Origin of the sequence: Gordonia sp. IITR100, from assembly GCF_002009645.1 — a bacterium.
GTDB classification, from domain to species: Bacteria; Actinomycetota; Actinomycetes; order Mycobacteriales; family Mycobacteriaceae; genus Gordonia; species Gordonia hongkongensis.
In genome coordinates this window covers 1-57,454 of record NZ_MVKV01000008.1, presented here as the reverse complement: position 1 = coordinate 57,454, position 57,454 = coordinate 1, and the positions used below count along the sequence as shown (strand labels likewise).

The following is a 57,454-nucleotide window of genomic DNA, read 5'->3' as shown; positions in this document are numbered from 1 at the left end:
GTCAGCCGGGCCAGGCTCCGGAAGGTCTTCGACGTGCCGACGCACAGATCCGGCGCACCGGGTGCGAGCAGTTGGGACGCGGGTGCGCGGAGCTCGGCGTCGAGCCAGTCGCGCAGCACGCCGACCCGCCGCCGGTCCGGCGGATCGTCGGGCAGCCACTCGCGGGTGAGACGTCCGGCCCCCAGCGGCAGCGACAGCGCGACGTCGGGTTCCTCGTCGACGCCGTTGGACATCTCCAGGGAGCCGCCGCCGATGTCGAGAGCGAGGATGCGGCCGGCGCTCCAGCCACGCCAGCGGCGCACCGCCAGCGACGTCAACCTGGCCTCGTCGCGCCCCGACAGGACGAGCACGCGCACCCCGGTCCGCTGCTCGATCTCGTCGAGCAGGTCGTCGGAGTTCGTCGCATCGCGCACGGCCGACGTCGCGAACGCCATCATCTGCTCACAACCGGACGTCCGGGCGATGTGGGTGAACTCGTCGATCGACTCGATGAGCTTGGCGACGGCGCGATCACTCATCCGGCCGTCGGCGTCGATCTGTTCGGCCAGGCGCAGGACGGCCTTGGTCGAACTCATCGGGGTGGGGTGACCGCCACGATGGGCGTCGACCACCAGGAGGTGGACTGTGTTGCTGCCCACGTCGAGGACTCCTAAGCGCACGGGTCAACGGTAGTGCAGCCGCCTGCACCGCCCGATCCCGGCTACCGTGTAAAGGTGACCGCCATTTCGCCGTCCGCGCCTCGCATCGATCCCGCGCCGGAGGTTGAACTCGACTTTCCGCGCGAATGGTACGAATTCGCCGATCCCGCCGACCCCGAGCACGTCATCCGGGCCGATCTCACCTGGCTGCTCTCGCACTGGACGTGTGTGTTCGGCACACCCGCATGTCAGGGCATCCTCCCGGGCCGGGAGACCGACGGGTGCTGCAGTCACGGCGCGTATCTGTCCGACAAGGACGATCGCAAGACCCTCGCCCGCGGCGTCGCGATGCTGACGCCCGAGGACTGGCAGTTCTACAAGAAGGGCTCCGGCAAGGACCCGGTCGGCCCGAAGGGGTACCTCGAGGAGAGCGACCTCGACGACGAGCCCGCCTTGAAGACGCGACTCCACAAGGGCGCGTGCATCTTTCTGAACCGACCCGGTTTCTCCGGCGGCGTCGGATGCGCGCTGCACTCGATGGCGCTGCGCAAGGGACTCGAACCGCTCACGGTCAAACCCGACGTGTGCTGGCAGCTGCCCATCCGTCGTGAGCAGGACTGGATCGAACGCCCCGACGGCACCCAGGTGCTCCAGACGACGATCACCGAATTCGACCGGCGTGGCTGGGGCGAGGGTGGCCACGATCTGAAGTGGTACTGCTCGGGTTCCCCCGACGTCCACATCGGGGCCAAGCAGGTGTGGGAGTCGTACGCACCCGAGCTCACCGCGCTGCTCGGCGAGGCCGCCTATGCGGCGCTGGCAGCGGCCTGCCGGCGCCGGAACGGGCTGGGGCTCATCGCGATCCACCCGGCGACGCAGGCCGCGACCGAGCGCCGCGAGACCGACGTCAAATACGAGCTGCAGCCCCCGGAGTAGCCCCCCGGGGCGCCGCGGCCCGGCCGGCTCACGCCTCGAGCTTGTACCCGAGGCCGCGGACGGTGATGAGGTGCTTCGGATTCGCCGGGTCGGGCTCGATCTTCGAGCGCAGGCGCTTGACGTGTACGTCGAGTGTCTTGGTGTCGCCGACGTAGTCGACGCCCCACACCCGGTCGATGAGCTGACCCCGGGTCAGGACGCGGCCGGAGTTGCGCAACAGATACTCGAGGAGGTCGAACTCCTTGAGCGGCAGGGTGATCGACGTTCCGTTGACCGACACGGTGTGTCGCTCGACGTCCATCCGGACCGGCCCGGCCTCCAGGATCCCGATCTCCAGACCGTCGTCGGGCACCTCCCCGCCGCGTCGCAGCACCGCGCGGATGCGGGCGATCAGCTCGCGCGCCGAATACGGCTTCGTCACATAGTCGTCCGCGCCGAGTTCGAGGCCGACGACCTTGTCGATCTCACTGTCGCGCGCGGTCACCATGATCACCGGGACATTCGACCGGGTGCGCAAGGCCTTGCAGATCTCGGTTCCGGACATCCCGGGCAGCATGAGATCGAGGAGCACGATGTCGGGACTGACCCGATCGAAGGTCGGCAACGCCTGCGCGCCATCGGTGATGACGCTGGCCTCGAAGCCCTCTTTGCGCAGCAGGAAGGCCAGCGGATCCGCCAGCGATTCCTCGTCCTCGACGATCAGAACGTGGGTCAACTCTTGTTTCCTTCGGTGGGTCGGGCAGATGGGTCGTCACCCTCCGCGGAGGGAAGTGCGCGGGGCGGCGCATCGGGATCCGACAGCGCCTGCTGCGCTGCCGGCGGCCAGCCGGCGTCGGACAGATCCTCCGGAATGCACAGCGTGAAGGTCGAGCCGGTGCCGGGTTTGCTCCACAGGTTGATGGTCCCGCCGTGGTTGGCGGCCACGTGCTTGACGATGGCCAGTCCGAGTCCGGTGCCGCCGGTCATCCGGGACCGGGCCTTGTCGACCCGGAAGAACCGCTCGAAGACCCGCTGCTGATCCTCCGGCTCGATCCCGATCCCCCGGTCGGTCACCGCGATGGCGACCATCGGCCGCCCGTCGATCTTGATCACGCGGCGGCTGATCGAGACCACGGTGTCCGACGCCGAGTACGAGATGGCGTTCGAGATGAGGTTGTTCAGTGCGGTGAGCAGCAGCGGACGGTCGCCGCGGATGATGACGCCGATCGGACCGTCGGCGCGCAGTTCGATGGCCGCCGCCTCGGCGGCGAGCGTCGCCGCGGCCAGCGCGTCGTCGATGAGCGAGTCGACGTCGATGCAGGTGAACTCCGGTGTGACGCCGTCCTGGAGTCGGGACAACGCCAGCAGCTCGCTCACCATGTTGCCCATGCGCTTGGTCTCGCCGACGACGCGGCGACCGAAGTGCTGCACCGAATCGGTGTCGTCGGCCGACTCGAGCAACGCCTCGGCGAGCAGCCCGATCGCGCCGACGGGGGTCTTGAGTTCGTGCGAGACGTTGGCGACGAAGTCGCGCCGGGTGGCCTCCACGCGTTTGTGTTCGGTGTCGTCGAGTCCGTACGCGACGACATAGCGTTCCTCGCCCTGCGCGACGATCCGCGCGTGACAGCGCACGTGCTCGACACTGGGCCGGGGCGTCCGGCCGGTAGAGACGAAACCGAGACTCGACATCGGCGGGCTGAACTCGAAGCGCCGTTCGACGCCGGTGTCGAGCACTTCCTTCACGGCCTCCCACACCGGGTCGGCCAGCAGCATCTCGCGTACGAGCCCGAGTTCGACGGCCCGCTGGTTGTACAGCACGACGTCGCGGAACTCGTCGACCACGGCGATGGCGGTCTCGGTGTTGCGCACGACCATGCTCAACAGACCGGCCTTGGTCATACGGCCGTCGTCGGTGGTCGCCTGCACGTCGGAGTCACGGACCTCGGCCGAGGCCGGCACCTCACGGGGACCGAGGGTCGCCTCGGGAACGAATTCGGCGGCGGTGGATGCGGAACGACGCGGGATGCGATCGAGGAACGCGAACCCTCGGGACCGGTCCCGGTCCCGGGTGCGTCGACCGATCACGACACCGAGGCAGAGCGCGAGTACGAACGCGATCGTCGCGGCGAAGATTGCGGCGGTCACAGGGGCAGCTTACGGCTCGACCAACACCGAACGCACATCTGACGAAGGTGTTCGACAGTTGTTCACGCGGAGTTGGCCGGAGTCCCTGCCGACGCGGCGGCGCGCTTCCCCGGTACCGGGGCGGCCGTGTCCGGACCGGTCATTGCGGAACCGGAACCGCCATGTCCGCGAACTCGGGGTGACGTTCGATGAAGCGCTGCACGTACGAGCAGACCGGCACGACCTGCTTGCCGCCGCGCCGGATGTCCTCGAGGACCGCCTGGACCAATTGGCCCGCGTACCCGTGACCACTGAACTGCTCGCGGATCACGGTGTGCGTGATGACCACCTGGTAGGGCTCGGAGACGTAGTCGAGATAACCGACGATCTCGTCGTCGCCCTGGGAATCGGCGACGAGGATCGCCTCGTACCGCTCCTGGGCAGGTGAGTGCTCGATTCGCAGGGTGCCCATGTCCGCCATGCCGTCTAATGTAGCGCGCGCCACACCGTCGACGCCATGGCGAAACGTGTCACGTCTGGATGTCCGAACGGACCCCGACGACTACTTCTGCCCTTGGGCCGCCACCGCGGCGGCACCCGCGGCGGCCGCCTCGGGGTCGAGGTAGGTACCACCCGGGTTGAGCGGCTTCAGGTCGTCGTCGAGGTCGTAACGAAGCGGGTTGCCGGTGGGGATGTTCAGTCCGGCGATGTCGTCGTCGGAGATGCCGTCGAGGTGCTTGACGAGCGCGCGCAGCGAGTTGCCGTGTGCCGCGAGCAGCACGTTCTTCCCCGCCCGGACGTCGGCGACGATCGTCTCGAGGTAGTACGGGATGAACCGCTCGACGACGTCCTTGAGGCACTCGGTCAGCGGCACCTCGGGGAGATCGGCGTACCGCGCGTCGCCCACCTGGCTGTATTCGGCATCGGGTTCGATCGCCGGCGGCGGGGTGTCGTAACTGCGGCGCCACAGCATGAACTGCTCGTCGCCGAACTTCTCCTTGGTCTCGGCCTTGTTCAGGCCCTGCAGCGCGCCGTAGTGACGTTCGTTGAGTCGCCAGTCGCGGATCACCGGGATCCAGAGCCGGTCGGCCCGGTCGAGGGCGATGTGCGCGGTCGTGATCGCGCGGCGCAGCAGCGACGTGTAGACGACGTCAGGCAGCAGGTCGTGCTCGACGAGGAGCTCGCCCCCGCGTTCGGCCTCGGCCCTGCCCTTGTCGGTGAGCGCCACATCGACCCAACCGGTGAACTGGTTGGACGCATTCCATTCGCTCTCGCCGTGCCGCATCAGGATCAGGGTGCCGTTGCTCATGGCCGATAGTTTTCCACAGTCGGTGCGCACCCTCTCCTCACCGGCGCCTGAACCCCCGGCCGGACCCCGGCGCGCACCTGGTGACGACGAAATGGTAATGAACCGGTCGATTCGCCGCGCGAACGGCCATGGGCGGGTCTAGCGTTAGCGCATGACAGCCAGTACAGACGCCGGCGCGACCGGCCAGAATGCGGAGAAGCAGCCCGAGCTCAAACGCGTGTTGGGCTGGAAGCTGTTGTTGCTGTTTATCATCGGCGACATCCTGGGCACCGGCGTCTACGCACTCACCGGCCAGGTCGCCGGCGAGGTCGGGGGCGCGGCGTGGCTGCCGTTCCTCATCGCGTTCGCGGTGGCGACGCTGACGGCGTTCTCCTACCTGGAGCTGGTGACCAAATATCCCCAGGCCGCCGGCGCTGCCCTGTACGTGCACAAGGCTTTCGGCGTCCACTTCATCACCTTCATCGTGCTGTTCACCGTGATGTGTTCGGGTATCACCTCGGCGACCACCGCGTCCCGCGCGTTCGCGGTGAACATGCTGACCGGCATCAACGGCGGCGAGTCCCCGGATGCGACGCACCCCGCTCTGCTGTTCATCGCGATCGGCTTCCTGCTGCTGGTCATGTTCATCAACTTCCGCGGCGTCGCCGAAGGTGTGGGCACCAACGTGGTCCTGACCCTTGTCGAGCTGACGGGTCTCCTGCTGGTCATCTTCATCGCCCTGTTCTTCGTGTTCGGTGGCAACGCCGATCACTGGGATGCGGTGGTGGTTTTCGAATCGCCGGAGGAGAGGAACATCCTCATCGCGGTGTCGGCGGCGACGGCGCTGGCGTTCTTCGCACTGGTCGGATTCGAGGATTCGGTCAACATGGCCGAGGAGTGCAAGGAACCGACCAGGATCTTCCCCAAGGTCATGCTCAGTGGTCTGGGGATCACCGCGGTGGTGTACGTGCTCATCGCGATCCTCGCGGTCGCGATCGTGCCCGTGGGTGTGCTCGCCGAGAGCGAGACCCCGCTCGTCGACGTCGTGCAGACCGCCGCCCCGGACTTCCCGATGACCGAGCTGTTGCCGTGGATCTCGATGTTCGCGGTGGCCAACACGGCCCTGATCAACATGATGATGGCCAGCCGGCTGCTGTACGGCATGGCCAAGCAGGGTGTCCTGCCCAAGTTCCTGGCCTACGTCCATCCCGGACGCCGTACCCCGTTCGCCGCGATCGTGTTCACCACCGTCATCGCGCTGTGCCTACTGGTCTACGTCAGCGCCGACCCGAAGGGTTCCATCGTCGGACTGCTCGGCGGCACCACCGCACTGCTGCTGCTCGCGGTGTTCACCGTCGTCAACGTCTCCGTCCTGGTGCTGCGCAAGGATCACGTGGGACACAACCACTTCCGCACCTATACGCCGGTTGCGGTGCTCGGCGCCGTGACCTCCGGGGCGCTCACCCTCCCGTTTGCCCGCGCCGACAACCAGCAGTACGTGATCGCGGCCTGGCTACTCCTGCTCGGCGTCGTGCTGTGGGCGTTCACCTACTGGCATCAGAAGCGAACCGGCGCCGAAGCGGCCTCCTACGACGACATCCCGCCCCACGAGATCCCGTGACGCACAAAAATCCGTATGACGTTGTGCCCGGTTTCCGGGCACAACGTCATACGGATGCCGCAGAGACTACTTGCGGAGGTCCTTGCGCAGGATCTTGCCCGAGGCCGACTTGGGGATCGTCTCGATGAACTCGACGGCCCGGACCTTCTTGTGCGGGGCCACCTTCGACGCCACGAACTCGATGACCTCGTCGGCGGTGATCTCCGCATCGGGCTGGCGCACGACGAAGGCCTTGGGGATCTCCTCGCCCGACTCCGCCTCGATCACGCCGATGACCGCGGCGTCGGCGATCTTGTCGTTGGTGAGCAGCAGCGCCTCGAGCTCGGCGGGCGGCACCTGGTAGCCCTTGTACTTGATGAGCTCCTTGAGCCGGTCGACGATGTAGACGCAGCCGGTCGGATCGACCTGCGCCATGTCGCCGGTGTGCAGGTAGCCGTCGGCGTCGATGGTGTCGGCGGTCGCCTGATCGTTGTTGAGGTAGCCCAGCATCACGTTCGGCCCCTTGACCCACAGCTCGCCCGGCTCCGACAGTCCCTCGCTCGGCAGCTCGATCTCGGCACCCGATGCGGGGTCGACGATCTTGTTCTCGGAGTTCGGCACCGCCCACCCGGTCGAGGACAGCGGCGGGTCCTGCTGACCCAGCAGGCCGGGTGTGTCGGCCGGGATGATGTGACTCACCGGCGACAGCTCACTCATGCCGTAGCCCTGCAGCATGTGCAGGTCGAGACGTTTGGCGACGGCCTGGCCCAGCTCGTCGTCCAGCGGCGCCGCGCCCGACATCATCGTGTGCAGCGAGGACAGGTCGTAGTTGTCGATGATCGGGTGCTTGGCCAGCGCCACGGCCACCGGCGGTGCGATGTAGGCCATGGTGACCTTGTGGTTCTGGATGTTCTCGAGGAACTCGACGAGGTCGAACCGCGGCATCACGACCAGCGACGCCCGGTTGTACAGCGCCGCGTTCAGCAGCACCGTCATCCCGTAGATGTGGAAGAAGGGCAGCACCGCGATCACCACGTCGTCGGCGCCCATGCCCTGCAACGGTCGGATCTGCGCGACATTGGCGACCAGGTTGCGATGCGAGAGCGCGACGCCCTTCGGATTCCCGGTGGTACCGGAGGAATACGGCAGGACCGCGACGTGCGTGGCCGGATCGAACGACACCTCCGGTGCGGCCAGTCCGGCGCCCAGGAGGTCCGCCGCATTCGGGTGGCCGGAGGCGTCCTGGCCCTCGCCGTCGAGGACGATCAGGTCGGCATCCGCCAGCCCGACCTCGTCGGCGGCGGCCTTGGCCTGCTCCAGCATCGGCGAGATGGTCACCAGCATCTTGGCGCCGGAATCCCGCAGCTGCTTGGCGATCTCGGGCCCGGTGAAGAGTGCGTTGATCGTCGTCGCGGTGCCGCCGGCCCGCAGAATCCCGTGGAACACCGTCGCGAACGCCGGGATGTTGGGCGACAGGATGCCCACCACGTCGCCCACGCCGATCCCCCGCGACGCCAACGCGCCCGCCGCCGCCTCGATCTGCGAGATCAGCTGCGCATAGGTGGTCGTCGCCCCCGACTTCGGGTCCACCAGCGCGGTACGGGCGAGGTCCTCCTCGGCCACCGCGCCGAACAGGAACTCGAACACACTCACGTCCGGGATCTCGACGTCGGGGAACGGACTCGTGAAGCTCATGACACCTCCATTGGGGAATTTCTCGACCACATCGTATCAACGCACGTTGATACGATGTGACGTGGACCTCTCTCGAGAGAGTCTACGATTCGTCCGATTCGGCGGTCGACGGATCCTCGGTGACGCTCTGCGCACCGTCGACGACCGACTCACCCGGTACGTAGCGGCCTTCGAGCGGCTTCCCCGCCTCCGGCAGGGACTCCTTGTCGATGAGGTGCTCGAAGGCGAGCAGGTTGCGCAGCGATTCGCCGCGGGACACCCGCCACGCCCACTCCCGCTGGATCGAGGTCAGGAACCCGAGTTCGAGCAGGGTGTTGAAATCCCCGTCCGCGGCCTCGAGGACCTGCCCCAGGATCCGGTCGACCTCGCCGGAACTCAACCCGTCGGCGGAGATCCGGCCGACGAGGTAGATGTCACCGGTGTTGTCGATGGTGTAGGCGACGCCGTACAGCCGGCGGTTGCGCTTCAGCAGGTACTTGTACACGCCGGCGTGGTTCTCGTCGGGCCGGCGGCACACGAAGGCCTCCACCCGGACGCCGTGCTCGCTCGCCGTCAGCAGCACGGTGGTCTTCAGTTTGCGTTCGCCGGGCAGCTCGACGACCACGTGATCGACGTCGGCCCCGCCGCCGCTCTTGCGTGCGAAGGCGATCTCGTTCTCGCCCAGCGTCTTCTCCAGCAGGTCGACGACCTCGTTGCGACTCACGGCATCCTCTCGTCGGTGATATCGGGAACCCCTTGCGCAGCGGGCGATTTCGGCGCAGCGTCAGACGGTGACCCGGTTGCGCCGACGACGCCAGCGGCGTCGGAGGCGCGCCGAGGCCGCGGCCGTAGCGGACACCTCGGGCGACGCCGGGCGCTGGTGCGCGGCGAACGACCGCATCGCCCGGCCGTAACTCTCGAGAAGCTGATCGACCGTGTGTTCCCAGGAGAACTGCTCGGCGTGGGCGCGGGCGTGCTGTCCGAGCTCGACGAGTCGATCGGGTTGCGCGAGAAGCTTTTCCAGCGCATTCGTCCAGTCCCCGACCCGATGCCCGTTGACCAGCACTCCGGTCCGGCCGTCGTCGACCGCCACCCCGAGGCCACCCACATTCGCGGCGATGACGGGCGTCCCGCAGGCCTGCGCCTCGATCGCGACCAGTCCGAAACTCTCCGAATGACTGGGCACGGCAACCACATCCGATGCCCGGTAGACCTGCACCAGACGGTTCGACGGCTGGGGCGGCAGGAAGGTGACCGAATCGGCGATCCCGAGTTCGGCGACCTGATCCATCAGCGCGGTGGGCCGTTGCAGCCCCGACCCCGACGGCCCGCCGACGATGAGCACCCGCAGCTTCCGCCCGGTCGCGGCGGACTCACCGATGAGCGGCGCGACCGCGTCGACGAGGAGGTCCGGGGCCTTCAGCGGTTGGATGCGCCCGACGAACGTCACGATCATCTCGTCGGGGTCCAGGCCGAGCTCCGCGCGGGCGGCCGCGACGGAACCCGGTGTGTAACAGTCGAGATCGGCACCCGGGGTCACCACGTCGATACGGTCGGCGGCGGCACCGTACATCGAGAGCAATTCGGTCGCCTCGGTCTGGGTGTTCGCGACCAGGCGATCGGCCTCCCCGACCACCTGCTGCTCCCCGATGACCCGTAGCTGCGGCTCGGCGGTGTCGCCGTCGGCCAGCGATGCGTTCTTGACCGCGGCCAGGGTGTGCGCGGTGTGCACCAGGGGGACACCCCACCGGTCGCGGGCGAGCCACCCCACCTGGCCGGAGAGCCAGTAGTGCGAGTGGATGACGTCGTAGTGACCGGGCGCCTGCGCGGCCTCGGCCCGCAGGACCCCGGCCGTGAACGCACACAGCTGGGCGGGCAAGTCGCGCTTGTCGAGGCCCTCGAACGGGCCGGCGACGACGTTGCGCACCGTCACCCCCGGCGCTGCGGCGACCGACGCCTGGTCGGCCGACGACGTCGCGCGGGTGAAGATCTCGACCTCGACTCCCCGACGGGCCAGCCGCGTCGCGGTCTGCCAGACGTAGACGTTCATCCCGCCGGCGTCGCCGGTGCCCGGCTGCGCCAGCGGCGAGGTGTGCACGGAGATCAGCGCGACACGCCGCGGGGACGGGCTCGAGGTCATGGTCTCCACCATAGAGAAACGCCGTGTCGGGCGAGGAGTCCCCCGGCCTGCGGACATCCTGCACGCCCGTCGCCGCGATCACCTAGACTGCTTTCGGTAACGATTGTCATTTGCGTGAAGGTTGTCGATGAAGAAATCCCTGCTGGCCACGGCCGGTGTGCTGTCCGCCGCCGCCCTGGTGTTGTCCGCCTGCTCCAGCGACTCCGGCGGGACCGACGGCCCCCCGACCGTGGTCGCGTCCACGAACGTCTGGGGTTCGGTGGCGGTCGCGGTCGCCGGCGACAACGCCGAGGTGACCGCGCTGTACACCAACGCCGACGGTGATCCGCACGAGTTCGAGCCCTCGGCAGCGGACACCGCGACGATCGCCGATGCCGACATCCTCGTGTTCAACGGCGGCCACTACGACTCCTACATGGAGGAGGCGGCGGCCAACTCGGACGCGACGGCGGTCGACGCCTACGCCCTGCTCGGCAGCGACGAGCATGCCGACGAGGCCGGTGGCGATCACGGCGACGAGCACGCGTCCGGCGATCACTCCGACGGTGCTCACGACCACGCGCACGGCGACCAGAACGAGCACGTCTTCTACGACCTCCCCGTCGTCGCCCAGGTGGCCGACAAGGTCGCCGACGCACTGGCCGAGAAGGACCCGGGCAACGCGGAGTCCTACCGCGCCAACGCCGAGACCTTCACCACCGGCATCGACGGTCTGCGCGCGAAGCTCAGCACCATCCGGGAGCAGCACGCCGACACCGAGGTCGCCCAGACCGAGCCGCTCGCGGGCTACATGCTGACCGAGGCCGGGCTCGTCGACATCGCGCCGGCCGGTTTCACCCAGGCCGTCGAGGAGGGCCAGTCACCCGCGGCCGCCGACCGTGCGGCACTGCAGGACATCCTGGCCGACCGTCGGGCGAAGGTGCTGATCTACAACACCCAGGCCGTGGACCCGGTGACACAGGCCATGCTCGACGTCGCGCGCTCCGCGGGCGTCCCGGTCGTGGAGTTCACCGAGACCCTGCCCGACGGCGTCACCGACTACGTCGTGTGGCAGGGCGCCCAGATCGACGCCCTGACCGCGGCGCTGGGTTCCGGCTCCAATTGACCGGGGCAGGCGACTCGACCGGGGCAGGCACGGGCAGGCCGGTCGTGGAGTTCACCGGCGCCCGGCTCGCGTTCGGCGACCGGGTTCTCTGGGACGACCTCGACCTGACGATCGAACCGGGTGAGTTCGTCGCGGTCCTCGGGCCGAACGGCTCCGGCAAGACGTCGTTCCTGCGGGTTCTGTTGCACCAGTACGCGCTCGACCGCGGCACCGTGACCACCACCGACGCCGTGGGCTACATCCCCCAGCAGCACGCCGAGGACGACGCCGACCCGATGGCCATCCGCGGCCGGGACCTCGTCGGGTTCGGTGTCGACGGCGGCCGCTGGGGTGTCGGACTGCGGGGCCGGGCACGACGACGCGCACTCGTCGACACCGCGCTCGGTTCGGTGGACGCCCTGCCGTACGCCGACGCCCCGCTGGGCGTCCTGTCCGGCGGCGAGCAGCAACGGCTACGCGTTGCCCAGGCGGTGGTGAGCGATCCCGCGCTGCTGCTCTGCGACGAGCCGCTCGCCAGTCTCGATCCGACCAATCAGCAGGTGGTCGTGGACCTCATCGATCGCCGGCGCCGGGACGCCGGGACGGCCGTCGTGTTCGTGACCCACGAGATCAACCCGATCCTGCCCTTTGTCGACCGGGTCCTGTACCTCGTCGACGGCCGGTTCCGCATCGGCGAGCCGCATGAGGTGATGACGACGGAGACGTTGAGCGAGCTGTACGGCAGCGACGTCGAGGTGCTGCGCGTCAACGGCCGTCTGGTCGTGATCGGCGGCGAGGACGCCCATCACTGCGCCGCCGACAGCGAACCGGGTGTCGCGAGGCGAGGCGGTCCGGCGTGAGCGTCACCCACCTCTCCGTCGACCGTTCGTTGAGCGACCTCTGGGATTTCTCCACCACCATCGACCTGCTGGGTTACGACTTCATGCAGCAGGCACTGCTCGCGATGGTGCTGCTCGGCCTCCTGGGCGGCCTGCTGGGCCCGCTCATCGTCGCCCGGCAGATGTCCTTCGCGGTGCACGGCGCCAGCGAACTGTCGGTGACCGGTGCCGCGGCGGCCCTGCTGATCGGGTTCAGCGTGAACCTCGGCGGCGTCATCGGCGCGGTCATCGCCGCGGCGGTGTTCGGCTTCCTCGGCAACAAGGCGCGGGAGCGCGACTCGGTGATCGGCGTCGTGATGGCGTTCGGCCTCGGCATCGGCGTCCTGTTCCTGGCCTTGTACGGCCGGATCGGGACCGGCTTCGCGTTGCTGACCGGTCAGGTCGTGAGCGTCGGCATCAACGGCCTGGTCGCGATCGCCATCACCACGGGCATCGTCGTCGTCGTGCTGGCCGTCATCTACCGGCCACTGCTGTTCGCCTCCACCGATCCCCGGGTCGCGCAGGCGCGGGGGGTACCCATCCGCACCCTGTCGGTGGTGTTCGCGATCATCATGGGCCTGGCGGCCGCGCAGGGCGTGCAGATCATCGGCGCGCTGCTGGTGATGTCGCTGATGATCACCCCGGGCGCCGCCGCCGCCCGCGTCACGTCGAATCCGACGCGCACGCTGGTGTTGTCGGTCGTGTTCGCCGAGGTCGCGGCGGTCGGCGGGCTGCTGATGTCGCTCGCTCCCAAGCTGCCCGTGTCGGTCTTCGTCACGATCATCTCGTTCGCGATCTACGTCGTGTGCCGGATCATCGGCAACCGCCGCGTGCATTCCACGCGCTGATCCGACAGAACACAACCACTTCCGGGCCGCCTCGCTCACACCGCAGTACGTTTCATTCCTCGGCGAAGCCGGGGTTGCAGCCGGCGCCGACCATGTCCTCCTCGGCGACGACCGGCCGGCCGGGTTCGAGGTTCCAGCTGGGCTTCTCGGGTTCGACGATGCGGGCGAACCGCCAGTGGCAATCGAACTGGGCCTGCATTCCGGGGGTGTCGGCGGTGGGGTCGAGAGCGACGACCTCCGCCCACGCGGCGGCCATCGCGCCGGGGTCGGTGGTGTAGCGCCCGGAATTCGTGGGGAACACCGAGAGGCTCGGACCGACGTCGGTGTCGGTCCACTCGGTCCGCTCGATGTACGGCGGGCGGTAGACGATCGTCGGCGCGCTCTCGGTGGGCGAGTACGGGCCCGATGAATACGGGGTGGGCGACGGGCTCGTCGTGCTCGAGCCGATCGTGGTCGGACCCGGTGCTGCGGGCTCGACCGTGTCTGTCCCGCACGCGGACAGGACCGCGGCGACGGCCAGCGCGCCGGCCGCGGCGCGCCACCGCCGCCGCCCTCCGTCGGCCACTCCCGCACCCGCCCTGCGCAACCCCGTCGACATACCGACACCCTAGGTGACGGGTAGCCTGCACCTTGTGGTCCGCCGGCGCACGCACAAGCGGGCGGTCGGGTTGTTCGTCACCGCGATCGCCGTCGTCGTGCTGTGCCTCGCGGGGTGTGCGCGCACCCCCGATCCGGGACCTCCCCAGATCACCCAGTCGCATCGGGCCTCGACCACTCCCACCGGCCTGGTACTCGACGGAAAACCCTGGTGGCCCGCGGGTTTCAATGCGTATCAGCTCAGCACCGACTGGTCGGTCAACCGCGGCTGCGGCGCCCAGGTCGATGCCGACGGGTACTTCGACAGACTCCCGCCCCGCGCGCTGACTCGATTCAACCTGTACTCGGTCTTCGCCGTCGACAAGCGCAGCGGGCTCATCGATTTCGGGCCGATCGACCGGGTCTTCCAGGCCGCGGCCCGGCATCACCAGATGGTCCTGCCGGTCCTCACCGGAGGCTCGGGCGACTGCGAGGACGAGCGGTTCAAGGAACGCGACTTCTATGTCGACGGTTGGCAGAGCCAGGAGATCGTCGGCGGGCTGACGTACGCGGAGTGGGTCGAGATCGCGGTGACCCGCTGGCACGACGAGCCGTCGATCGCCGGCTGGGAACTCGTCGGGGAGCCCGAGGCGAGCGAATGCGGTCCGGCCTCGTGCAACTGGGAGGCGCGAACGTGTCCCGACGATGCCACGGCCGTGTTGCGCGCGTTCTTCGACCGCGCCGGCGCCCATCTCCGGGCCTACGACGCCGACCGTCCGATCTTCTCTGGAGTGGTGGGCGGCGACCAGTGCGGCCTCGCAGGCGCGGGTTATGCCGAGGTCCTGGGCTCGGCCGGCGTCGACGTGCTCGACTTCCACGACTACCGCTCCGATGTCGATCCCGAATCGGGGCCCGCGGGCAGCAATCTGCGCGCACGACTGGCGCAGGCTCGCGAGCTCGGAAAACCGCTCGTGGTCAATGAGATCGGGATACGCGCCGGCTCATGTGGCTCGATCACGAACCGGGCCGAACAGTTCGAGACCATCATCGCGCGCCACCGCGACGCCGGGGTCGCCGGCACGCTGCTGTGGTCCTTAGTCCCGGATCCGCGCGGCGCGCAGTGCACGTACGACATCGGGTTGCATGACCCGGCCTGGAATGTGGTGCGCGAGTACGCCTCCTGACCGCGTGCGACGGTCCGCTCGGGCTCACACCAGCTGATACAGCCGCCAGTCCGGCAGATCCGCGCCCTGGTTGCGCGCCTCGAGGACGAGAACCCCGATCTGGGCGCCGTTCTCGTAGATGGTCGGATACCGCTGGTTGACCGCGTCGGAGAGTCCCCGACCTTCCGGTGGGACGGTGAGGAAGTAGCGCACACCGCCGCCGACCGGGTCGTTGAGCAGCTGCGCGAAGTCGCGATCCGACGGGATGACGAACTGGCGCGGCCGCTCGGACTGGACCACCACCGCGAAGCCGTACACGGTGTCGCACAACACCGCGCCGTCGGGCAGGTCCAGACCGTCGAGATACTGCGCCAGCGCCCGCTCGGTGGAGAACGACCGCACGATGCGCTGCTCGCCGAGGTACTTCTGGTCCACCGAGTCCGGGCGCGGATCGACCACCGATCCGAGTGCGAACTCCTGCGGCGCGTACTTGGGTGACGTCATCCCGGCGGCGGTGACCGGGATCGCGGTGGCGACCACGACGATCACGATCGTCGCGGCGATCTTGTTACTCCAACGCGAGGCATAGGGGCGGGGCGGCAGAATGTCCGAATGCCTGCCCTCGCGACGCATCGGAACCTGCTGCCGTAGGGGCACAGACAACAGGGCGATGACCGCGGCGAGCAGGACCACGGTCATGTAGAACCGAAGAAAGCCGAACGTCGAACCGCGTGAGTAACCGAAGACCTGAAACGCCAGCACGGCCACGATCAGCAGTGCGGGCAACATCGCCGCAAGCCGATGACGTCGGGCACGGACCCCGATGACTCCGAGAATGAGTATCGGAAGCAGTGGCGCGAGGATGAAGATCTCGGTGAGGGAGAACCCGATCGCATCCCCGGTCGTCGACGACCCGCTACCGCCGGACTGCGCGATGATCGCGGCGTTGCCGTATTCAGAGGTGAACTGCGCGAACGCGTCACCCGTGATGAGCCAGCCCGCCGCCGCCCAGGCGAGGAAGGCCAGGGCGCTGGGCGCCACCACCAGGGTGATGTCGAGGAGCGTGCGCGACACCCGTTTTCGGCGGTCGCGGCGTGTGTAGGTCACCCATCCGACCACGAAGGCCGCGGCCAATGCGGCGGCACCGCCGTCGTAGCGGGTGAAATAGGACAGGCCGAGCGCGATCCCGGCCACCACGAGCTCGTGGACGTCGTCTGAGGAGACCCACCGGATCAGACGACGGGTGGCCCAGGCCAAGAAGAAGAGGTACGGCGCCTCGCTCATCCCGTTCGCGGCATAGAGGACGATCATCGGATTGATTGCGTAGAAGATCGTGAAAGTACCCGCCACGAGCGGACGCAGGCCCTGGTCGCGCGCGATCCCCGACGCCTGCACCACCGATCCGGCCATGAACGCCGACGACATGATCACCGCCGAGAGCGCCTGCGTCGTCATCTCCGGGAACCACGGGGTGAGCGCGGTCAGCGGCAGCTGGACGATGGCGGTCAGCGGGGTGAAGATGAATCCGATCGCCGCGAGATGCGGTGTCCGACTGAACAGTACGCTCTGTGCCGACTGCACCCTCGAGAGCGCGTCGCCGAAGAACAGGTGCACCTCGCTGACGAGGTAGACCCCGATGACGAGGTACGGGATCCACGTCGCGAGGAAGATCAGCACCGAGGCCGGGACACGGCGGGTCACGTCGGCTCCTGCCCGTCGGGATCGGTGTCCGGCGAACTGCTCGTCGACAGACCGTGAAAGGTCTTCTCCCAGTACGACGGATTGACCAGGATCTGCCACATGCCCTTGATGGCGGCGACACTCATCATCAGCCAGTACAGCGGGATGAGAAGGGCCGAACCGAGCAGTTCGCTGCGATCGTCCTCGCGGATCGCGACGAGGTTCATGTACAGCGCTGCCCCGTTGCCCAGCAGCAGCGAGATCAGCGACAGGTAGTAGATGGGTCCGGGGAACAGCTCGGCGACGACCGGTGGCTGCCCGCCGATCCACAGCGCCAGGATCAGCCAGAACACCATGTTCAGGCAGGCGATCACCGGGGTCCCGGCGATCAGCAGCGTGAAGCGCACGAACGCGACGGGCCCGAGGATGTGCCAGAGCTTGACCGGGTGCCGCATGTGGACGAGCCACGTCTGCATATAGCCCTTGTACCAACGGGAACGCTGGCGGACCCAGTTGATGGCATCGACATTGGCCTCTTCCATCGTGACCGAGTCGAGAACCAGGGTGCGGTATCCGTGGTCGGCGATGCGGACCCCGAGGTCGGCGTCCTCGGTCACGTTGTAGGGGTCCCAGGCGCCGATCGTGTCGAGGACATCGCGCCGGAAGTGATTCGACGTGCCGCCCAACGGGATCGGCGCGCGACTGACCATCATGCCCGGCAGCAGGAAGCCGAACCAGATGCCGTAGTCGGCCGTGAACCACTCGGTCAGCATGTTGTCGCGCACGTTGTGGAAGCTGAGCTTGCCCTGCACGCAGACCACCGAGTCGTCGCCGGAGTTGTTCAGCACGTACACCGCCCGACGCAGCTGCAGCGGGTCGGGTTTGTCCTCGGCGTCGAAGATGGTGACGATGTCGCCGGTGGCGAAGTGCATGCCGTAGTTGCAGGCCTTCGGTTTGGTCCGCGGCTGCGCCGGGGGTGTCAGGACGACCGTGACGATCCCGTTCTCCTCCACCCCGCGCGCCGCCTCGATCGTCGGCTCGTCGTCCTCTTCCAGCAGCAGCAGGACCTGGAGCTTGTCCCGTGGGTACTCGATCGTCTCCATCGCGGCCACCAGTTGACCCACCACCTCCGGCTCGCCGTAGGCCGGGACGAACACGGTGTAGGCGGGCAACTCGTCGTCGGGGATGGACCGGGCGTCCTCGTCGGAGACGCGGATGGCACCGTTGACCAGTCCCCGCCGGAAGATCACCAGGCGGTCGGCGAGGGTCACCACGTATCCGATCGTGGCGATCGAGACCAGGGTGGCGCAGGTCCCGACCGGTTCGATCACCATCGCGACGGCGATGATGCCGAGCAGCGTGAACCCGATGATCTTCTGAATCCGGCTGAAGGCCACCGAGGCCGACATGTCCTCGTCGGCGTTGCGGAGACGGTTGACGGCGTCTTCGAGGGCCTGCGCCCGGTAGTCCGGGTCGGCGAGCAGTTCGGCCACCGGACGCGTCGGTCTCGTGCTGCGCGCGACCCCCGGCTTGTCGGCGGCTGCGGCGTGCCCGGGGCCGGCCTCGTCGATGCTCATGCACCGGCCCCCCGAGCGGCCCCGAGCTGGGCCCGGATGAGCTCCCCGGCCAAGCCGATGAGCAGGGCCTCGTCCTTGAGTTGCGGGTCGGTGTCCAGCAGGACCGAGTTGCCCCGCAGCAGGATCGTCATCAGTGAGTTCATGTTCGCGAGGATCGTGATGCGCGGCTCCGGGAAGTAGGCCTCGGGCTCGTGGTTGTCGACCGCCCACAGCATGACCTGCTGGGTGCGGTTGCCGTTGTTCCACCGCCAGGACAGCACCGTGTAGGTCAGGTAGCGCTCGTCGTCCACGACACTCCACACCCGACCCCGGACCCCGTTCGACAGGTCCACCTCGATCGGAAGGCTCGTGCGTTCGCTGGACAGGTCGTAGCGGAAGATGTCCGGGTAGACGTCGAGGACGAGTGGCCGCCTGCTGTCGACGCTGTCGACGACCACCCGCCGGGGACGCGCGAACTTGTCGTAGGCGCGGTTGCCGCGGGTCTGCACCAGGACCTGGCGGATCAGCACGGACCCCGGCCCGTAGAGGCGTGACACCCACCCGTAGACACCCAGGGACTCCTGCCGCCAGCCGACCGGGACCACGAGCGGCTCACCGATACCGAGCTGCGGATAGCGATTGCTCTGGTAGTTGCTACCCACCGGCGGGGTGGGGCACAGCGCCAGCAGAACCGCCACGAACAGCACCACCAGACCCGGCCGGCCCACGAACGGGACTTTCGGCTGACTGATCCGGCCGGCCTCGGGCGGCGACCACTGCCGGCCGCCGCGCCGCCGATAGTCGACCAGCATGTAGGCCGACGTCGCGAGGGCCGCGATCAGGCCCGGATAGGGCACGACGATGTTCCGGGGCGCGCCGAGCGCGTCGAACACGAACAGCGCGACCAGGCCCACCGCACCGGCCAGCAACGCCGCGAGCAGCTTCCGCCGCCACGTCCGACCCACCGCGATCGCGGTCGCGGCGACGGCCATCAGCACCACCACGAAACCGGCGGCGAGCGACGTCCCACCCATGATCAGCACGACGGCGCGGACCGGCGGCGGGAAGATGAGCACCAACAGCACCCACACCCACCGGTAGCGGGCGACCGGACGCAGCCCGAAGAGCAGAACCGCGGCGCCGAAGACGAACAACCACAGGGCGAGCAGATCCATGTGGGTGGTGAGGTACGCGCGCGCATAGCGCGGGTTGACCAGATACTTCATCGCCAGCGCGAGGATCAGCACCACGATGCCGACGATGACGTCGGTCTGCCGGTCGTAGATCGGCAGTTCGTCGACGGTGCGCCACGACACCCCGATCACGGCGATCAGCGCGAGGACGACCAGCACCGGGACGTAGAGGATGAGCGTCTGCGCCATCAACTCGTCGACGATCGCGACGATGGTGTTCCAGAACCCCAGGGCCGTGCACCCGATCAGGAACAGCCACCGGGCCGCCACCAGCCACTCCGGGTGATCGACGAATGCGGGGTGCGGCGTCTCGGGCTTGCGGCGCGTGACGACGCCGACGAGCGTGGCGACCGCACTCGTCGTGCCGGCCGACCCCGAATCCGGGGTCGACGGTTCCGGGTTCTGCGCCGTGGTCGTCGCGGGAGCCTCGGGCACGCCGGTCAGCTCTCGGCGGTCCGTTGGCGTCGACGGCGCAGGATGAGGGTCGCGGCGACGGCCGCCAACACGACGATGCCGACCCCGACGACCGCGAACGCCACCCAGGAGGTGTCGCCGGTCGACGATTCCGGCTGCTGCACATCGTCATCGACCACGAGCACCGGCTCCTGGCCGGACACCTGCAACAAGGCGTCGCCGTTCAGCGACGGCCAGCGATCGGGATCGGCGGCCAGCCAGTCGAGCAGGGCGTCGAGATCGGCGGCGGCGTTCGTCGAGGTCGCGACCAGCACCGACCGGCCGGCATCACGGGCCACCTGCAGCGAACCGAAGCGCACGGTCGGCGACAGCAGCACCTCGGCGCGCCGGCCGTCCGGATTGAGCACCGAGACCGTGCCGCCGTCGGCGGTCACCGGCAGCGACAGCTCGGGCAATCCCTGGCCGTCCGCGGCGATGACGACCGCGGGGGCCGAGGCCGACATGGCGTCGTCGAGCGGTACGACGTCGACTCCGAGACGCACCGCCGACAGTCGCTGCAGGCCCGACATCAGCGCCACCGCGCGGGCGACGTCGGCGACGTCACCGCGGGTCCAGGCCAACGAGTTCCGCGGCATCAACGCCTGCGGCAACGAGGCGAACCCGGATGGTGTCGGCGGGTCGGCGACCTCGGATCGCACCTCCCCGGACGAGTCCAGGCTCAGCGAACTCCGCACTCCCGCACCGCACTGCTCGCCGACGTCGCCGTGGTTGTAGGTGACGGTGACCTCGGTGAAGCGCGTCAGCAGGTCGGCGGGGATGTCGACCCAGGAGTTGTAGCTGCCGGAGGAGTCGGCGGGCCAGGAGGCGATGACCCGGTCCCCGACGGACACCGCGATCTGGCCGCCCATCGGGGTGTAGGTGCCCTTCAGCTGCATTCGCACGTTCTGAGACGGCCGTCCCAGGCGCGTCTGGTCGACCCCGAACGAGATGGTCGGCCAGCCGGTCGCCGAGACGCGCTGGTCCCCCACGCCCAGTTCGGCGAGCGTGGTGACCTCCGGCGCGAGTTGCGGTGCGGCAAAGGGCGGCCCGGCCACCGCCGCGGAACTGACGGCGATCGACGAGAGATCAGAGGTGAGGAACTCGACCTGGGTCTCCAGGTCGTCCTCGCTGCCGCCTATCCGCAACACCGGCCAGCCTGCACCCGGCCCCAGGCTGAGTCCGTCGGGCAGAGCCGAGTTGATGACGATCTGCCGTTCGAGCGGTTCGATCTCCTCGTCAGGTGCGGCATCACCGCGCGGCAGCGAGTCCGTCTCGATCTCCACTGTCGCCGCACCGTAATTCGCGATCACGGCGGTCGCGAGCGACACGGCCGCAGCACCCTCGGCGGGCCGCACGTCGTCGGGGACGAAGATGGTCAGCTTGCGCAGGACCGGCGGCAGGAACTCGGCGACGCTGTTCGGCGCGGCTTCCCGGCCACCGTATGTGACGGTCGCGTTCTGGATGCGCAACCCCGAATCGGGGTCGAACAGACACGATCCGGCCGTGCGCAGATAGGTCCGCAGGACGATGTCGGCGGCGTTGCGTTCGACCCGCACGCCGCGTAGCGACAGCGAGATCGGCGAATTCACAGCCGGATTGATCGGCGTCCGCGAGATCAGCCGGCCTTCCTGCAGGACGTCGATGTTGCCGCCGGTGACGAAAGCGGGATACTGCGTGACGCCGCGCAATTCGGTGAGGGCGAGATCCGGCGGTATCGCGAGGGACAGACTCACCTCGCCCTGCTGTCCCGGGAACGCGATGGTCGGCGACGAACCGAGATCGCGAAGGTTCAGCGGCGCAGGCGGATCCCCCGGCGCCGCCTGCGCGGCCGGTGTCGACGGCGCCCCGATCGAGGCGATGCCGGCCAACAGCAGGCCCACCAGCAACAACGCCGGCCCACGGCTACGTCGACAACGCGACTCGCCGCGGGTTTTCCAGGACACGTGCATTCGCCACCCTTCGAGTGACCCCCGTCCCGACCCTTAACGCCCCGAAGAGAACCTATCCCACGACACGGCTCGGCACATATTTTCACGCGATCGGACCGGTGGGCCGCCCGGTGCGAGTCATCCGTGCCATCTCGATTCGCCAACGATGCCCCGAACCGGCACCCGACTCTGCGACCATGTCCTGCAGGTCGACACGTCCGGCGAGATTCGAGGGAGCGCGATGCGACAGGTTCACGCCGGCGAACGCGTCGACGGCGGCGTCTACGTGGACATCGCCGACGCGACGATCTGGCACTTCACCGCCGGCGAGTCATACGGCCCGCCGATGGTCCTGCTCCACGGGCTGTTCGCGTCGGCGTCGACGTGGGGAACGCAGATCCCCGCCTTCCTCGACGCCGGTCAGCAGGTGTTCGTACCCGAACGGCCCGGTCACGGTCACAGTCCCGACCTCCCCGGCGAGTTCCACCTCGACCGGATCGTGGCACGCACGATCGTCTATCTCGAGACCGTCGTGCGCCGGCCTGCCAATCTGGTGGGATGGGCCGACGGCGGCACCGTCGCCCTGCTCGTCGCCCGGGACCGCCCGGACCTCGTCCATAGGCTGGTGTTCGTCGGCGGATACCTGAACCGTGCCGGCCGGATGGCCGACGAGTTCATCTCCCGGGTGTCTCGCCGCGACCCGGTGACGATGGACTACCTGCGCATCTACTACGACACCACGTCACCGGACGGGCCCGAGCATTTCGAGACGGTCTTCGACAAGGCGGTCCGGATGCTCGCCGCCGAACCGGAGTGCGAGGTAAGCGAATTCACCGGCGTCGAGTTACCGACGCTGGTGGTGGTCGGCGATCGCGGGCTCGTCCGCCTCGAGCACGCGCTCGAGCTGTCGCGGACGCTGCCGTCGGCCCGGCTGGCCGTGATCCCGGGCACCCACATCCTGCCGGTCGAATCGCCCGAGCTGTTCAACCCGCTCGTCCTGTCGTTCCTGGCCGCCGACCCCCCGTCGGTCTGGGAGTTCGGCTGACCCCCCTCCCCGACCGAAAGCACGACCTGCCCCTGCTCCCTGATCCGAGAGAACGACATACCCATTGCCCCCTGAGGTGTGAGGAGCGTCAGCGATTGCCCCTTTGCTCCCTGAGGTGTGAGGAGCGTCAGCGATTGCCCCTTTGCTCCCTGAGGTGTGAGGAGCGTAAGCGACGAGCCACGAAGGGCCTGGTGAGACACGTTGCGAAGCCCTTCGTGGCTCGCTTCGCTCGCACCTCAGGGAGCAGAGATGTGGATGCTGAGGAGTGTTCTCTCGTTGTGCACGACGGCCGCCTAGGCCGACGAATGCACCCGGTACCACGCCTGGCGCCGCAGGCTGTCCGGGTCGGCCTCGACGTGGTCGGGGTCGTCGAGGACGAGGACCTTGCGGTCGGCGGTGGTGTAGGCGGGCCAGCCGAAACCGGGGTCGCCGGTGCGGGCGAACCCGCCCCAGCGGGTCTGGACGTTCTTGGTGACCCGGCCGGTGGCGGGCCAGTCGGCAAGGGCGAGACCGGCACCCATCGGGGCCCGGTAGGCACCGAACACGCTGAACAGCTCGGTGGCGTGCGTGGCCCCGAAGCCCGTGGCCTCGAGCACCTTCGTCTGGTAGTCGTAGCGGTACACGTAGGTCGGGGCGACGGCGCTGTGCCCGTCGGCGAAGGCGCTCATCGGTGCCCAGAAGATCGAGTCGCCGGCCAGCCGGATGCGGTCGCGGTCCCCGTCCTCGTAGTGCGAGGCGATCTCGCGCCGGACCTCCTCGTCCTCGACGCGCATCAGGGTGCGTTCGGCGTCGGGCAGGACGTTCCAGAGTTTGGCGAACAGCTTGCCCTCGTCGCGGTTGCTGCCGATCACGAGCGGCACCGGCTGCGTGAGCCCACCCGCGGCGGCGGCGAGCGGCGACCGCGGCAGCAGGTCGCCGTCGACGACGGGCGCGAACGGGATCGCACCACCGGCGGTCTTGGTGGCGAATCGCATCAGCCGGTTCCCCGCCGCCAGCAGCAACGCCGGGTTGGGCGAGGTGAGCAGACGCTGGGCGTGGACCGTGTCGACCGGCGGCTCGTCCCGTTCGAGAGAGGTCGCCCGACGTTGCGGGTCGCGCAACAGCCGGACGAACTCGTCCGCGTAGATCTTCGCCGCGTCCTGCTCGACGATCAGTTCCGGGGCGGGACTCTGCGCGATGGCCTGGTGATAGAGACCGGTCGTCGACGGGGCGGACAGCAGCGAGAGCACCGACGACCCGCCGGCGCTCTCGCCGAAGATCGTGACGTTCTCCGCGTCGCCGCCGAACGCCTCGATGTTGTCCTGGACCCACTGCAGGGCCGCGATCTGGTCACGCAGTCCGACGTTGGAGTCGAACGGACGATCCTCGGTGGCGAACTGACCGAGGTCGAGGAAGCCGAACGGACCGAACCGGTACTGGATGGTGACGACGACGACGTCCTGGGCACGCGCGAGGAAGGCGCCGTCGTAGAGCGGGGTGGCGGCCGTACCGAGGATGAACGCACCGCCGTGGATGAACACCATCACCGGTCGCGGTGCCGACGACGCGACGTCGGGCGAGTAGACGTTCAGCGTGAGGCAGTCCTCGGCCATCGGCGCGAACTTGCCCGGTGCGATGGCCGTGAACCGCTTCTCCTGGATGGCCGCCTTGGCCACCTTGGTGCAGTCGCGGACGCCGGGCCAGTCGTGGGCGGGCTCCGGTGCACGGAACCGGCGATGGGCCACCGGCGGTGCCGCGAACGGGATGCCTCGCCAGCTGATGGTCCCCTTGCGCAGCCGCTTCCCCCGGGCGCCCTCGACCACGCCGTTACGGATGGTCACCTTACTGTCGAGTAATGCCATACCCACCACCGTAGACGAAACGACGACTTCGTCTACCCGCCGCCGCACACACACCGATCGGGCGGTCCCCGCTGGTCGGCCACCACTACGATGCGCTCATGGGTTCCGGCGCGGCACGCATCGACCTCAACGCCGACCTCGGTGAAGGCATCGGCGACGACGCGGCGATGCTGGGGATCGTCACCAGCGCCAACGTGGCGTGCGGCTTTCACGCCGGCACCCCCGCGCAGTTGCTCGCCACCTGCCGGGCCGCGGTCGACGCCGGGGTCCGGATCGGCGCCCAGGTGTCCTACCCCGATCGCAGCGGCTTCGGGCGCCGGTTCATGGAGATGACGACTCCGGACCTCGTCGCCGACCTGGTGTACCAGATCGGCGCGCTCGACGCCCTCGCCCGATCGGTCGGCGGGGCCGTCACCTACGTCAAACCGCATGGCGCGCTGTACAACACCATCGTCCATCACGAGCAGCAGGCCGAGGCCGTGGTCACCGCGGTCCGCGATGTCGACGCCGGATTGGCGGTCATGGGGCTACCGGGATCGGAGGTGCTGTCACGCGCCCGACGGGCGGGACTCGACACCATCTCCGAGGCGTTCGCCGACCGCGCCTACACCCCGGAGGGCACCCTCGTGCCGCGCGGAACCGACGGCGCGGTGTTGTCGGACAGCGCCGAGATCGCGCGACGGGTGGTCGAACTCGTCACGACGGGCCGGATCGGCGCGATCGACGGAACCCTGATCGACGTCGACGCCGGATCGGTCTGCCTCCACGGCGACACCCCGGGCGCGGTCGGACACGCGCAGGCCGTGCGCGACGCACTCACCGCCGCCGGGATCGTCATCGGCGCGCCACCGGCCTGACCGGGAGGGATGCTGCCTAGCCGCGTCGCTGGCGGGCGAACTCGGCGAGGACCACACCCGCGGCGACCGAGGCGTTGAGGCTCTCGACGTCGCCGGCCATCGGAATGGACAGGATCGAGTCGCAGCTCTCGCGGACGAGGCGGGAGAGCCCCTTGCCCTCCGAACCGACCACGATCACGGTGGGGCCGCTGCCGTCGTAGTCGTCGAGGGTGACGTCACCGTCCGCGTCGAGACCGACCAGTTGCGCCCCGGCGTCGGCCCAATCCTTCAATGTGCGAGTCAGATTGGTCGCGCGGGCGACCGGCAGGCGCGCCGCGGCACCGGCGCTGGTCCGCCAGGCGACGGCCGTCACGCTCGCGCTGCGTCGTGCGGGGATGACCACGCCGTGCCCGCCGAAGGCCGCGACCGAGCGGATCACCGCGCCCAGGTTGCGCGGATCGGTGATGTTGTCGAGGGCGACGAGCAGCGGCGGGGTGCCGCTGGCCTTGGCCTCCGCCATCAGGTCGTCCGGGTGGGTGTACTCGAACTCCGGCACCTGCAGCGCGATGCCCTGGTGCATTCCGTTGGTGGACAGGCGATCGAGTTCGGGTTTGCCGACCTCGAGGATGGAGATCGCCGAGTCGCCGGCGATCTTCACCGCCTCGGCGACCCGCTCGTCGGGCTCGGAGTTGGTGGCGATGTACAGCGCGGTGGCCGGCACGCCGGCGCGCAGGCATTCCACGACCGGATTGCGGCCGAGGACATACTCGGGACCTTCGTCCCGGGCCCGCGCCCCGCTGCGACCGGCCGCCGACTTCGACGCCGCCTTGGCTCGCTTGTGAGCCGGATGATACGGCCGGTCAACTGCTTTCGGTGTCGCGCCACGGGCCTCGAGGCCGCGGCGACGCTGACCACCCGAGCCGACGGTCTGCCCCTTCTTGGTGCCGTCCTTGCGAATCGCGCCTCTGCGCTTGGAGTTCCCTGCCATCACGCCTCACCCTTCAATGCCCATTGCGCACCGTCGGGGGTGTCGGTGACCTCGATACCGGCCTGCGCCAGCCGATCCCGCACCGCGTCCGCGGTCGCCCAGTCCTTGGCGACGCGCGCGTCGGCGCGTCGCTGCAATTCCGCCTGTACCAGCACGTCGAGTGCGGAGGTGGTGGCCGACTCGTCGGCGGCACCCGCCCACCGGTCGTCCAGCGGGTCGACGCCCAGAATCCCCATCATCGCGCGGACCGTGGATGCCGCCGCCAGCGCGGCGGCTCCGTCACCGGACTCCAACGCGGTGTTGCCCTGCCGAACCACGTTGTGCACGACCGCGAGTGCGGCCGGGACGCCGAGGTCGTCGTCGAGCGCGGCGGCGAATTCGGGATCGACATCCCCGACGACCACCTCGCCCACGCGCGCGCCGACCCGGGCCACGAACGACTCGACGCGCCGATAGCCGGCGGCGGCCTCGGTGAGCGCGCCAGACGAGTACTCCAGCATCGACCGGTAGTGCGCGCTGCCGAGGTAGTAGCGGAGCTCGACCGCCCGGACCCGTTGCAGCATCGCGGGGATCGACACCACGTTGCCCAGCGACTTGCTCATCTTCTCGCCACCCATGGTGACCCAGCCGTTGTGTAACCAGTAGCGCGCGAACGCATCTCCCGCACCGTGTGCCTGCGCGATCTCGTTCTCGTGGTGCGGGAAGATGAGATCCATCCCGCCGCAGTGGATGTCGAACTCAGCGCCGAGCAGCGAGGTGGCCATCGCCGAGCACTCGAGGTGCCAGCCGGGACGGCCGGGGCCCCAGGGCGTCGGCCAGGACGGCTCGTCGGGCTTGGCCGCCTTCCACAGGGTGAAGTCGCGGGGATCGCGTTTGCCGGTCCCCGCGCTCTCGCCCTGATGCACGTCGTCGAGCCGGTGTCCGGACAGCGACCCGTACTCCGGCAGGCTCCGGACGTCGAAGTACACGTTGCCGTCGGCGACGTAGGCGTGTCCGCGGTCGATCAGTCGCTCCATGTATTCGATCATCTGGGTGACGAACCCCGTGGCCCGCGGCTCGGCCGACGGCGGCAGGACCCCCAGCGCGCGGTAGGCGTCGTCGAACGCACGCTCGTGGGTGGCCGCCCATTCCCACCACGGCCGTCCCGCGTCCGCGGCCTTCCGCAGGATTTTGTCGTCGATGTCGGTCACGTTGCGCACGAACAGCACGTCGAGGCCCTGGTGGGTCAGCCAGCGCCGCAGGATGTCGAAGGCGATGCCGCTGCGGACGTGCCCGATGTGCGGAACTCCCTGGACCGTCGCCCCGCACAGGTACACCGACGCTTGGCCTGGGTGCAGCGGCACGAAGTCGCGCACCTCTCGGGAGTCGGTGTCATACAGGCGCAGGGTCACGACCGGCAATCCTACCGGACCCTGACCTGGCCACCGACGGCCCGAGCCGCAGGTGCGCGCACCTCACGCAAGGCCACCGGACACGGGCGCATGGCGTTCGGCGCTACGGTGTGCGTCCGCGCGTGCTCAAGGGCCCACGGGCGGGGCCACCTGGAGCAGCGCAGCCCCTACGGGCTCGTGCTGAACGTCGCGGACTAAGCGGAATCGTACGGCGGCATGGCCTGCGACAGCGCGGCGTCCAGCAGCGCGGTGGCCACCGCGGCGATCCCCTCGCCGCGGCCGGTCATGCCCAGGCCGTCGGTCGTTGTCGCCGACACCGACACCGGGCCGCCCAGCACGTCGGACAGCACCTGCTGCGCCTCCGCACGGCGCGGTCCGATCTTGGGCCGATTGCCCACCACCTGTACGGCCGCGTTCACCACGCGGAGCCCGTCGGCCTCGATGAGAGTCCGTACGTGCGAGAGCATCTGGACTCCCGAGACACCCTCCCACTCCGGGCGACCGGTGCCGAACACGGAACCCAAGTCACCCAGACCCGCCGCCGACAGCACCGCATCGCACAGCGCGTGGGCGCCGACGTCGCCGTCGGAGTGGCCTTCACACCCCGGTTCGTCGGGAAAATACAGACCGACCATCCAGCACTCGGCGGACGCGTCGACGCGATGGGCATCGGTACCGATGCCGACCCTCATCGCCCACCGACCATGTCGCGCACGATACGCAGGTCCCAGGGCGTGGTGATCTTCATGGCAAGCGGGTCTCCGGGGACGAGGTGGACATCGATTCCGCATGTCTCGACGAGGCCGGCGTCGTCGGTCGCGATACCGGCGTCATCGGCGTGCGCGCGGAGGAGGGCGTCACGGGTGAAACCCTGGGGGGTCTGTACGGCGCGCAACTCCTCGCGGTCGACGGTCCGCGTCACGCGTTCGAGACCGGCCGGGCCGGGCTCGACCTGTTTGAGGGTGTCGACGACGGGAACGGCGGGGACGACCGCCTGATGCCCGGCGCGGATCGCGGCGACGACGTCGGTGAACACCCGCGCGGGGGTGAGTGGTCGCGCGGCGTCGTGCACGAGCAGGATGCCGGCGTGGCCGGCGGCGGCGATGCCGGCGCGCACCGAATCCGACCGGTGAGCGCCACCGGCGACGACGCGCACGCCGGTCAGCAACGCCGATGCCCGCTCGACGAGGTCGGCGGGCACCACGACGACCACGGTCGCCCCCAGCGAGGCGGGGATGTTGTCGACGCATCGCTCGAGGATCGTCCGTCCACCCACGTCCACGAAGGCCTTGGGCACCGGCTCACCGAGCCGGGTTCCCGACCCGGCGGCCGGGATGATGACACAGACTTCTGCGCCGGAAAGCTCCGGCGTAGGGGTCACGAAGAGTCCTGAACCAGGTGCGACCGGCGGTCAGGAAGCGGCGGCGAGAACCTCGTCCAGCATGCTGGTGGCCTTCTCGTCGTCGGTGTTCTGGGCGAGTGACAACTCGTCGACCAGAACGCGACGGGCTCGGGTCAGCATCCGCTTCTCACCGGCCGACAACCCACGATCCTGTTCGCGACGCCAGAGGTCGCGGACGATCTCGGCGACCTTGATGATGTCGCCCGAGATCAGCTTCTCCTGGTTCGCCTTGAACCGGCGCGCCCAGTTGGTCGGCTCCTCGGTGTGCGGGGCCCGCAGAACCTGGAAGACCTGATCGAGACCTTCCTGCCCGACGACGTCGCGAACGCCCACGTACTCGAGCTTCGTCGAGGGAATCTGAACGGTCATGTCACCGTCGGCAACCTTGAGAACAAGGTATTCGATCTGCTCACCCTTGATGGTCCGGGTCACGATGTCTTCGACCCGGGCAGCACCGTGATGGGGGTAAACGACGGTGTCGCCAACTTTGAAATTCAATGTTCCTTGCCCCTTTCGAGTGAAGCCAGTCTAGCACGGGCGTTCCGAGGCACCCACCCAACGGTGCAGGTCAACGCGGTGAACAGGTTTCATGACAGGCTCTTGCGAGGTCGCGAGGGGTGCGCGGTGAGGGTGCGCTACCCCACCGGAGCTCCCCGTCGGCCTGGCGCGGGGTACGCCCCACCACGGTGTCGACCGGGCTCCCCGGCACCGCCCGCCGACCCCTGGGACGACGTGGGCACGACCACCCGGCGACCGCTGCGGGGCCGTGGCGCCGGCGACGGCGACAGACCAATCGGGTACCCGGCCGGACTTTTCCGCACCGCGCCCACTACGCTGCGTAGTGCAGGGTTTCGCGCGCTGCATGTCGGCTTCGTTTGACCTGGGAGGATCGGGTGTCAGTGCTATCACTTTCCGCGCGGCGGTCGGCGGTTCGGCCATCTCGCATGGTGACCGCGGTTGCCGCGATCGGCATCGCCGTCGCCCTCGGCACCACCGGCTGCGGTGCGGGTCAGATCTCGCAGACCGCCAATCAGCTGCCCGCGATCAACGGCGCGAACGTCAACTACGACGAACTCGAGCTCCGCGACGTGCAGATCCTCTACCCCGAGAACGACGCATCGACGGTCTTCGGCGACGGCGGACCGTTCGAGCTGGCGTTCGTCATCGCCAACTCCGATCCGCTTGTCTACTACCGCCTCAAGGGGATCAACCCCGAGGAGGGGCAGGTCACCTTCATCGAGGGCGCTGAGGCCGATGACCGCGTCATCCCGCCCAACGGGGCGCTGCGCGGCGGCACCCCGGTCGGCGCCAACGCCGAGTTCGAGAAGCGCCTCAGCGTCGAGCTCGACAACACCGGTGACACGGTCGCGGCGGGTCTGACGACCGAGCTGACGTTCGTGTTCGAGAAGCGCGAGGCCGACGGCCGCTGGGTCGATGCCGGCCAGACCACCGTCGACGCCCCGGTCGACGGCGGCGCCGAGCTCGAGCGCCAGGACGTGGCACGTAACGCCGAGCCGACCTTCTACAACTAGCATCACGGCGACGAGGGCCACGGCGAAGAGGGCTCCGGGGCCGGCACCGGCGAACACGGCGCCGACGGCGAGGGTCACGGCGAAGGCGGCCACTGACCACCGGTCGAACCACTTCCACGAGCGAGGCCCGGCACCCGCCGGGCCTCGCTCGTTCTGTCGGCCCCGCCACCTAGGCTGACCGGGTGGCCAGAACCAAGACGTCCTTCCGCTGCACCGCGTGTGGCCATCAGGTGCCCAAGTGGGTGGGCCGCTGCCCCGAGTGCGGCGAATGGGGCACCATCGGCGAGGTGGCCGGGCCGGCACCGTCGGCGCGCTCGACCGCGGCGGTCGCACCGTCGAGCCCCGCTCTGCGCATCACCGAGGTCGACGCCGAATCGTCCGCCGCGATCCCCACGGGCATCGGCGAGCTCGACCGGGTGCTGGGCCGCGGCGTCGTCCCGGGCTCGGTCATCCTGCTGGCCGGTGAGCCCGGCGTCGGCAAGTCGACGCTGCTGCTCGAAGCCGTCAAACACTGGGCGGCACAGGACCGCACGGCGCTCTACATCACCGGCGAGGAATCTGCCGGGCAGGTCCGCATGCGGGCCGAGCGCACCGGCGCGGTGCACCCGAACGTCTACCTGGCCGCCGAGACCGACCTCGCGACGATCCTCGGCCACGTCGACTCCGTCGCGCCGTCACTCATGATCGTCGACTCGGTACAGACCCTCGTCGCCTCCGGGGCCGACGGCGTCACCGGCGGCGTGACCCAGATCCGGGCGGTCACGACCGCACTGGTCTCGCTCGCCAAGAACCGCGGGGTCGCGGTCATCCTCGTCGGCCACGTCACCAAGGAGGGCGCGGTCGCCGGGCCGCGGTCGCTGGAGCACCTCGTCGACGTCGTACTCGCGTTCGAGGGTGACCGGCACTCGACGCTACGCATGGTCCGCGGTGTCAAGAACCGGTTCGGTGCGGCCGACGAGGTGGGGTGTTTCGAACAGCGCGACGACGGCATCCATCAGGTCCCGGATCCCTCCGGAATCTTTCTGCATCAACGTGATTCGGATGTGAGCGGCAGCGCGACCCTGGTGACCATGGACGGCAAACGCGCACTGGTGGGCGAGGTCCAGGCGCTGGCGAACGGCACCGAGATGAACATTCCGCGCCGGGCGGTCTCCGGCCTGGACATGAACCGCGTCTCGATGGTGCTCGCGGTCCTGCAGGCACGCGGGGGTCTGAAACAGATCGCGAAGAGCGAGGTGTATCTATCCACGGTGGGCGGCATGCGCGTGACCGAGCCGGCCGCCGATCTCGCGATCGCGCTCGCTGTGTACTCCACGGTGAAGAACCAGCCGATCCCGCAGTCGACGGTGGTCGTCGGCGAGGTCGGGCTCGGCGGTGAGGTCCGTCGTGTCTCGGCCGTCGCGCGCCGACTCGCCGAGGCGAAGCGACTCGGCTTCCGGGAGGCGATCATCCCCGCGGCCACCGACGAGGAACTGCCGACGGGCATCCGGATCCTGCGTGTGGCGAACCTCGGCGACGCCGTCGGTCTCCGCGACGCCGATCCGGTGGACGCGCCCTTCTGACCCGTCCCCCTGGCCGCTACGCCTAGGGGTACATCCGGCGTTTGTACTCCTCCGCCCGGGCGCTCTTCTCGACATGGGCGGCGAAGTGCTTCCGCACATCGATCGTCACGAAGATCGCGTGTGCGCTGGCCACCGGCTCGTCCGGATTACCGATGTGGGCGACCGCCTCGGTGAAGATTTTGCGGCGCTGTCGGCCCAGCAAGGTGCCGGTGAACTGCAGCGTCGAGCCCACCGGGATGGGCCGGATGTAATCCACCTCGAGATGCACCGTCACCCCGGAGGGCCCGATCAGGAGCGGGATCGTGCCCATCACCTCGTCGAACGCGGTGCTCAGGATGCCGCCGTGGATGACGCCGGGGCCGCCCTCCATCCGGGTCTCGACCTCCATCGACGCGTCGACGGTGAACCCCTCACCCGCATGCACCACCAGATGCAGGCCCTGCGGGGAGTCCGGTCCGCAGCCGTAGCAGGTCGGGTTGTGCATGCGGACGGGTTCGCCCGGCTTGGCCGCCTTCGGGTGGCGTTCCACCTCGTCCAGGTCGTCGGGCACCACGAAACTGCTGCTCTTCACACCCCGGTACCCTAGTCACCATCAGAACGGCCGATGTCGCTGGCATCCGGCCCGGCGCGGGTGGGCGCCGTCCCCGCGGGGACGGACGGGTCACTGGAGGGAAGTCATGGTTGCCGAGGTGGTCAGATCCGAGCTGACGCGCGACACGGTGGCGCGCGTCGCGCCCGGCACGCCGCTTCGTGACGGCCTCGAACGCATCCTGCGAGGCGGCACCGGCGCCCTCATCGTGCTGGGGCACGACTCCGACGTCGAGAAGATCTGCGACGGCGGTTTCCACCTCGACGTGGAGTTCGCGCCGACGCGACTGCGCGAGCTCGCCAAGATGGACGGCGCAGTCGTGCTCTCCACCGACGGCAAGCGCATCGTGCGGGCCAACGTCCAGCTGGTCCCCGATCCCTCCATCCCGACCGAGGAGTCGGGCACCCGTCACCGCGCGGCGGAGCGGACCGCCATCCAGACCGGGCATCCGGTGATCTCGGTGAGCGCGTCGATGTCGATCGTGAGCGTCTACGTCGACGGCGCCCGCCGGGTCGTCGAGAGCCCGGACCCGATCCTGTCCCGCGCCAACGTCGCGCTGGCCACCCTCGAGCGGTACAAGGCCCGGCTCGACGAGGTGATCTCGGCGCTGTCGCGCGCGGAGATCGAGGACTACGTGCTGCTGCGCGACGCGATGTCGACCGCCCAGCGCATGGAGATGGTCCGTCGTGTGTCGGCCGAGATCGAGGAGTACGTCCTCGAACTCGGTGTGAACGGCCGGCAGGTCAGCCTGCAGCTCGAGGAGCTGATCAGCGACAACGACACCATGCGCGAACTGCTCGTCCGCGACTACTACGCCAGCCCCGAGCCGGCGACCGCCGAGGATGTCCGCCAGGCGCTCGAGGTCGTCGAGAACCTCAGCGACGCAGACCTTCTCGACCTCACCCTGCTCGCCGGGGCCTTCGGGTACCCGACGACGATCGAGGCCCAGGACACGGCGATGAGTCCCCGCGGTTACCGTCTGCTCGCCCGGATCTCGCGGCTGCAGTTCGCCCACGTGGACCGGCTCGTGCGCAGCTTCGGGACCCTACAGGCGCTGCTCGCGAGCTCGTCGGCCGATCTGCAGGCGGTCGAGGGTATCGGCAGCATCTGGGCCCGCCACATCCGTGAGGGACTGTCCCGCCTGGCCGAGACCAGCATCGAGCGCTACGACTGATCGCCTGGCCCGGCGAACGTGACCGTCGCTCAGGGCTGTTGGGCCGGGGCGACCATGTTGAACGTGATCGGGAACGATTCGCGTTCGCCGATCTTGCCGATGGCGGAGTAGGAGCCGGCGGGCACCTGGGTCCGCGGGCGCTCGCAACCGGGGCTGCTGGTGGTACCCGACCAGGTGATCGTGTCCTTGACCTGCTGCGCAGGCTTGAGCACCACGTTGTTGACCGTGTTCAGCGGCGAGCAGTCGCGCGCTGACCACAGCGTCCGGGTGCCGTCCAGGGTGCGGACGATGACGTTCTGCACGGCCTTGCCGACGTCGCGGGTGCACTCGGACAGTCCGGCGTTGGTGGTCACGATGGTGAACACCGGGTTCTGTCCGATCGTGTAGGTGGGCTTGTCGGTGTAGAGGACCACCGAGATCGCCTGATCCGGGCACAGGGCAGGCCCGCCGGCTGCTCCGGGAACGCCTGCTGGACTTGCTGATTCGACCGGGGTCGCGGACCCCGCGGGCGGCCCCGCCGGAGCACCCGCCCCGCCGCCGGCACCGCCCCCCGCATCCGGTTCACCGGAGGCGCCACCCGCCTGCGGTTCCGACGCGGGCGGCGCGGATGTCGTCGACGACGCCGACGAACTCGACGACACGCTCGCGGTGGCTGCGGTGTTCTGCGGATCCCCGCTTCCCGACGTCATCCACACGATCAGTGCGACGACCAGACCGACCACGACCAGCGCACCACCCGCGGCGACGACGCGGCGTCGCCAGTAGATCTCGGGTGGCAGCGGGCCCTGGGGTTCGATCACGACCACAACGCTAACGGCCGGGTCTTGACTTCTGGTTCATCACGTGCGGCGTGTCGCAGCGGGAAAGCGGTCCCGAGCAGGCAAAGTCTAGAGTTCGCCTTCAGGTCCACCGCATGCGGAGACGAATACGACGTCAGGCAGACTCGGCCGCCACCGCGGTGGGCGCCGGGCGTTCACCGATGTCCCCGTACACGCCCTGGACGTTCACCTGACCCTCGCTGAGCTGGTAGGTCAGGCCGACGATCGCCAGGCGGCCGGTACTGATCCGGTCGGCGATGATCCGGCTGCGCTGCATGAGCAGCTGCCCGGTCTCCACCACATGGCGGGCCTCGAACTCGTCGACTCGTGTCAGGCCCTCGCTACGGCCGGCGAGGATGCTGGGGGTGACCCGTTCCACGACGTCGCGGATGTAACCGCCGGGGATCTGGTTGTCGTCGAGCGCGTCGAGGGTGGCCTTCACCGCGCCGCAGCTGTCGTGTCCGAGGATCACGATGAGCGGCACCTGCAACACCTCGACGGCGTACTCGAGCGAACCGAGGACCGCCGAGTCGATGACCTGACCGGCCGTGCGGACGACGAACATGTCGCCGAGACCCTGGTCGAAGATGATCTCGGCCGCCAGCCGCGAGTCGGCGCAACCGAAGAGCGCGACGTGCGGATGCTGGCCCCCGGCGAGTCGCGCCCGGTCCTCGATACCCTGGCTGGGATGCCGAGATTCACCTGTCACAAATCGGTTGTTGCCGTCGCGCAGGATGCGCCAGGCCTGCCGTGGTGTCGTTGCGGTCATGCCCAATAGTGTGCCATCGGGCCATCTGCTCGGTTGGTTCGATATGCATGAACGGGATCTTCCGTGGCGTGACCCGTCGTGTAGCGGCTGGCAGATCCTCATCAGCGAGATCATGTTGCAGCAGACGCCGGTGTCCCGGGTGGTCGAACCCTGGCGGGAGTGGGTCCGGCGGTGGCCGGTCCCCTCGGCGATGGCGGTCGAACCGGCCGGGGAGGTCCTGCGGGCGTGGGGCAAGCTCGGCTACCCCCGACGCGCGCTCCGCCTTCACGAGTGCGCCAAGGTGCTGGCCGCCGACCACGGCGATCGGGTTCCCGAGGATGTCGAGACCATGCTGGGACTGCCCGGTATCGGGGACTACACCGCACGGGCGGTCGCCTGCTTCGCCTATGGACAGGCCGTGCCGGTGGTCGACACCAACGTCCGGCGGGTCATCGTCCGCGCGGTTCACGGGCGCGAACAACCGGCGAATCCGTCGCGGCGGGATCTCGCCGACGCGCAGGCGCTGCTCCCCCGGTCCGTCGACGGCACCTACGCCGCGTCGGCACCACGCTTCTCGGCGGCGCTGATGGAACTCGGCGCGCTCGTCTGCACGGCTCGAAACCCCAAGTGCGACAAGTGCCCTCTCGTCGACGGTTGCACCTGGGTCGGCCGCGGCCGGCCGGCGCACGCCGGACCGCCGCGCCGGGTGCAGAAGTTCGCCGGCACCGATCGTCAGGTGCGCGGGCTGCTCCTCGATGTCCTGCGCAACACGAGCGGCGCCGTCGACCGCGCCGCACTCGACGTCGTGTGGACCTCCGACACCGCCCAGCGTGACCGGGCCCTGGATTCGCTGCTCGTCGACGGACTCGTGGAGATCACCGCGAGCGGACGCTACTGCCTCGCCGGCGAGGCATAGTCCGCCGGGACTCCGCCGAACGGCACCGAGACGGCTGTACCGGAACTCCGCTCGAGCCGGCGATGACAGACCTCATAATCCGTGCCGGGTTCATTGACCAGTCGTTTGATCGTTCGGAGATAGTCTCCCACCACGCCCGGATCGTTGCTAATGTCCCGATCCATGAGTCAGCCGCCGTATCCCCCTGTCCCGCCGCCGGACCCGCAGCAACCGGGCGGCTTCCCCGGGCAGCAGCCGCCCCAATACGGGCAGCAGCCGCCGCAGTACGGGCAGCAGCCTCCTCAGCAACCGCCGTACGGCCAGCAGCCGCCGCCGCAGCCGCAGTACGGCCAGGCCCCGCCTCCGCCGCCTCCGGGCGGGCCGCAGTACGGTGACGCCGGGGCCTATCCCGGAGCCCCGGATCCCTACGGCGCGCCGGGAGATTCGGGCAAGATCGACGTGGGCACCGCGTTCTCGTGGGCCTTCGGCAAGTTCAAGAACAACGTCGGCGCGATGATCCTGCCGGGCCTCGCGGTGTTCCTGTTGGGCGCAGCACTCATCGCGGTGGGGTTCTCCGCGGTGTCGATCTTCGGCACCACCGAGACCGTCGACTACGGCAATGGCTTCTACTACGAGGAGACGTCGCTCGGCCTCGGCGGCGGCATCCTCCTCGGCCTGGTGTACCTCGTTTTCATCCTGGGCCTCCTCTACATCCAGGCGAGCATCATCTCGGGCGCGGTCCGGGTGGCCAACGGCGAACCGGTGACGGCGAAGTCGTTCCTGACCCCGATCCGCTTCGGGCCGGTCATCGGAACCGCGATCCTCGTCGGCCTCATCACGGGTATCGGCTACGCGCTGTGCATCATCCCGGGCATCATCGCGATGTTCTTCCTGATGTTCTCGGTGGTCGCGACCATCGACAAGAGTCTGTCGCCGATCAACGCGATGAAGGCGTCCTTCGAGTTGACCAAGTCGAAGGTCGGCGACTCGATCCTGACCCTGCTGGTCACCTACGCCATCAACCTCGTCGGTGTGCTCCTCTGCTACGTGGGACTCATCGTCGCGGCTCCGGTGGCCCAGTTGTTCCTGGTGCACTGCTGGCGCCGGCTCAACGGCGCGCCCATCGCGCCGGCCGACCCGGCCTGACGCCACCCGTTCCTTCTCGGGGCGTACACGATTCGTCGTGTACGCCCCGAATTACGTTGCGCAGCAGCCTCAGCGGTCGAGGCCGGACAGAAATGCCTCCACCGCACCGCGATAGACATGCGGCGCGTCGTCGTGGATCAGATGTCCGGCACCCGGCACGCGGAGGTATCGGGCGTGGTCGTTGACCGCGCACATCGTCCGCATCTGCCCCGGCGGGGTGACCCCGTGCTCGGCCTCGATCAGCAGCGCCGGCACGTCGACCGAACGCCATTGCGTCCAGAAGTCGCGTCGGCCCCATTCCTCGGCGATCGCGGTCCACAACGGAATCCGGCCGTGTAACCGGCCGTCGTCGAAGGCCTCGAAGAAGTAGCGGCCGGCCACCGGCCCGAACATCTCGACGGCTTCGGCCTCGGAGGCGAATCGGTCCGGCCAGGACTCGAACCACGGGGTCCAGCTCGTGGTGGTCCGGCCGCGGAAGTCGGGGGCCATGTCCTCGACGACCAGTGCCGCGACGAGTTCGGGGTACTCCGCCGCCGCGCACCAGGCGTGCAGGGCTCCCATCGAATGCCCGATGAGGACCGCAGGCCCGCGGTCGATCCAGGTGAGGACCTCGGCGAGGTCGGCGACGAACCGCTCCGTCGCGAGTTCGCCGCCGTCGCAGGGTTCTTCGGCGTCGGCGCCGGTGTGGAACGCGGCGTCGTAGGTGAACACCCGGCCGTACCGGCGCAGCCACGGGACCTGGCGGCGCCATGTCCGTCCGCGGCCCATCAGGCCGTGCAGCAACACGATGGGCGGCGCCGCGCGCTCGACTGTGGCCGACGATCCGTTCGCGTCGTCCGCGACTTCGGGACCACTGTGGTCGCGAAGTCCGGTCTCCTGCGGAACCTCACCGTCGAACATGCCAGAACTGTAGTCGCAGAACCGCAGTGCCACCGACGACCGGCACGGGGCCCGACCGCCGTGTCGTCGTTCCCCAGACGACCGGCCCCGCGCAGCGCCTATGGTGGACGCATGTCTGTTGTGAAGATCAATGCCATCTCCGTCCCCGAGGGCGCGGGCCCCGAACTGGAGAAGCGGTTCGCCAATCGCGCCCACTCGGTCGACGGGTCCAAGGGGTTCCTCGGATTCCAGTTGCTGCGTCCGGTCAAGGGTGACGACCGCTACTTCGTCGTCACCGAGTGGGAGTCCGAAGAGGACTTCCAGGCCTGGTCGGCGGGTCCGGCCCGCGAGGCGCACTCCGGTGAGCGCGCGAAGCCGGTCGCCTCGGGTGCGGATCTGCTCGAGTTCGAGGTCGTGCTCGACGCGCGACCCAAGTCCTGAGACGAGCACGCCCTGACCTCTGAACCGGCGGCGGGCGAAACGCTCGTCGCGCCCATGTTCCCGCTCGGCACCGCCCTGGTGCCGAGCGCGGAACTGCCGTTGCGCATCTTCGAGCCACGCTATCGGCAGATGCTGGACGACCATGCCGACACCTCGACCGACCCGCCCACGGTCAGATTCGGCGTGGTACTCATCGAGCGCGGTTCCGAGGTCGGCGGCGGCGAATCACGCTGCCGGGTCGGCACCTTGGCACACGCCGAGATCACCGGCCGGCTGCCGGACGGCCGCGCGGCGCTGACCGCAATCGGCCGTCGCCGGTTCCGGGTCGAGGAGTGGCTGCCCGACGATCCATATCCCCGCGCCCGCATCACGGTGTTGCCCGAACGGACCCCGAGCCGCTCCGATCTGGCCCGTCTGCGCGACCTCGCCGAACGACACCGCGAGCTGATCCGGCGAAAGTTCCGCGCCGCCGGCGAGGACCCCGAGCCGATCATCGCCGCCTTCGCGCTCATCGACTCCGATCCCCGGGCCGCAGACCTCTCGCCCATCCACCGGTGGGCGGCGCAGACGGCGGGACAACCGCATGACCAGCAACGACTCCTCGAGGCCGAGGACCCGTCCGACCAGATCGAGATCCTCCACGACGTGCTGCAGGGGATGGAGGCCCGGGTGGCCTTCGGCAGTTCCTGACGACCACCCCTGGCATCAGAGTTAGAACGTGTTCTAGTATTGCGTGTGCCGTAGTTCACACCTGTCCATCGGCGGCTGTCGGCCGCCCTCGCCCGGGCAGGGCCCCGTCCTCTGAGGAGCACACGCGTAATGACCGAGACCGTGGAGTCCCAACCCGCCACCCTCATCGGCGGGGGCGATCAACCCCAGTTGCTCATCGGCGGCCGATGGGCCGATCCCCATTCCACCGAGACCCTCGAGGTCCACTCCCCCGCCACCGGTGAGCGCGTCGGTTCGGTACCGCTCGCCGATGCCACCGACGTCGACGCCGCGGTCCGCGCGGCGCGCGCGGCCTTCGACTCCGGGGTCTGGAGTTCGACGCCGCCCGCACAGCGCGCCGACATCATCGCGAAGGTCGCTGATCTGATCGACGAGCGGGGCGACGAGATCACCGCGCTCGTATCCGCCGAGATGGGCGCGCCGCCGAGCGCGATCAGCACCCTCCAACAGCTCCCCGGCACCGGCGTCCTGCGCGCCTACGCCAACGCGGCCCGTGACTACCAGTGGGAGGAATACCGCACCGGCCTGTTCGGCACCACCCGCATCACCCGCGAACCGGTGGGCGTCGTCGGCGCGATCTGCGCCTGGAACGTCCCGCTGTTCATCACCTGCAACAAGATGGGTGCCGCACTGGCCGCGGGCTGCTCGGTGGTGCTCAAACCCGCACCCGAGACCCCCATGACCGGCAACTACGTCGCGCAGCTGTTCATCGAGGCGGGCGTTCCCGCCGAGGCGATCTCGGTGGTCACCGGTGGCACCGACACCGGGCAGGCGCTCGTCGCGCATCCCGACGTCGACAAGATCACCTTCACCGGTTCGACCGCGGCCGGCAAGGCGATCGGCGCCGCCTGCGCCCAGACCCTCAAGCGGTGTTCGCTCGAGCTGGGCGGCAAGTCGGCCGCCATCGTCCTCGATGACGTCGACCTCGCCGCGAACGCTTTCATGCTGACGTTCCTCGGCCTGTTCAACACGGGCCAGGCATGCGTCGCGCAGACGCGAATCCTGGTGCCGCGCAGCCGACAGGACGAGATCGTGGCCGCGATGGTCGAGGCCGCGAAGGCGATGAAGGTCGGGCTGCCGTCCGATCCGGAGGCCCAGCTCGGACCGCTGATCACCGAGAACCAGCGGAACAAGGTCGAGGAGTATGTCGAACTCGGCAAGAAGGCCGGCGCCACCGCGGTTCTCGAGAGCGAGCGGCCCGCCGGACTCGACTCCGGTTACTTCCTCACCCCCACGATCTTCACCGGCGTCACCAACGACATGGCCATCGCGCAGGAGGAGATCTTCGGGCCCGTGCTGTCGGTGATCGCCTACGACGACGTCGACGAGGCCATCGCCATCGCCAACGACTCGAGCTACGGACTCGCCGGCACGGTGTGGACGAACGACGTCGAGCGCGGTATCGAGATCTCCACCAAGATCCGCACCGGCACCTTCGGGATCAATTGGTACGCCATCGATCCCGAGTCACCGTTCGGCGGTTACAAGAACTCGGGCATCGGCCGTGAGAACGGCCGAGAAGGTCTCGAGTCCTTCCTCGAGCACAAGTCGACGATGCTGCCGATGGGATACGAGGTGTCCACGGGTTAGACCTCCCGCCTCTCACAGGGGGGAACCGGGGCCGGACGACGTGTACGTCCGGCCCCGGTTCTTGTTTCGTGCCCGCCCACAGGCAGAGAGCCGCTGACTATTGCTCCCTGAGGTGCGAGGAGCGATAGCGACGAGCCACGAAGGGCCTGGTGAGGCACGCTGCGGAGCCCTTCGTGGCTCGCTTCGCTCGCACCTCAGGGAGCAGGAAGGGGCCCGCCCGCCAACTCGAGCACCGCTACCGCACCAGTGTCGACCGGGCGCTGGTGGGTCACCACGACGACGATCCGGTCGGGCCCGAACAGGTCCCGTTCGATCCCCAGGAGGCGCCGCAACAGCTCGTCGGAGTCCGCCTCGTCCATATGCTCGGTCGGTTCGTCGAGCAGGACGACACGCCCGGGGTGCAGCAGTGCGCGGGCGAGCAGCAGTCGCCGCCGCTGCCCGCCGCTCATCGCATCGGCCCCACCGGTGAGGACGGTGTCCAGACCGTCGGGAAGTGCTGCGGCCCAGCGCTGCAGCCCGGCGGCCGCCAGCGCGGTGTCGATCTCCTCGTCGGTGATGTCACCGCGGGCGACGCGCAGGTTCTCGCGGACCGACGTCGAGAAGATGTGTGCCTCCTCGGCGAAATAGCATCCCGCCGAACGTGACCCGACAACCGAACCGTCGCCGACGTCGACCGCCTCGACGTCCCCGGCCATCGGCGGCAACAAACCGGCGAGGGTGAGGAGCAGCGTCGACTTCCCCGCCCCGCTCGGCCCGGTGACCACCAGACGCGAACCAGGTCGCAGGTCGAGATCCACGCCCGCCGCGGGACCGAGGATCTCCCGATCTCGGTGTCCCCAGCGCAATCCCGTGGTCGTCAGACGCACCGGAGACCGATACACCTCGGCGTCGGTCACATCGACCGTTCCGTCGGCGTGCGCCCCGTCCACCAGCGCCATGAGCCTGGCCGCACTCTGTCGGCTCCGCTCGATCTGCAGCCCGGCCTCGGTGAGCGGCGCGGTGGATTCGAAGGCCGACAGCGGCAGCAGGACGAGCACACCGAGGATCATCGGCGTCAGTCCAGCCCCCGAACTCACCCCGGCGAGCGAACCCGAGGTCGCCGAGGCCAATTCGACGGCGATGACGCATGCCGCGATCAGCGACGCACCCAGTGCCAGCGGAGTCGCCGCCGCGGCGGATGCCTGCCACCGGATACCCCGGTCCGTGGCGTCGAGATGGCGGCGATCCGCCGCTGCGGCCGCTGCCAGCGCGCGATGGCGTCTGCGTGCGACGACGAGTTCAGGCGCGTGCCACAGCGCCGTCGTGGCGGCCTCCGTGGCCTCGGACGCGGCCTGCGCGCCGTCGCGGATCGACCGGGCACCACCGCGTGCGGCCAGCCACGGCGCCACACCGCCGCTGACGGCCAGCGCGAGTGCGAGCACCACGGCCGCGGGCACCGAGACCAGCGCCATCACCACCACTGCCGCAAGCGATGTCGTGGCACCGATGCCGATCGGGATGAGGCCGCGGATGAGGGCGTTGCCGATCTCGTCGACGTCGTCACCGGTCCGGTTGAGCAGTTCACTCCGCCGCAACGTGACCGAGTAACCCGGTGCGCCCGACGCCAACGCCGTGTACACGCGCTGCCGCGCGGTGGCCATGGCCTGCAGGGCGAGATCGTGGGTCGCCAGCCGTTCCAGATAGCGGAACACTCCGCGCGAGATACCCAGCGCCCGGACCGCGGTGATCGCGACCGACAGGTACAGCACCGGCGGCATCTGCCACGCACGGGTGATGAGCCAGGCCGACAGCGCCGCCAGGAAGAGGGCCGAGAGCGAGCCGCCGACACCGAGCGCGAGCGCGGTGAGCGCGGGACGCCGGCGCAGGCCGAGGAAGCCCAGGGCCCGGATCAACGGATCACCGCGCATGGTCCACCTCCTCGGCCGTGCCCGCGGCTGCTGCGCCGGTGGCCGCCGGGAAGTCCACCACCCGGTCCGCGTACTCGCGGGCGACGCCCCGGTGCGCCACCACGACGACGGTGTCCCCGGCCCGAGCGCGATCGCGGAGTGCGGCGAACACGTCGCGCTCGGACGCCTCGTCGAGGTGGGCGGTCGGTTCGTCGAGCAGCAGCAGCGGCGCCGGCGAGGCGAGGACTCGGGTCAGGGCGAGGCGTTGCCGTTGTCCCGCGGAGAGCCCGACCCCGCCGGATCCCAGCACCGTGCCGAACCGGCCCGGCAGTTCACCCAGGACTGCGGCGAAGCCTGTTGCCGCGGAAACCGATTCGAAGGCGTCGCGGTCCAGCGCGCCGAACAGCTCCAGGTTCTCGGCGACCGTGCCCGGCACGATCACCGGTTGCTGGGGCAGCCAGGCGATCTGTTCGTGCAGCGCCGCCGGATCGGCCTGACCGACCGGGGTGGACCCGATCAGCACCGATCCCGCGTCTGGAGCGAGCAGGCCCATGATCGCCGCCAGCATCGTCGACTTGCCCGACCCGTTCGGTCCGGCGAACACGGTCAGCGCCCCGGGTTCGATCGTCGTGCGGAGGCACTCCGGTGCCCATCCGTCGCGCCCGTGGATGCCGACGTCGAGCACGGTGATCGGTTCGCCTGCGACGCTGACCCCGCGATTCCCGGTGGCGGACGGCGCGGCCGCGTCAGACGGCGGTGTGATGAGCTCGAAGACCTGCTCGGCTGCGGTGAGGCCGTCGGTGGAATTGTGGAACTGCATGCCGACCCGACGCAGCGGCAGGTAGGCCTCCGGCGCCAGGATCAACGCGAAAACGCCCGCGTACAACGACATCTCGCCATAGACCAGACGGAGACCGATCCCCACGGCGACCAGTGCGACGCAGAGCGTGGCCAGTAACTCGAGGACGGCGCCCGACAGGAACGCGACCCGCAGCGAACTCATCGTGCTGCGGCGGTGGGCTTCACCGAGTTCACCGACCCGAACCGCCGGGGCGCCGGCCCGGTTCAGTGCGCGCAACGTCGGCAATCCGGCGATGAGGTCGAGGAGCTGGGCACTCAGCCGGCTCATCGTCGCCAGCTTGCGTGTGGTGCGATCGCGCGTCATCAGTCCGACGAGCACCATGAACAGCGGGATGAGGGGCAGGGTGACGAGGATGATGAGCGCCGACGGCCAGTCGGCGAACGCGATGACCACCGTGACCGTCGGCGTCAGAACCACCGCGGCCACCAGGGCCGGTAGGTAGCCCGACAGATACGGCCCGAGGGCGTCCAGCCCGCGCAGGAGGACGGTGCTCGCGTGTTCGCGGATCGCCGTCAGCGATCGCGGCGACGTGCGGGCCGGATCGGTGAGGACATCGAGGGCCTCGGCACGCATCTCCGCGATCGCACGCTCGGCGGCGCGGTGCGCGTATCGGTCGTGTCCGTATGCCATCGCGGCCCGGGCCGCCAGTGCTGCGGCCAACACGGTCAGGTGAACGCCCTGCGCGGCGAATGACCGCGCCCCGGGCGACACGATCAGTTCGGAGACGATCGACGCCACCATCGCGGCCACCACAATGATCGCGACCACCTCGGCCACCGCGAACGCCGCGGTGACCCCGACATACCGCCGCGTCGTCGGCGAATACCGCAGCAGCCGGGGGTCGAGCGGGGGCCGGGCGGTGCGTCTCACTTGCTCGGGATTCGCAACGACGGAAGTCCGGCCGGGTCCGGGATGTGCGCGACCGACAGTCGCTTTCGGAACACCCAATAGGTCCAGGCCTGGTAGCCCATCACCACCGGGGTGATGAGCACGGCCGCCCACGTCATGATCGTAAGGGTGTAATCGCTCGACGACGTGTTCTCGATGGTGAGGTTCCACTGCGGATTCAGAGTCGACGGAATCGTGTTCGGGAAGAGCTCGGCGAACAGCGTGGCGACCGTGCCGGCGATCGCGATGCAGGTGAACATGAATGCGTAACCCTCGCGGCGGATCTGGGTGGCGGCCACCATGCCCACCGCGGCGACGGCGGCGATGAGCACCGGAATCCAGGTCCACGAGCTGCCGTAGGCGAACTGGGTCCACAGCAGGAACACGGCGGCCACGATCAGTGTCGGCCAGGCCAGCCGGGCAGCGTAGCGAGCCGAATCCTCCTGCAGCACACCGGAGGTCTTCAGCGAGATGAACACCGCCCCGTGGGTGAGGAACGCGAGCAGGGTCGTGGCGCCGCCGAGCAGGGCATACGGGTTGAGGAGGTTGAAGAACCCACCCGTGTACTGGGCGTCGGCGTCGATCGGGAGCCCGCGCACGATGTTGGCGAACGCCACACCCCACAGGATCGCCGGAATCCACGAACCCAGCCCGATTCCGACGTCGCACCACACGCGCCAGCGGGGGTTGTTGATCTTGCCCCGCCACTCGATCGCGCAGACCCGCACGATGAGCCCGATGAGGATGAGGAACAGCGGAAGGTAGAACGCACTGAACATGGTTGCGTACCAACCGCCGAAGGCCGCGAACAACGCCGCTCCCGCGGTGATGAGCCAGACCTCGTTGCCGTCCCAGACCGGGCCGATGGTGTTGAGGAGCGCGCGGCGACGTTTGTCGGGGTCGGCTTCGGGATCGTCGGCGGCGACCTTGTCGTCGCCACCGGTGTGACTCGAACCGAGGATCGGCATCAGCATGCCGACGCCGAAGTCGAAGCCCTCCAGGACGAAATACCCGACGAACAGGAACGCGATGACCAGGAACCAGATTTCTTCGAGACTCATGAGCACGCTCCTCTAGTATGCGAACGAGAGCTGTTTGGGTTCATCGGAATCGGACTCGTCGTCGGTGTGGCCCGGCGGTCGCGCATCGTGTGCGGCCGGACCCTCGATGACATAGCGCCGCTGCAGCATGAACCACACGACGCCGAGGGCGCCGTAGAGCAGCGTGAACCCGATCAGCGTGACGAGCACGGTGCTCGCCGAATGGTTGGAGACACCGTTCTGCACCAGCATGCTGATCCGGAGCGGGTCGAGGTCGTCCTCCCAGTTGGGCGCCACGACCCACGGCTGGCGTCCCATCTCGGTGAAGATCCAGCCGGAACTGTTGGCCAGGAACGGCGTCGGGATCATCAACAGGGCGATGAAGCCGAAGCGTCTGGATTCGACCACCCGCTTACGGCGCGTGAACCACAGTCCGCCCAAGGCCACGACCACCGAGCCGAGCGCCCAGGTGATCATCGCCCGGAAGCCCCAGTAGGTCACGAAGAGGTTGGGTGCGAAGTTCTGGTTCGCCGGCACGTTCGGCTGTCCGGCGAAGGCCCGGGTGTACTGCTCCTGTAGTTCCTCGACGCCCTGCAGAGTCGAATCGAAGTCGTGATTCGCGAGGAACGACAGCATCTTCGGGATCTCGATGACGTGTTCGATGTTCTCGCAGTTGTTCTGGCGGCCGATCGACAGAACCGAGAAACCCGGACCCGTCTCGGTCTCGCACAGCGACTCCGCGGACGCCATCTTCATCGGCTGCTGTTTGAACATGATCTGCGCCTGGAGGTCCCCGGTGATGAACAGCGCGACACCGGAGACGATGGTGATCCACAACGCGAGTCTCGTGACCGGCCGCCAGAGGTCGCGGGCGTCCTTCTCGAGGTCCTCGGGTGTGGCGTCGACGTGGCTCGGCGAGGTGCTGTCCGGGATCTCGGACAGGTCACCGGTGTCCGCGGCCTCGCGGATCTTCTTGGCCCGCCATGAGTTCCGCGCCATCCACCAGATGCCGATGGCCGCGACGAAGGTACCGGCGGTGAGGAAGGCGCCGGCGATGACGTGCGGGAAGGCCGCCAGGGTCGTGTTGTTGGTGAGCACCGCGACGAAGTCGTTCATGGCAGGCCGGCCGCGTTCGTCATCCCATGTGACGCCGACGGGGTGCTGCATCCACGAGTTCGCGGCGATGATGAAATACGCCGACGCGTTCACACCGATGGCGGCCAACCAGATACAGGCCAGGTGCACGCGGCGCGGCAGGCGGTCCCAGCCGAAGATCCAGAGCCCGATGAACGTCGATTCGAGGAAGAAGGCGACGAGACCCTCCAGGGCCAGTGGCGCGCCGAAGACATCGGCGACGAACCGGCTGTACTCGCTCCAGTTCATGCCGAACTGGAACTCCTGGACGATGCCGGTCGCGACACCGAGCGCGAAGTTGATCAGGAAGAGCTTGCCGAAGAACTTCGTGGCGCGCAGCCACTGCTCGTTGCCGGTGACATGCCACACCGTCTGCATCACCGCGATCATCGGCGCGAGGCCGATCGTCAACGGCACCAGGATGAAGTGGTAGACGGTCGTGATCCCGAATTGCCATCTGGAGACGTCCAGAGCGTCCATATCGCCTCGAATCGAGTTGCCGGCCCCCGGGCTGCGGGGGCAAGGTCGAAACCTGCCGGGTACCTACTACTAGCGGTAGTAGTAGGTCGTAGGCGCGACGTTACGCCTGGTCACCGGGCCCTTACAAGCGCCAAAGGTCCCGCCGACCAGTTCGAAGCGGTGTCTTCCCTCTCACCCACGCGGGTGTGTGCCCCAGGCGGACGAGATCAGGTGGGGGTGACCGGGATCAATTGTCGTCCACCGAGATGGCCCGGTCGACCAGATCGGTGAACTTCGCGGCGTCCGCGGCGAGCGGCATCACGTACCGGTTGAGATGGGTGACCCGCGCCGCGAGGGTCACGCTGCTCACCAGCCAGACCGAGTCGGCCGCCACCAGATCCTCGGGCCGTAGGACGTCGGTCTTGGTCGTCCAACCCTCCTGTTCCGCGACATCGAAAACCGCACGCACGGTGGTCGACTCGAGAATCCCGATCTCGGTCGGCGGTGTGACCAGGGTGTCGGAGTACACGGCGACGACCGTGGCTCGGGGCCCTTCGAGGACGGCGCCCTCGCTGCTGACGAAGATCACGTCGTCGAAGCCCTCGGCCGACGCGTGGCGCAGGGCCGCCATGTTCGTGGCGTAGCTGAGGGTCTTCGCGCCGAGGAGCTGCCAGGGCGCCGTGGCGGCGAGGTCGATCGAGAAGCCGCGAGCGAGGGTGACCACCCGGACACCGTCCGCACGCGCCGCCGACACCCGGTCGGGCACCGCGTCGACGGTGACGTACGCGGTCGGCGCCGAACCGTGCTCGCGTCCGCGGGAGTAGACGAGCCGCAGCAGTGCCTCACCCGACGACCCGTGCTTCTCCGTCCACGCCTGCGTCGCGGTCTCGATCACCGCCCGCCACTCGTCGAGATCGGGCTTGTCGAGTTCCATCGCGGCCGCACTCCGGGCCAGTCGCTCGAGATGCAGTCGGACGCATCGCGCCCGGCCGCCGCGCACGAGAAGCGTCTCGAAGATGCCGTCACCGCGCACCGCGGCCAGGTCGTCGGCGTGGAGGAAGGGAGCGTCGGCATCGTGTCGGGTGCCGTCGAGGGAGACAAGGATCGAATCCGCCATGGATAGAAGGTTGTCATGCGTCGCAGCCCCGCGCCGAATCGACCCGTAGAATCGACGCGTGAGCCGCTCACCCATCCTGACCAGGCATTCCGAGGGCGGGGCGGTGCCCGGCCCCGGCGACCTCCTCTCCGCCGACACCGCGTGGCACTACGGCGACCCCCTCGGCGAACAACGAGCCGCACAACGTGGCGTGATCATCGTCGACAGGTCCGACCGCGCCGTTCTCGAGATCGCCGGCGCCGAACGCCTGACCTGGCTGCACACCATCAGCAGCCAGCACATCGCCACCCTCGCCGACCGGTCGAGCGCCGAAGACCTCTCTCTCGACCTCAACGGTCGTGTCGAAGAGCATTTCGTCCTCACCGACATCGACGGCGTGGCGTGGATCGACACCGAGGGTTCGCGCGGCGGACCGCTGCTCGACTTCCTGACCAAGATGGTGTTCTGGGCCAAGGCCGAACCCGCCGCGCGTTCGGACATGAAGGTCCTGACGCTGATCGGGCCCGGGGCCCTCGACGGTCCGGTCGCCGATCTCCTGGAGGTCGGCGCGGACGCCGTGGTGTACCAGGCGGGCGGGTTGCCCGAGTCGCACCACGAGGACGAACCGCTCGGCTTCTGGCGGCGCATGCCCCCGCTCGGCGAGGACCGGGACCTGCCGGTCGTCGACCTCGTGGTGCCCGAGTACGTGCTGACCCGCTGGTGGGACACGCTGACCGAGGCCGGCGCGCGTATGGCCGGCAGCTGGGCTTTCGAAGCCCTGCGCGTGGCCGCCCGCCGACCCCGGCTCGGCGCCGACACCGACGAACGCACGATCCCGCACGAGGCCGACTGGATCGGCGGTCCGGACGAGTTCGGCGCGGTCCACCTGGACAAGGGTTGCTACCGCGGCCAGGAGACCGTCGCCCGCGTACACAACCTCGGCAAGTCGCCTCGACGGCTGGTCCTGCTGCATCTGGACGGGAGCGTCGACGAGCGACCTGTCCCCGGCGACCCGGTCACCGCCGGCGGACGGACCGTCGGCCGGGTGGGCACGGTCGTCGACCACCATGAGTGGGGTCCCATCGCACTGGCACTCGTCAAGCGCAACGTCGGCGCCGACGTGGAGTTGTCGGTCGGGGCCGAGTCCGCCGTCAGCGCGCGGATCGATCCGGATTCGATCCGCGACGACGATCGGGTCCAGGCGGGACGCGCGGCCGTGGAACGACTCCGCAGCGGTTCGGCGGCGCCGGGACGCAACGGTTGAGCACGGGTGTGGTGCTGGCCGTGTGCGCGGCCGGCGACGACGTGATCCTCGAGGGAATCGGCCCCTCCGCCATCGACAAGCGGCCCCGCAGCGGGCGCCTCGACGTCGACGAACTCGGTCTCGTCGACGACCACGTGGGTAACAAGCGACACCACGGCGGCGTCGATCAGGCGGTGTACGCCTACGCCGATCCCGAGGCGCGCCGATGGGCCGACGAGCTCGGACGTGAGCTTCCTTACGGATGGTTCGGGGAGAACCTGCGCATCGACGGGATGGCGGTCACCGATGCGGTCGTCGGGGAGCGATGGGAAGTCGGCACCGACGGGCTGGTCCTCGAGGTGACCATCCCTCGCGTCCCCTGCAAGACCTTCGCGGTGTGGGCGGGCGAGCCACGGTGGATGAAGCGGTTCCTGGCGCAGGCAGATTTCGGCACCTACCTGCGCGTTGTCCGCAACGGCACGGTGGCGCAGGGCGATCGGATCACCGTCGTTTACCGCCCCGATCATGGCGTGCGGTCGCGTGATCTGCTCGCCGGCGGTGACGTCGAGGCGATCCGGTCGTTGCTCGCGCAGGACGATCTACCCGCCAAGGTCCGTCGCGAGGCGACCAAGATGGTGAACAAGTCGGAAAGACGCGTCGGCGCGGCAACACAGGGTGGACAACACAAATCCTAGAGGCGCGCTAGACTGGTCCCCACGACAGAATTACTTCAAGAGAACGGGGCCGCCAATTGTTTGGCCGCCCCGTCATTGTGCGAGGGGGTCCCATATGGGCCGCGGCCGGGCAAAGGCAAAGCAGACGAAGGTTGCACGTCAGCTGAAGTACTCCACTCCGAACACCGACCTGGAAAGCTTGCAGCGTGAGCTCTCCGGACAGGGCGATCCGGTTGTAGAACGACCGGATCCGGTGGACGACTGGGTGGACGAAGAGGAGTGGCGACGCGCTTGACGCGCACACTCTTCGGGCGTTGATCTCTCGACGCCCGGGATCACCCCACATTTTCTCCGCATGAGCGGACCCGCGGCGACGCGGGACCATGACTTCGTACGCACCACCCGTTTCTGATGGGTGGTGCGCGCTCATGCGACCGTTCCGGGGTGATCACGTCATCATCAGATGCCGACGCCCGCCGAGGGAATCCCTCCGGCGGGCGTCGGTGTTGTGTGCGCGGCGGCTCCCCCGCTCCAATGTTCCTGCGAGAGTTGCGGATTCACCGATCGCGCTAGAAGCGCGGGTGCTCCCCGAGCAGGGTGACGCGAGAGTCGTTGTCCGAGCGGTCACTCGCGCGCTTGACGGTGCCGAGGACCCAGTTGTCGACGTGCCTTGCCGTCAGCACGGCCTGCGCGCGGTCGGTGTCCTCCGGCGCGACGACCGCCACCATGCCGACGCCCATGTTGAAGGTGCGTTCCATCTCGAGCTGTTCGACCCGACCGCGCTGACCGATGAGCGCGAAGATCGGGGCCGGCGTCCACGTGTTGCGCTCGAGCTCGGCCACGAGCCCGTTCGGGATCACGCGCGCGAGGTTCTCGGCGAGGCCGCCGCCGGTGATGTGCGCGAAAGTACGCACATCCGCCTCGGCGATCAGGGCCAGGCAGTCGCGGGCGTAGATCCGGGTCGGCTCGAGCAGCTCCTCCCCCAGGGTGCGACCGAACTCCTCGACGTGGCCGAACAGGTCCATGTGGCCCCACTCGAGCAGCACCTTGCGGGCGAGCGAATACCCGTTGGAATGCAATCCCGACGACCCCATGCCGATGACGACGTCACCGGCGCGGACGCGGTCCGGGGTGAGCACGTTGTCGGCCTCGACGACACCGACCGCGGTGGCGGACATGTCGTAGTGGTTGTCCTGCATCAGGCCGGGGTGTTCGGCGGTCTCGCCGCCGAGCAGGGCGCAACCGGCTTCGACGCAACCGTCGGCGATGCCGGCGACGATCTGGGCCACCGTTTCGGGGACCACCTTGCCGACCGCTATGTAGTCCTGCAGGAACAGCGGCTCGGCGCCGCAGACGACCAGGTCGTCAACACACATCGCGACGAGATCGCGGCCGACGGTGTCGTGCTTGTCGATGGCCTGCGCAACGGCGAGCTTGGTGCCGACGCCGTCGCTGGCAGCGGCCAGGACCGGCTCCCGATAGTTGCCCTTGAGTGCGAACAGGCCGGAGAAGCCGCCGATCCCGCCGAGAACCTCCGGGCGAGACGCACGCTTGGCATGGGGCGCGATGAGTTCCACAGCCCGCTCACCGGCGTCGATGTCGACCCCGGCCGCCGCATACGACGCCGGTGTCGAGGTCCCGGCCGTCTCGTCGGCAGCAGCATCCCGCTCCGTCATCACCGCAGCACTCCCGTTCCAGAAAATCTCGGTCGAACGTTGTTTCCGGCGTGTTCGCCGACGGGTCATACGGTACCGGAGGGCCTGCGGCACGAAATCAGGGCCGCATGACCGCGCTGACGTTGTCGTTCGGCTGGGTCAGCGGGTCCACCGAGCGGTCGCCGGCCGCGCTCGCCAGCATCTGTTCGAGGACCGCCTTGCCCATCGAGGTCTCCTTGGGCAGCTCGATCGGGTACTTGCCGTCGAAGCACGCAGCGCAGAGGGTTGACGCGGCCTGGCCGGTGGAGTTGATCATCTCGTCGATGCTGATGTAGCCCAGCGAATCCGCACCGATGGCCTGGCGAACACCCTCGACCATCCCGGCCTCGGACTCCATGCCGTTGGCGATCAGTTCCGCCGGCGACGCGAAGTCGATCCCGTAGAAACACGGCCACCGGACCGGGCTCGACGCGATGCGGACGTGCACCTCGGCGGCGCCGGCCTCACGCAGCATCCGGATGAGCGCGCGCTGGGTGTTGCCGCGCACGATCGAGTCGTCGACGACGACGAGCCGTTTGCCGCGGATCACCTCGCGCAACGGATTGAGCTTCAGGCGGATACCGAGCTGGCGGATCGTCTGCGACGGCTGGATGAAGGTACGACCGACGTAAGCGTTCTTCATCAGTCCCTGGCCGTACGGAATCCCGGATTCCTGGGCGAATCCGACGGCCGCCGGCACGCCCGACTCCGGTACCGGGATGACCAGGTCACCGTCGGCGGGGTGTTCCTTGGCGAGTCGGCGACCGATCTCGACGCGGGTCGAGTGCACCGAGCGGCCGTGGATGACCGAGTCGGGACGGGCGAGATAGACGTATTCGAAGACGCACCCGCTGGGGGTCGGCTCGGCGAAGCGCGTGCTGCGCACGCCGTCGGCGTCGATGGCCAGCAGCTCGCCCGGCTCGATGTCGCGGACGAACGACGCACCCACGATGTCGAGGGCGGCGGTCTCCGAGGCGACGACCCAGCCGCGGTCGAGGCGGCCGAGTGACAGCGGGCGCACCCCATGCGGATCGCGCGCGGCGTAGAGCGTGTGCTCATCCATGAAGGTCAGGCAGAACGCGCCCTTGAGGGTGGGCAGCAGTTCCATCGCGGCCTGCTCGATCGAGCTGTCCGCGGCGCCGTGCGCGAGGAGCGCACCGACGACATCGGAGTCCGACGTCGCTGTCGAACTCTTGATCCCCTGCTCGCGCGCACGCGCCGCGAGGTCCGCGGTGTTGACCAGGTTGCCGTTGTGGCCCAGGGCCACGCCGGTCCCGGCGTCGGTGGTGCGGAAGATCGGCTGCGAGTTCTCCCAGGTCGTCGAGCCGGTGGTGGAGTACCGGCAGTGGCCGATCGCCACATGCCCGCTCATCGCACCCAGGGTCTGCTCGTCGAAGACCTGGCTGACGAGTCCGAGGTCCTTGAACACGACCACCTGGCTGCCGTCGCCGACGGCGATGCCCGCGGCTTCCTGGCCGCGGTGCTGCAGGGCGTAGAGGCCGTAGTAACTCAGCTTGGCGACGTCCTCGCCGGGCGCCCAGACACCGAAGACACCGCATTCCTCGCGCGGTTCGTTCTCGGGTTCGTCCAGCGGGGCCGGATTGATCGCACCCGAGCCGCGTGCGGAGCATCCGCCCGCCGGCGTCGTGGCAGCGAGCAGGTTCATGTGGGCGATCGAATGATCAGGCATCGACTAGCTCCCTGGGGCTGCGAATCGGTCCGTCGAGTGGGCTGGGAGACATGCGTGAGTTTACGGGTCGGTCGGCTCCCGATGCGAATCTTCCAGCGGTGTCGACCGGCGGGTCATTCCCGACGCCCCGGTCGAGTGATGCACCACACTCCTACTCCCGGTCGCCCGGCGGGCCGATCGGGTTGAGCGGCAGCAGGTCGGCGATGAGTGCCGCGCGATGCCCGGACGCATCCATCAGGCCCGCGGCGAGGGCGTCGTCGTAGGTGAGGACACCGGTGACGAGGAGCAGCCAGGTCCGCGGCGCCATCTCGACGACGTTCGGCGGCGTTCCGCGGGTGTGACGGGGACCTTCGATGCACTGGACCGCGACGAACGGTGGCACCCGGACCTCGACCGAGTTCCCGGGGGCGAGCTGCTCGAGTGTTCGGGCCGATCGACGGACGGCGTCGGCGAGGGCGGCGCGTCCCGGGGTCGGCACGGTCGGGTCGACGAGCCAGTCCGAGACGGCCAGCACCGCGGCCCGGACCTCGGCGGGGTCCACTCTCCTGCGTGGTGGCACCCTGCCATCTTCGCAAGAGGGTTCGCGCCGATGCGGATCGGGCAGTATTGACCGCATGGGAGCCGAGGTGTCCAAACAGCAGTTCACCGGCGAGGACCGGGTTCGTTTCCGGCGTCAGGTGGGTCGCGGCACGGAAGCGATCGCGCGGATGCTCGCCGACGGGCTGTTCACCGACCAGGGCCGTCCGCCGAAGCCGTTGCTCGGCATGGAGGTCGAACTGAACCTCGTCGACGAGGCCATGCAGCCCGCGATGGCGAACGCCGCCGTCCTCGAGGCGATCGCCGATCCGGACTATCAGACCGAACTCGGCCAGTTCAACATCGAGATCAACGTCTCGCCGCGACCGTTCACGACCGACGACACGATCTCGCTCGAGCAGGCCCTGCGGACGTCGCTCAACCGGGCCGAGCAGCGGGCCGCACAGACGTCGAGCCACCTGGTCATGATCGGCATGTTGCCGACACTGAAGTCCGAACACTTCGCGCATCACTGGATTTCGGCGAACCCGCGCTACGACCTGCTGAACGAGCAGATCTTCGCCGCCCGCGGCGAGGATCTCGAGATCGACATCACCGGCGTCCCGCTGACCGATGGACACCACACCGAGCACCTGCGCACCTCGACCGATTCGATCCTGCCCGAGGCGGCCTGCACCTCACTACAGCTACACCTGCGGGTGGCGCCGGAAGACTTCGCCTCGCACTGGAATGCGGCACAGGCCATCGCCGGGGTGCAGGTCGCGCTGGCCGGGAACTCGCCGTTCCTCGCCGAGACCGCGTTGTGGCACGAGAGCCGCATCCCGGTCTTCGAACAGGCCACCGACACCCGGCCGCTGGAACTGAAGAACCAGGGTGTCCGGCCGCGAGTGTGGTTCGGAGAGCGGTGGATCAACACGATCTTCGACCTCTTCGAGGAGAACACGCGCTACTTCCCCGCGCTCCTCCCCGTCTGCACCGACACCGACCCGCTCGCCGAGCTCGACGACGGACGCATCCCCACCCTCGACGAACTGCGTCTGCACAACGGGACCGTCTACCGCTGGAACCGTCCGGTCTACGACATCCACGAGGGACAGGCCCACCTGCGCGTCGAGAACCGCGTGCTGCCCGCCGGTCCCACGGTCGTCGACACGATGGCCAACGCCGCCTTCTACTACGGCGTCGTCCGAGGCCTCGTCGAGTCCGACCGTCCGCTGTGGTCGCGGATGTCCTTCAACGCCGCCGCCGAGAACCTGCAGTCCGGCGCCCGCACCGGCATGGAGTCGCAGCTCTACTGGCCCGACGTCGGCTGGGTGCGACCCGACGAACTCGTCCTGCGCCGACTTCTGGCGCTCGCCGAAGACGGGCTGCGCCGGTTCGGCGTCTCCGACAAGGCCCGCAAGCGCTACCTGTCGGTCATCGAGGGACGCTGCATCTCCCGCCAGACCGGGTCGGTCTGGCAACGCCATGCGGTCGCAGTCCGCGAACGCGCGGGTGAGAGCCGGACACAGGCGCTGCACGGGATGCTCCGCGACTACGTGACCCAGATGCACGAGGGCGAGCCGGTGCACACCTGGGAGGTCTGACACCCGCCTCGGCGTTCGGCAACGGACCTTGCTTTAATGGAAACAATTTCCATTAAGGAGGCTCCGTTGAAGGTCCGTGCATCCATCCGGTCGTTGAAGAACCAACCCGGTTCACAAGTGGTCAAGCGCAAGGGGCGCATCTATGTGATCAACAAGGGCAACCCCAGATTCAAGGCGCGCCAGGGCTGATCGCCGTCGGGCGGCGGCCCCGCCCGCGGGCACCGGCAACCTCGAATCCACGATCGTCGGTTTCGTCGACACCGCGCTCGCCGCCCAGAACGCGGTCGTCGCCGCCGAATCCCTGGAATTCGGAACGGTGTTCGTCGGGTCGATCCGCAACCACCCCCTGGCGGTGGCCGACGAACTCGGCCTACCCGACCATGCGGTCGCGACCTTCGGTCTGGCGATCGGACGACCCGATCCGACCGAGCCCGCGGGTATCAAACCCCGCCTGCCCCAAGCGGCGGTTCTCCACCACGAGACCTACGACGCCGAGTCTGCGGACTCCCACGTCGAGGCCTACGACGAGGTCCTGTCCGGTTACAACCGTCGGTATGGTCTCGAGGGAGACTGGAGCACAAGGGTTCTCGCTCGTCTCGCCCATGCCGAGTCGTTACACTTGCCGGGAGCGACTGCGTGCGCAACTCGAGGCACGCGGGCTGCCGTCGTGGTGATCGTGTTCGCTGACCCAACCGACAATACTCATCGCCCCGCCGAATCCTACCGGTCGCCACCGACAAGCTCCCGCAGCACAATGAATCTGATTCACATTGCCGGGCAATTGTTTTCGTGGTCAGACCTGCCGAACTCGTGTACACTCGAACGTACATTCGCAGCAACGGTTCTCGGGGGAGGTGACCGTCATGCCCAGCACCACACCACTCGCCGACCACGGTTCGCCCGTGTCTCGCGCGGCCAAACTCGTCGCCGAACTACACGCGAACCTCGACGAACTACAGACCGTCGACTTGTCCTCGTGCACCGACGAAGAACTGATCGACGTCGCCTCTGCCACCGAACGTGCCATTGCGCGGTTGACCGTTGCCGGTGACCGGCAGATCGATCAGGCCGTGGCTCGTGATCTGCCACGCAAGGCCGGCTGCCGCACCCTCATGCAGTTCATGACCCACCGGCTGCGGGTGTCGAACCCGATGCGTCGTCGTAAGCACATGGACGCCACCGCCCACCGGACCAGCCTCGGCGGCGAGGTCCTCCCACCCGAATACCCCTGCCTCGCCGAAGCTTTCGCGCAAGGCACGGTCGGCACCGCACACGTACAAGCCACCCTCGACGTCCTCGACCGCATCCCCGGCACCATCGA

52 protein-coding genes and 2 pseudogenes (1 of these 54 cut by a window edge) are annotated in these 57,454 nt (G+C 68.7%); 23 read left to right on the top strand and 31 right to left on the bottom strand.

The genetic code is table 11. The annotated features are described in order from the left end of the window. On the bottom strand, nt 1-659 hold the 5' portion of the coding sequence (locus B1818_RS13330; RefSeq protein ID WP_176455923.1) for a Ppx/GppA phosphatase family protein. The gene continues 319 nt to the left of window position 1, outside the view; the window shows 659 of its 978 coding nt (coding positions 1-659); it begins with the start codon at nt 657-659; the stop codon falls past the left edge of the window. Nucleotides 660-713: 54 nt separating this feature from the next. On the opposite strand from B1818_RS13330, the gene B1818_RS13325 reads away from it, so the two are divergent. Then, nucleotides 714-1,574 (top strand): hypothetical protein, encoded by an 861-nt coding sequence (locus tag B1818_RS13325; RefSeq protein ID WP_058252634.1) that lies wholly within the window; start codon nt 714-716, stop codon nt 1,572-1,574. Between the two features lie 28 nt (nt 1,575-1,602). On the opposite strand, the gene B1818_RS13320 is transcribed toward B1818_RS13325, so the two are convergent. The 4 genes from B1818_RS13320 to B1818_RS13305 form a co-directional block, all read right to left on the bottom strand. Beyond that, nucleotides 1,603-2,289 carry a response regulator transcription factor gene (locus tag B1818_RS13320; protein WP_058252633.1) on the bottom strand — a complete coding sequence of 229 codons (687 nt, stop codon included), beginning with the start codon at nt 2,287-2,289 and terminating at the stop codon, nt 1,603-1,605. Beyond that, nucleotides 2,286-3,698 carry a cell wall metabolism sensor histidine kinase WalK gene (locus B1818_RS13315; protein ID WP_058252632.1) on the bottom strand — a complete coding sequence of 471 codons (1,413 nt, stop codon included), beginning with the start codon at nt 3,696-3,698 and terminating at the stop codon, nt 2,286-2,288. Before B1818_RS13315 ends, B1818_RS13320 begins: the two co-directional genes overlap by 4 nt. A gap of 139 nt (nt 3,699-3,837) precedes the next feature. Further along, nucleotides 3,838-4,158: a GNAT family N-acetyltransferase gene (locus B1818_RS13310; protein WP_058252631.1), complete on the bottom strand. Its 321-nt coding sequence runs from the start codon at nt 4,156-4,158 to the stop codon at nt 3,838-3,840. Between the two features lie 81 nt (nt 4,159-4,239). After that, complete coding sequence (locus B1818_RS13305) at nt 4,240-4,986, bottom strand: phosphoglyceromutase (protein WP_058252630.1); 747 nt, start codon at nt 4,984-4,986, stop codon at nt 4,240-4,242. 151 nt (nt 4,987-5,137) lie between these two features. Between B1818_RS13305 and B1818_RS13300 the strand changes: the two genes are divergently transcribed. Further along, nucleotides 5,138-6,586 (top strand): APC family permease, encoded by a 1,449-nt coding sequence (locus B1818_RS13300; RefSeq protein WP_078113001.1) that lies wholly within the window; start codon nt 5,138-5,140, stop codon nt 6,584-6,586. Between the two features lie 66 nt (nt 6,587-6,652). Here the strand turns inward: B1818_RS13300 and B1818_RS13295 are convergent, their stop codons facing one another. The 3 genes from B1818_RS13295 to mshA form a co-directional block, all read right to left on the bottom strand. Beyond that, a complete protein-coding gene (locus B1818_RS13295; RefSeq protein WP_065629304.1) occupies nt 6,653-8,260 on the bottom strand; it encodes a 4-coumarate--CoA ligase family protein in 1,608 nt (535 codons plus the stop codon). Between the two features lie 82 nt (nt 8,261-8,342). Continuing rightward, the gene (locus tag B1818_RS13290) at nt 8,343-8,963 is read right to left on the bottom strand and encodes a YbjN domain-containing protein (protein ID WP_065629192.1); all 621 of its coding nucleotides are present in this window, start codon (nt 8,961-8,963) and stop codon (nt 8,343-8,345) included. Between the two features lie 60 nt (nt 8,964-9,023). After that, on the bottom strand, nt 9,024-10,379 hold the full coding sequence (gene mshA / locus B1818_RS13285) for a D-inositol-3-phosphate glycosyltransferase (protein WP_078113068.1): 1,356 nt from the start codon (nt 10,377-10,379) through the stop codon (nt 9,024-9,026). Nucleotides 10,380-10,506: 127 nt separating this feature from the next. On the opposite strand from mshA, the gene B1818_RS13280 reads away from it, so the two are divergent. Genes B1818_RS13280 through B1818_RS13270 form a run of 3 tightly spaced genes read left to right on the top strand, consistent with a single transcriptional unit; the run spans nt 10,507 to nt 13,189 of the window. After that, nucleotides 10,507-11,484 (top strand): metal ABC transporter solute-binding protein, Zn/Mn family, encoded by a 978-nt coding sequence (locus tag B1818_RS13280; protein ID WP_078113000.1) that lies wholly within the window; start codon nt 10,507-10,509, stop codon nt 11,482-11,484. A 44-nt stretch (nt 11,485-11,528) separates the two neighbouring features. Continuing rightward, complete coding sequence (locus tag B1818_RS13275) at nt 11,529-12,323, top strand: metal ABC transporter ATP-binding protein (protein ID WP_223259038.1); 795 nt, start codon at nt 11,529-11,531, stop codon at nt 12,321-12,323. Then, nucleotides 12,320-13,189, top strand: a complete 870-nt coding sequence (locus tag B1818_RS13270; protein ID WP_065629189.1) for a metal ABC transporter permease — start codon at nt 12,320-12,322, stop codon at nt 13,187-13,189. The genes B1818_RS13275 and B1818_RS13270 overlap by 4 nt, the downstream gene beginning before the upstream one ends. Before the next feature lie 52 nt (nt 13,190-13,241). Here the strand turns inward: B1818_RS13270 and B1818_RS13265 are convergent, their stop codons facing one another. Then, complete coding sequence (locus B1818_RS13265; RefSeq protein ID WP_065629188.1) at nt 13,242-13,787, bottom strand: DUF2599 domain-containing protein; 546 nt, start codon at nt 13,785-13,787, stop codon at nt 13,242-13,244. Nucleotides 13,788-13,800: 13 nt separating this feature from the next. On the opposite strand from B1818_RS13265, the gene B1818_RS13260 reads away from it, so the two are divergent. After that, nucleotides 13,801-14,949 carry a beta-mannosidase gene (locus B1818_RS13260; protein WP_078112999.1) on the top strand — a complete coding sequence of 383 codons (1,149 nt, stop codon included), beginning with the start codon at nt 13,801-13,803 and terminating at the stop codon, nt 14,947-14,949. A gap of 24 nt (nt 14,950-14,973) precedes the next feature. Here B1818_RS13260 and B1818_RS13255 read toward each other — a convergent pair whose 3' ends face one another. Genes B1818_RS13255 through B1818_RS13240 form a run of 4 tightly spaced genes read right to left on the bottom strand, consistent with a single transcriptional unit; the run spans nt 14,974 to nt 21,759 of the window. Beyond that, nucleotides 14,974-16,629, bottom strand: coding sequence for a glycosyltransferase family 39 protein (locus tag B1818_RS13255; RefSeq protein WP_078112998.1), 1,656 nt, complete (start codon nt 16,627-16,629; stop codon nt 14,974-14,976). Continuing rightward, a complete protein-coding gene (locus B1818_RS13250) occupies nt 16,626-18,185 on the bottom strand; it encodes a glycosyltransferase (protein ID WP_068972197.1) in 1,560 nt (519 codons plus the stop codon). The genes B1818_RS13255 and B1818_RS13250 overlap by 4 nt, the downstream gene beginning before the upstream one ends. Further along, complete coding sequence (locus B1818_RS13245; RefSeq protein ID WP_078112997.1) at nt 18,182-19,792, bottom strand: hypothetical protein; 1,611 nt, start codon at nt 19,790-19,792, stop codon at nt 18,182-18,184. The genes B1818_RS13250 and B1818_RS13245 overlap by 4 nt, the downstream gene beginning before the upstream one ends. A 5-nt stretch (nt 19,793-19,797) precedes the next feature. After that, a complete protein-coding gene (locus B1818_RS13240; protein ID WP_078112996.1) occupies nt 19,798-21,759 on the bottom strand; it encodes an LPXTG cell wall anchor domain-containing protein in 1,962 nt (653 codons plus the stop codon). Nucleotides 21,760-21,979: 220 nt separating this feature from the next. On the opposite strand from B1818_RS13240, the gene B1818_RS13235 reads away from it, so the two are divergent. After that, the gene (locus tag B1818_RS13235; RefSeq protein ID WP_078112995.1) at nt 21,980-22,783 is read left to right on the top strand and encodes an alpha/beta fold hydrolase; all 804 of its coding nucleotides are present in this window, start codon (nt 21,980-21,982) and stop codon (nt 22,781-22,783) included. A gap of 293 nt (nt 22,784-23,076) precedes the next feature. Here the strand turns inward: B1818_RS13235 and B1818_RS13230 are convergent, their stop codons facing one another. Then, the gene (locus B1818_RS13230; RefSeq protein WP_078112994.1) at nt 23,077-24,624 is read right to left on the bottom strand and encodes a carboxylesterase/lipase family protein; all 1,548 of its coding nucleotides are present in this window, start codon (nt 24,622-24,624) and stop codon (nt 23,077-23,079) included. Nucleotides 24,625-24,722: 98 nt separating this feature from the next. Between B1818_RS13230 and B1818_RS13225 the strand changes: the two genes are divergently transcribed. Further along, complete coding sequence (locus B1818_RS13225; protein WP_055475217.1) at nt 24,723-25,481, top strand: LamB/YcsF family protein; 759 nt, start codon at nt 24,723-24,725, stop codon at nt 25,479-25,481. Nucleotides 25,482-25,497: 16 nt separating this feature from the next. Here B1818_RS13225 and rlmB read toward each other — a convergent pair whose 3' ends face one another. The 5 genes from rlmB to B1818_RS13200 all read right to left on the bottom strand — a co-directional run bounded on the left by rlmB (nt 25,498) and on the right by B1818_RS13200 (nt 29,739). Next, nucleotides 25,498-26,448: a 23S rRNA (guanosine(2251)-2'-O)-methyltransferase RlmB gene (gene rlmB, locus B1818_RS13220; RefSeq protein WP_055475218.1), complete on the bottom strand. Its 951-nt coding sequence runs from the start codon at nt 26,446-26,448 to the stop codon at nt 25,498-25,500. Next, nucleotides 26,448-27,839: a cysteine--tRNA ligase gene (cysS, locus tag B1818_RS13215; protein ID WP_078112993.1), complete on the bottom strand. Its 1,392-nt coding sequence runs from the start codon at nt 27,837-27,839 to the stop codon at nt 26,448-26,450. The genes rlmB and cysS overlap by 1 nt, the downstream gene beginning before the upstream one ends. Nucleotides 27,840-28,033: 194 nt before the next feature. Next, nucleotides 28,034-28,531, bottom strand: a complete 498-nt coding sequence (gene ispF, locus B1818_RS13210) for a 2-C-methyl-D-erythritol 2,4-cyclodiphosphate synthase (RefSeq protein ID WP_078112992.1) — start codon at nt 28,529-28,531, stop codon at nt 28,034-28,036. After that, nucleotides 28,528-29,220, bottom strand: coding sequence for a 2-C-methyl-D-erythritol 4-phosphate cytidylyltransferase (ispD, locus tag B1818_RS13205; protein ID WP_055475226.1), 693 nt, complete (start codon nt 29,218-29,220; stop codon nt 28,528-28,530). The genes ispF and ispD overlap by 4 nt, the downstream gene beginning before the upstream one ends. A 30-nt stretch (nt 29,221-29,250) precedes the next feature. Next, a complete protein-coding gene (locus B1818_RS13200; RefSeq protein WP_004020903.1) occupies nt 29,251-29,739 on the bottom strand; it encodes a CarD family transcriptional regulator in 489 nt (162 codons plus the stop codon). Nucleotides 29,740-30,140: 401 nt separating this feature from the next. Between B1818_RS13200 and B1818_RS13195 the strand changes: the two are divergent. Then, nucleotides 30,141-30,770 (top strand): annotated as a pseudogene (locus B1818_RS13195) (hypothetical protein); the annotation flags it as partial. A 185-nt stretch (nt 30,771-30,955) separates the two neighbouring features. Beyond that, entirely contained in the window at nt 30,956-32,335 is a 1,380-nt protein-coding gene (gene radA, locus B1818_RS13190; protein ID WP_055475228.1) for a DNA repair protein RadA, read from the top strand. 22 nt (nt 32,336-32,357) lie between these two features. On the opposite strand, the gene B1818_RS13185 is transcribed toward radA, so the two are convergent. After that, complete coding sequence (locus B1818_RS13185; RefSeq protein ID WP_171011614.1) at nt 32,358-32,885, bottom strand: PaaI family thioesterase; 528 nt, start codon at nt 32,883-32,885, stop codon at nt 32,358-32,360. A 127-nt stretch (nt 32,886-33,012) separates the two neighbouring features. On the opposite strand from B1818_RS13185, the gene disA reads away from it, so the two are divergent. Further along, nucleotides 33,013-34,098 (top strand): DNA integrity scanning diadenylate cyclase DisA, encoded by a 1,086-nt coding sequence (gene disA, locus B1818_RS13180; protein WP_055475230.1) that lies wholly within the window; start codon nt 33,013-33,015, stop codon nt 34,096-34,098. Nucleotides 34,099-34,127: 29 nt separating this feature from the next. On the opposite strand, the gene B1818_RS13175 is transcribed toward disA, so the two are convergent. Both B1818_RS13175 and B1818_RS13170 read right to left on the bottom strand, forming a co-directional pair. Next, the gene (locus B1818_RS13175; RefSeq protein WP_058252679.1) at nt 34,128-34,898 is read right to left on the bottom strand and encodes a hypothetical protein; all 771 of its coding nucleotides are present in this window, start codon (nt 34,896-34,898) and stop codon (nt 34,128-34,130) included. Nucleotides 34,899-35,031: 133 nt separating this feature from the next. Continuing rightward, nucleotides 35,032-35,685: a carbonic anhydrase gene (locus tag B1818_RS13170; RefSeq protein ID WP_065629170.1), complete on the bottom strand. Its 654-nt coding sequence runs from the start codon at nt 35,683-35,685 to the stop codon at nt 35,032-35,034. Between B1818_RS13170 and B1818_RS13165 the strand changes: the two genes are divergently transcribed. Together B1818_RS13165 and B1818_RS13160 are read left to right on the top strand one after the other, a co-directional pair. Beyond that, nucleotides 35,684-36,580 carry an A/G-specific adenine glycosylase gene (locus B1818_RS13165; protein WP_065629169.1) on the top strand — a complete coding sequence of 299 codons (897 nt, stop codon included), beginning with the start codon at nt 35,684-35,686 and terminating at the stop codon, nt 36,578-36,580. The two genes, B1818_RS13170 and B1818_RS13165, sit on opposite strands and share 2 nt — an antisense overlap. 162 nt (nt 36,581-36,742) lie before the next feature. Further along, complete coding sequence (locus B1818_RS13160; protein ID WP_065629168.1) at nt 36,743-37,705, top strand: hypothetical protein; 963 nt, start codon at nt 36,743-36,745, stop codon at nt 37,703-37,705. Nucleotides 37,706-37,774: 69 nt separating this feature from the next. On the opposite strand, the gene B1818_RS13155 is transcribed toward B1818_RS13160, so the two are convergent. Continuing rightward, entirely contained in the window at nt 37,775-38,605 is an 831-nt protein-coding gene (locus tag B1818_RS13155) for an alpha/beta fold hydrolase (protein WP_078113067.1), read from the bottom strand. Nucleotides 38,606-38,716: 111 nt separating this feature from the next. On the opposite strand from B1818_RS13155, the gene B1818_RS13150 reads away from it, so the two are divergent. The 3 genes from B1818_RS13150 (at nt 38,717) to B1818_RS13140 (ending at nt 41,344) form a co-directional block, all read left to right on the top strand. After that, nucleotides 38,717-39,025, top strand: coding sequence for an antibiotic biosynthesis monooxygenase (locus tag B1818_RS13150; RefSeq protein WP_035717146.1), 309 nt, complete (start codon nt 38,717-38,719; stop codon nt 39,023-39,025). 54 nt (nt 39,026-39,079) lie between these two features. Further along, the gene (locus tag B1818_RS13145) at nt 39,080-39,715 is read left to right on the top strand and encodes an LON peptidase substrate-binding domain-containing protein (RefSeq protein ID WP_176455922.1); all 636 of its coding nucleotides are present in this window, start codon (nt 39,080-39,082) and stop codon (nt 39,713-39,715) included. 129 nt (nt 39,716-39,844) lie between these two features. Continuing rightward, a complete protein-coding gene (locus tag B1818_RS13140) occupies nt 39,845-41,344 on the top strand; it encodes an aldehyde dehydrogenase (protein ID WP_078112990.1) in 1,500 nt (499 codons plus the stop codon). A 194-nt stretch (nt 41,345-41,538) separates the two neighbouring features. On the opposite strand, the gene cydC is transcribed toward B1818_RS13140, so the two are convergent. The 5 genes from cydC to B1818_RS13115 form a co-directional block, all read right to left on the bottom strand. Further along, a complete protein-coding gene (gene cydC, locus B1818_RS13135) occupies nt 41,539-43,251 on the bottom strand; it encodes a thiol reductant ABC exporter subunit CydC (protein ID WP_078112989.1) in 1,713 nt (570 codons plus the stop codon). Next, entirely contained in the window at nt 43,241-44,962 is a 1,722-nt protein-coding gene (gene cydD / locus B1818_RS13130) for a thiol reductant ABC exporter subunit CydD (RefSeq protein WP_078112988.1), read from the bottom strand. The genes cydC and cydD overlap by 11 nt, the downstream gene beginning before the upstream one ends. Continuing rightward, nucleotides 44,959-46,041, bottom strand: coding sequence for a cytochrome d ubiquinol oxidase subunit II (gene cydB, locus B1818_RS13125; protein WP_078112987.1), 1,083 nt, complete (start codon nt 46,039-46,041; stop codon nt 44,959-44,961). Before cydB ends, cydD begins: the two co-directional genes overlap by 4 nt. 12 nt (nt 46,042-46,053) lie before the next feature. Further along, complete coding sequence (locus B1818_RS13120; RefSeq protein WP_078112986.1) at nt 46,054-47,634, bottom strand: cytochrome ubiquinol oxidase subunit I; 1,581 nt, start codon at nt 47,632-47,634, stop codon at nt 46,054-46,056. Nucleotides 47,635-47,860: 226 nt separating this feature from the next. Beyond that, nucleotides 47,861-48,730: an aminodeoxychorismate lyase gene (locus tag B1818_RS13115; protein WP_065629161.1), complete on the bottom strand. Its 870-nt coding sequence runs from the start codon at nt 48,728-48,730 to the stop codon at nt 47,861-47,863. A gap of 58 nt (nt 48,731-48,788) precedes the next feature. On the opposite strand from B1818_RS13115, the gene B1818_RS13110 reads away from it, so the two are divergent. From B1818_RS13110 to B1818_RS13100, 3 genes are all read left to right on the top strand, one after another. Further along, nucleotides 48,789-49,973, top strand: a complete 1,185-nt coding sequence (locus B1818_RS13110; protein ID WP_078112985.1) for a folate-binding protein YgfZ — start codon at nt 48,789-48,791, stop codon at nt 49,971-49,973. After that, nucleotides 49,970-50,647, top strand: a complete 678-nt coding sequence (locus B1818_RS13105) for an MOSC domain-containing protein (RefSeq protein WP_231742502.1) — start codon at nt 49,970-49,972, stop codon at nt 50,645-50,647. Before B1818_RS13110 ends, B1818_RS13105 begins: the two co-directional genes overlap by 4 nt. Before the next feature lie 94 nt (nt 50,648-50,741). After that, a complete protein-coding gene (locus tag B1818_RS13100; RefSeq protein ID WP_010842099.1) occupies nt 50,742-50,921 on the top strand; it encodes a DUF3073 domain-containing protein in 180 nt (59 codons plus the stop codon). A gap of 274 nt (nt 50,922-51,195) precedes the next feature. Here B1818_RS13100 and purM read toward each other — a convergent pair whose 3' ends face one another. The 3 genes from purM to B1818_RS13085 form a co-directional block, all read right to left on the bottom strand. Continuing rightward, the gene (gene purM, locus B1818_RS13095; protein WP_058252592.1) at nt 51,196-52,302 is read right to left on the bottom strand and encodes a phosphoribosylformylglycinamidine cyclo-ligase; all 1,107 of its coding nucleotides are present in this window, start codon (nt 52,300-52,302) and stop codon (nt 51,196-51,198) included. Nucleotides 52,303-52,399: 97 nt separating this feature from the next. After that, complete coding sequence (purF, locus tag B1818_RS13090; RefSeq protein ID WP_078112984.1) at nt 52,400-54,010, bottom strand: amidophosphoribosyltransferase; 1,611 nt, start codon at nt 54,008-54,010, stop codon at nt 52,400-52,402. Nucleotides 54,011-54,161: 151 nt separating this feature from the next. Further along, nucleotides 54,162-54,569 carry a sterol carrier family protein gene (locus B1818_RS13085; RefSeq protein WP_078112983.1) on the bottom strand — a complete coding sequence of 136 codons (408 nt, stop codon included), beginning with the start codon at nt 54,567-54,569 and terminating at the stop codon, nt 54,162-54,164. Between the two features lie 55 nt (nt 54,570-54,624). On the opposite strand from B1818_RS13085, the gene B1818_RS13080 reads away from it, so the two are divergent. The 4 genes and pseudogenes from B1818_RS13080 to B1818_RS13065 form a co-directional block, all read left to right on the top strand. Further along, nucleotides 54,625-56,133 (top strand): hypothetical protein, encoded by a 1,509-nt coding sequence (locus B1818_RS13080; RefSeq protein WP_078112982.1) that lies wholly within the window; start codon nt 54,625-54,627, stop codon nt 56,131-56,133. Between the two features lie 66 nt (nt 56,134-56,199). Then, nucleotides 56,200-56,322: a type B 50S ribosomal protein L36 gene (gene ykgO / locus B1818_RS13075; RefSeq protein WP_033205406.1), complete on the top strand. Its 123-nt coding sequence runs from the start codon at nt 56,200-56,202 to the stop codon at nt 56,320-56,322. Between the two features lie 52 nt (nt 56,323-56,374). Further along, nucleotides 56,375-56,485, top strand: a pseudogene (locus B1818_RS24745) (NADPH-dependent oxidoreductase); the annotation flags it as partial. A gap of 511 nt (nt 56,486-56,996) precedes the next feature. Further along, nucleotides 56,997-57,454 (top strand): DUF222 domain-containing protein (locus tag B1818_RS13065; RefSeq protein WP_139363021.1); only part of this gene is annotated, 458 nt, incomplete at its 3' end.

What these genes read in the sequence shown, in the direction of transcription:
- B1818_RS13310 (WP_058252631.1), bottom strand. Translation starts at nt 4,158, where the DNA reads ATGGCGGACATGGGCACCCTGCGAATCGAGCACTCACCTGCCCAGGAG.
- B1818_RS13305 (WP_058252630.1), bottom strand. Translation starts at nt 4,986, where the DNA reads ATGAGCAACGGCACCCTGATCCTGATGCGGCACGGCGAGAGCGAATGG.
- B1818_RS13300 (WP_078113001.1), top strand. Translation starts at nt 5,138, where the DNA reads ATGACAGCCAGTACAGACGCCGGCGCGACCGGCCAGAATGCGGAGAAG.
- B1818_RS13295 (WP_065629304.1), bottom strand. Translation starts at nt 8,260, where the DNA reads ATGAGCTTCACGAGTCCGTTCCCCGACGTCGAGATCCCGGACGTGAGT.
- mshA (WP_078113068.1), bottom strand. Translation starts at nt 10,379, where the DNA reads ATGACCTCGAGCCCGTCCCCGCGGCGTGTCGCGCTGATCTCCGTGCAC.
- B1818_RS13280 (WP_078113000.1), top strand. Translation starts at nt 10,507, where the DNA reads ATGAAGAAATCCCTGCTGGCCACGGCCGGTGTGCTGTCCGCCGCCGCC.
- B1818_RS13265 (WP_065629188.1), bottom strand. Translation starts at nt 13,787, where the DNA reads ATGTCGACGGGGTTGCGCAGGGCGGGTGCGGGAGTGGCCGACGGAGGG.
- B1818_RS13250 (WP_068972197.1), bottom strand. Translation starts at nt 18,185, where the DNA reads ATGAGCATCGACGAGGCCGGCCCCGGGCACGCCGCAGCCGCCGACAAG.
- B1818_RS13240 (WP_078112996.1), bottom strand. Translation starts at nt 21,759, where the DNA reads ATGCACGTGTCCTGGAAAACCCGCGGCGAGTCGCGTTGTCGACGTAGC.
- B1818_RS13235 (WP_078112995.1), top strand. Translation starts at nt 21,980, where the DNA reads ATGCGACAGGTTCACGCCGGCGAACGCGTCGACGGCGGCGTCTACGTG.
- B1818_RS13230 (WP_078112994.1), bottom strand. Translation starts at nt 24,624, where the DNA reads ATGGCATTACTCGACAGTAAGGTGACCATCCGTAACGGCGTGGTCGAG.
- B1818_RS13225 (WP_055475217.1), top strand. Translation starts at nt 24,723, where the DNA reads ATGGGTTCCGGCGCGGCACGCATCGACCTCAACGCCGACCTCGGTGAA.
- rlmB (WP_055475218.1), bottom strand. Translation starts at nt 26,448, where the DNA reads ATGGCAGGGAACTCCAAGCGCAGAGGCGCGATTCGCAAGGACGGCACC.
- ispF (WP_078112992.1), bottom strand. Translation starts at nt 28,531, where the DNA reads ATGAGGGTCGGCATCGGTACCGATGCCCATCGCGTCGACGCGTCCGCC.
- disA (WP_055475230.1), top strand. Translation starts at nt 33,013, where the DNA reads ATGGTTGCCGAGGTGGTCAGATCCGAGCTGACGCGCGACACGGTGGCG.
- B1818_RS13165 (WP_065629169.1), top strand. Translation starts at nt 35,684, where the DNA reads ATGCCCAATAGTGTGCCATCGGGCCATCTGCTCGGTTGGTTCGATATG.
- B1818_RS13170 (WP_065629170.1), bottom strand. Translation starts at nt 35,685, where the DNA reads ATGACCGCAACGACACCACGGCAGGCCTGGCGCATCCTGCGCGACGGC.
- B1818_RS13160 (WP_065629168.1), top strand. Translation starts at nt 36,743, where the DNA reads ATGAGTCAGCCGCCGTATCCCCCTGTCCCGCCGCCGGACCCGCAGCAA.
- B1818_RS13155 (WP_078113067.1), bottom strand. Translation starts at nt 38,605, where the DNA reads ATGTTCGACGGTGAGGTTCCGCAGGAGACCGGACTTCGCGACCACAGT.
- B1818_RS13150 (WP_035717146.1), top strand. Translation starts at nt 38,717, where the DNA reads ATGTCTGTTGTGAAGATCAATGCCATCTCCGTCCCCGAGGGCGCGGGC.
- B1818_RS13145 (WP_176455922.1), top strand. Translation starts at nt 39,080, where the DNA reads ATGTTCCCGCTCGGCACCGCCCTGGTGCCGAGCGCGGAACTGCCGTTG.
- B1818_RS13140 (WP_078112990.1), top strand. Translation starts at nt 39,845, where the DNA reads ATGACCGAGACCGTGGAGTCCCAACCCGCCACCCTCATCGGCGGGGGC.
- cydC (WP_078112989.1), bottom strand. Translation starts at nt 43,251, where the DNA reads ATGCGCGGTGATCCGTTGATCCGGGCCCTGGGCTTCCTCGGCCTGCGC.
- cydB (WP_078112987.1), bottom strand. Translation starts at nt 46,041, where the DNA reads ATGAGTCTCGAAGAAATCTGGTTCCTGGTCATCGCGTTCCTGTTCGTC.
- B1818_RS13120 (WP_078112986.1), bottom strand. Translation starts at nt 47,634, where the DNA reads ATGGACGCTCTGGACGTCTCCAGATGGCAATTCGGGATCACGACCGTC.
- B1818_RS13115 (WP_065629161.1), bottom strand. Translation starts at nt 48,730, where the DNA reads ATGGCGGATTCGATCCTTGTCTCCCTCGACGGCACCCGACACGATGCC.
- B1818_RS13100 (WP_010842099.1), top strand. Translation starts at nt 50,742, where the DNA reads ATGGGCCGCGGCCGGGCAAAGGCAAAGCAGACGAAGGTTGCACGTCAG.
- purM (WP_058252592.1), bottom strand. Translation starts at nt 52,302, where the DNA reads ATGACGGAGCGGGATGCTGCTGCCGACGAGACGGCCGGGACCTCGACA.
- purF (WP_078112984.1), bottom strand. Translation starts at nt 54,010, where the DNA reads ATGCCTGATCATTCGATCGCCCACATGAACCTGCTCGCTGCCACGACG.
- B1818_RS13080 (WP_078112982.1), top strand. Translation starts at nt 54,625, where the DNA reads ATGGGAGCCGAGGTGTCCAAACAGCAGTTCACCGGCGAGGACCGGGTT.